Raw genomic sequence first — 57,671 nt, forward strand, 5'->3', positions numbered from 1 at the left:
AGCCGATTCAACTCTGAATTCTCCATCATTTCCCCAACGAGATACGATACGTGGCAAGTCATGGTTGTTCCAGAATAGACTGTTCCAGGCATCACCCTTGAGCTCCGTCTGCCACTTGGACAGCACTTTTTTTAATGCCATCACATCCAAAGGTTTAAGATCCCACTTTCCTTTGCCTTCTTGTTCATCCAAGCTGATGTGTTCAAATTGGAAGACCATTGAAAACTCACTGCCGTCTGGATTGCTGTACAGTTTGGCGATTTCCGGAGTGGCGCCCCATGTTTCTCCAACGGTTAGCAGGTCTTCCGCTTTTTGAAACGTCTCCTTGCTCAGTTCCCTGATATATTTATGCAAATTAGGTCCGTTTCCCGTAATCTTCAAATCCGGTTCTTTACCGATTAAGTCGATCACGTCAAGGCGAAAACCACCCACACCCTTGTCGATCCACCAATTAATCATGTTATATATCTCCTGCCGGACTTTGGGGTTTTCCCAGTTGAGATCGGGCTGTTTTACGGAAAATAGATGCAAATAATATTGCCCGATCTCAGGCACCCATTCCCAGGCTGAACCACCAAAGGTGGAACCCAAGTCGTTCGGAGGTGTTCCTTCCACGCCATCTCTCCAGACGTAGTAGTCATGGTACGGATTGTCTTTGCCTTTTTTGGCTTCTAGAAACCAGGGGTGTTCATCCGAAGTGTGGTTCAACACCAAATCCATGATGATTCGAATGTCTCGTTTCTTGGCTTCCAGAATTAACTGTTCCATATCTTCCAAAGACCCAAACATCGGATCGATGTCCTGATAATCTGAGATATCATATCCGTAATCATCTTGAGGAGACTTGCAGACAGGTGATAACCAGATCGCACCGATGCCGAGTTGCTGCAAATAATCCAATCGGGATACAATGCCCTCCAAGTCGCCAATTCCATCACCATTACGATCTTGAAAGCTGCGTGGATATATTTGATATACAACGGTTTCTTTCCACCACTTTTTATTTTCCATGTTCCATTCAACCTTTCTAAGGTTATTCTTTGACAGATCCTACGACAATGCCCGTCACAAAGTATTTTTGCAGCAGCGGATAAATCAGCAATAGCGGGATAACAGCAACTACGATTTTGGCTGCATTCAGGTTTTTGTTCGATATTTCAGTCAGGTTACTGAGTTCGCTGGAATTGGTGCCGGCTTGAAGCAAATCAGCAATATTCACGTTAAGGGACTGAATATAGGTCATTAACGGATAATTACTGACTTTGGTCATATAGATCAACCCGCCGAAAAAGTCATTCCACGTACCCACGATACTGAATAAGGCGACTGTCGCCAGTGCAGGAATGGATACGGGAACATACACTTTGAACAAGACCTGGAGCGGATTGGCCCCATCGATGAATGCTGCTTCTTCAAGCGCTTTAGGTACAGCGGAGAAGAAATTCATCACGAGAATGACACTGAATATCGGGACAGCGCCTGGCAGAACAAGTGCCCAGATCGTATTCAGCATATCCAGGTTTTTGATCAGCAGGTAACTGGGAATCATGCCTCCACTGAACAACATGGCAAAAATCATGATATTCATATAAATGTTTCTGCCTTTAAAATCTCTTTTTGATTTGGATAGCGGATAAGCCATTAAAATAATCAGAATCATGTTAAGCACAAGAGCTAGCACAACACGTAGAACGGATATACCAAAGGAGCGCCAGAACTGTGCATCTTCGATAATTTTGGTATACGCTGCTGTTGTGAAATTAACTGGAACGAGACCTACAGCATTCGCGGATACTGCCTCGCTGCTACTGAATGAAATGGCGACGATATTCCATAACGGAAGAAGGCAGACCAATGCCAGCATGATGACGATGGCATAGATGGCAAACCGGCCAATTCGATCTTTTAAGTTTGCAGAATAGGACACAGGTTTGGCCTCCTTAGAATATTTTTCGGTCCGTATATTTTTTGGCCAACTGGTTGGCAGACATGAGCAAAACAATACCGATGACGGACTTGAACAAACCAACAGCTGTACCGAAGCTATACTGTCGCCCAACGAGACCGATCCGATAGACATAGGTATCCAGAATGTCGCCCGACTCATAGACAACCGGGTTATACAGATTATAGACTTGATCGAAACCAGCGCTCAAAATGTTGGTCAGACTCATTACGCCCATGAGCAGAATAATAGGCAGCATGCCTGGCAATGTAATATGCCACACTTTTCTCCACCAACTTGCTCCATCCATTCCTGCTGCTTCATACAACCCAGGATCAATCGACGTAATGGCAGCCAGATAGACGATAGAACTGTAACCAAACTCTTTCCATACGTCTGTACCAATAATCAGTGGCTGGAACCATGTGTTGCTGCCAAGGAAATTAATATTTTCGAGGCCAAAGAACGCCATCATTTGATTCACAATGCCATCCAAACTGAACATGTTGACAACGACGGATGCCAGTACAACCCAGGATAGAAAGTGTGGCAGATAAACAATCGTCTGCACGGATTTTTTAACGTATTTGATACGAATTTCATTTAATAAAACAGAAAAAATGATGGCCATCATCGTTCCGAGCAGAATCTTGCCAATCGCAATCACCAACGTATTGCTGACGACCTGCGCGATATCCGGAAGCTTGAACATATACATAAAATGCTTCAGGCCTACAAATTCGGAGCCAAACATGCCCTTGGCCGGTATATAGTCCTGAAACGCCGTAATGATGCCGACCATAGGAACATAGCTGAATACAAGCAAAAACAAAATGCCCGGAAGCATCATCATATGGTACATGGCACCTGGGCCGAGCCGCCCTCGCGCTTTCCAATTCCCCTGTTTCATGGATGAACCCCTTTTCTGAAGAAAGGCTGCGTATCGCAGCCCTGCTACTGTTCATGGATGTTTATTTTTTCGATGCGATCTCGTCTTCAATTTCCTGAATGACTTGATCACCACCTTGTTTCTTCCAATTGCTGACGAATGTATCGAAGTAATCGAGCGGTTCTGAACCCGTTACGATTTTGATAAACGACTCCTGCTCCAACTTTGTCAGATTGGCCCACGTCTGTTTCATGCTTGGTGTAGTGCCAGAGAAAGCAGGTGTCATCCATACAAATTTGTTTTCTTGTGTCAGTTTGTCGATTAGTCCCACTCCGTTGATCCGTGAATGATATTTTGACCAAGCAGTCACATCATCCGTATCCATGTCGCTCAAATAGGTTTTGATGCTTCCGATATTGTTCTTCGATTCGGTTGTGCGAACCTCATCCAGGCTGATCTCTCCTTTAATCCCGCGAACAACGTCAGAGTAATCATCCAGTAGCGATGTAGCCGAATTGACTTCGATATTGAACGGTCTCGTTGAACCGTCTACCCCGGTCTCCTGATACTTGGCAGCTTCCGGCATGGTTGTTGCGGCATTTTTATCATTGGCCAGTTTATCGTAGAACAGGTTTACAATTTTAACGGCCAGTTCAGGGTGCTCATAACCTTTTCTCACCACGATAAACTGATTGGATGGATTGGCATGCGCCACGTTGACCTTGCCGTTTGCATCCTCCAGCGTATAAGCCGAAAATTTCGCATTTTTATCCATCTGTTTTGCACTGATCAGTCCCCAGTCAGGGATATGCCACGGTCCAAAGGCGATACCGCTTTGGCCATTGGCGTAGAGTGCAGTAATATCATCAAACGTGCGGGTTCCAAATTGCGGGTCAATGATGCCATTCTTGAACCAATCCGCCATGGTGCCCAGCATTTTCTTCGTTTCTTCTGTCGTGGAACCATACACGATTTTGCCATCTTCACCATTCATCCAATATTGCGGGAAGGCTCCCTCGGTTGAGGCCACACCCAGCATCGTATAAGCAGAGCCATTATAATCTGTTGTATTCATCGTGTTCACAAATGGAATACCTACCGGGTTCCCGGATTGGCCAGGATCTCTTTTCAGGAATTCCAGCGCTGTTTTCTCCACTTCATCCAGTGAAAGGGCACCGTCTCCGTCTGCATCCAGTTGAATCCCCAGCAGATCCAGCCAATCTTGACGAACCCAAACCATCGTTGGTGCGGAATCCAGGGAAGTCGCCGGAAGTCCCATCAAACGTCCATCAATCGTTGCATTGTCTAATGCTCGGCCGTCGTAGGAATCGTACATTTGCTTGATATTATCCGTGGCATATTGATCATAAATGGCGGTCAGATCCTCAATCAGATCGTTATCCACCAGTTCTTTCAGTTCATCTTTGGAATCAACACGCATCATGTCAGGCAATTCCCCGGATGCGATGGCAAGCGATACTTGACGACTATAATCTTCACCATTGGCTTCAAATTGATCTGTAATCTGAGCGTTAAACGTGTCTTTGACCAGCCGAGTATATGCGTTGTTCTCATAGGTATCACCAGCCGGCAGTTTTGGATTGGCTGTGGTTACCCGTCCCATGGTTACGGTAATTTCGTCTTTATAGGCACTGAACGGATCTCCAGGCGTTACCTCATATTTGCCTGCTTCCTCTGCAGTAGGAGGATTGGAAGTGCCTCCACATGCCGCTAGGGCTGCAACCATCAAGGCGGACATGGACAGCACGGCCAGACGCTTTGTCACCCGTTTGCTTTTCATAGACCATTTTGTTCTCATCTAGTTCGATTCCCCTTTATTCTGATGTTCAACATATTTGTTTACGCTTTCATTATAAATTGAAGTGAAGGCCAATCGAGATAGGGATTACACGTCCGTTTGGATAGAGAAATGGTTACAGTTTTCAGTCCGTATGATGAAGTATGGTTAACTTGTGATCATTTACCCTACCTACTGACTAACATTTGTCTATCTACCCCTCTTCTCGATCAAAAACAAAAGCCGGCAGCTCCTAAAACAGGAGACTGTCGGCTATTTATTTCCTCTACCTAGCTGCCGATATTCGCTTGGCAGAAGACCTGTCAGTTCGCGGAAAATCCGGCTGAAATATTTTTCATCCGTATAACCCACTCGCTCCGCAATCCAGAAAATCGTATTATTCGTATTGAGCAAGTACTCTTTGGATTTCTCCACCCGGATGAAGCGGGAGTACTCATTAAAGGTTTTCCCCATCAGATCTTTGAAACATTGACTGAAATAACTTCGGCTGATATTGAGTTGTTGGGAGAGACCTGAAGCTGTATAGGCCTGTTCCAAATCCTGCTGCACGATCATCACCGCTTTTTTCACGGCATCGATGATTTCCTGTGAGTACGAAGTCTGTTCATCAGCCTTTCGAATGCTTGCAGCAGTCTGTTTGATCCATTCTTCAACCTCGTACCAAGACTCGAAAGAATGGATCATCGAGATTCTTCCAAGCGTAGTTTGGGCAAAAATACGGTTCCACTCCATTAAGATCGAGTACAGCAATCCCATCAACTGACCTTTATGTAATCGTAAGGATATAAACTGGTCAATGAGTTGGTTATAGTAACTGTCGTGGTGGGTCCATGGGGTTTGGAACCAACTTTGTTTAATCCGGTCAAGGTCCTCATCCTGTGGTTCATTTGAACATGTGTCTTTCTCATTCATCGAAACGGCAATGACTTGGTTATTGGGGTTGTATGCATAGAATAAAGACGTCTCTGTATAATTCATAATCCAGTTTTTGATTTGCGACCATGTTCGCTCTTGTACATCAGACAAAACCAACAACGTACACTGGGGAACTTGATGCAGGCATTCCTTCAATTGATGAAACAGTTGATTCTCTTCGGACGGGGGTGTAGCCCACATGTAGCTATGACGCTCAACCTCCCATCTTATCTCATCTTCATGCGCAGTTAGCTCCATTGGCCATGTATGCTCTGATTTCCGATCTTGTGAAACAAGAGCATACACATTTCGATAATGGAAATTGATTTCATTCTGTGCAGGCATCTTTCTTATCGTGCTTGTCAACCCGTTAATTCGGGTATGAATCCGTTGCAGAACATGTTCGAATTGCTCTTTCTCCAGCTGCACTTTGGCTATATAATCGATGGCTCCGAGTCTTAGCGCTTCCTGGATATAATCGAAATCCTGATGCAGTGTTAACACGACGATATGAAGTTCAGGATAGAGCTGCCTTGCAGCTCGCATCAGTTCGATCCCTGACATGACGGGCATCGCAAGATCCGTTAGCATCAGATCGACCGGTTGGGTTTTCAGAAAATCCAGTGCTTTCAACCCGTTGCTTGCTTCTCCTACAACCTCCATGTCGAACTCGTCCCATGGCATCGCAGAGCTAATACCTTTGCGTACCAGCTTATCATCATCTACAATCAATACCTTAATCATGCCGAGATATCTTCTCCTTTAATAGGCAATACGAGCAGTATGCTTGTCCCTGTTCCCAATTCACTCTCGATCACCAGTTGTGCTTGGTCCCCGTACTGTGCTTTCAACATGCGGTGAACGTAATTAAGTCCGATGCCCATCCCTACTTTTTGTTGTTCAGCTTCACGATTGTTCAGCAGATTATGAATGGTTTCCTCAGTCATACCTGCACCATTATCTTGTATCATAATGTTCAACGTTGAAGTGCATGTCACTTCAATCTGAATAAAACCTTCGTCACTTAATCCATGATATAACGAATTTTCAACCAGAGGTTGCAGAATAAAGCGGGGCACAGGAATTTGAAGCACTTGTTCATCTGCAGTAATGCGGACGTCAAATTCAAAGTCATAGCGAATTTGCTGCAAAATTAGATACTGTCTTAGGGCATCGATCTCCTCTTCCATAGTGGATACTTGCCCTAATTTGCCTAGATTGTAATAGAGCAACTTGTTCAATGACTGCACCAGCTTGTCGATCTCCCCTTGTCCGTTCATGACGGCCAGCCAGTGCACCGTATCGAGCGTATTCATCAGAAAGTGCGGGTTGATCTGATAGAGCAGCTTTTCCACTTCCAGGTCTGCACGAATCTTCTCTTTCTGCTGTACTTCCTTGAAGAGGTCACCAATCTGATGCTGCATGTTCGAAAATTCACCCAACAGAAAATCAAATTCGGGAATCTGAGTGCGAGCTCGGCTCCCTTTTGTTTGTGGATTTTTGGACATTCCATTGATCTCCGAATGGAACAGACCGAGTGGTTTGTACACCATCTTCCACAGGAGCCAAGCGAGAAACACGGTAAAGCCGAGGAAAAATAAAGCGACCAGCAAAATTTGAAGCAACCACTGGTTTTTCTCCTGTTGATATTGAGACTGCGAAATGACCGATACGACACTCCATTTCTGTGAGGAATCCTCCTTGAACCAGTGATACCCGCGGGATATTCCGTCCTTGGCAGGATCGACCGTTAAGCTGGTGAAATTCTCCCCTACCTTCATGGCTTCCGGTATTTCGCTGTACACAATGTTGCCTTCACCATCCAGGATGAGATGAGATAATGCGCCGTTGTATTGATTGTAACCCAAGATATCTTGAGTGAGGCGAAAGCCTGATTCTACGTAAATGAACACGTCGTTCCTCTCGGATAATTGCACTTTGCGCATAGCAGACAGAACGAGTTGATCATCAAATCGGTTCATACTCATATGGGGGCCATAGTACTTAATGCCATAGGTTTGGAAGAGCACAGGCAGAGACTCAGGAGAGAAACGATCCTTAATCGGAAAGTTGCCGAACTGAGTAGTACCTTCTTTTTGAAAGTAATATAGGGTCAATCCGATATTAGGATTGGTGAAGGTCACAACACTTAACTCGTTTTTTAATTCGTCCCTGGCCTCAATCAGTTCGAAGATATCGGAGGACGGATTCAAGAATTCATCCATTCTTTTGCCTAAAGTACCCCTGTAAGATAATTGTTGCGTCACATGATTCAGATTGGTGATGGAATTCTCCAATGAGGATGTCACCTGCTGTAAATTGCTACGGATACCATCATCGATCTTATTTGCGAAAATGGAGTCGATCGTATAATAAGAAATTGCAAATATACTGATAAAGGGGATAAACGCACTGAGAAAGAACAGTAAAAATATTCTTTTTTTAAGTGTCATGGGAACCTATTCTCCTTCTGAAAATGAAACAGCAAGCCTCCTGCGTATGGAAGCTTGCTCTGAATATACATTCAAGCGGACAGGCTGTCTGTATCCTGTCCAAGTCCAATTTCCTTTCATCATTATAGATTGATATTCAAATAAGTCAAACGCTTTCATACTGTGCGCATATAAAAAGTGCTACTCCTCAAAATAATGAGGAATAGCACTTTTATATGCGTACCTTACTTCAGTTGTAATCACTTCTTGTTAATGGAATGCTCCAACATTTCAGTCTACTCTCGTACCGTCACATTTAATTTGTGTGATCTGGTTTCCCCTGAAGAATTACGAAGTACAGCTTCATACTCGTAGATTCCAGGTACTCTTCCAGAGATTGAGGTAACCGCAGACTGTGTACCAGGCGAATGAGATTGCAGCGATTGTGTGTCAATCGATACACCATTTTCGTAAAGTTCGTATTCGGTTGCGTTTGTTCCCCACCACAGATTCATGGTGACATTATAGTTGCCGTCACCGTCCCAGTTGTCGTTCGACAGAACGGCTTGCCCCGGGGAAGCATCCGTGACGATGACTGTTAGTGGAACACTCATGGTTGAACCCAGTGCATTGATCAATTCTCCAGTATAGATATAGGTGCCATTTTTCTTTCCAGTAATATCAACTTGAACAGATTGGGCGGACGGGGATTGATCGACCAGAGAAATTTCTTTAATCAATTCACCGTTCTCATACAGTTTGAACTGATTGCCGTTATTACCCCACCATAGATTCATCGTGATTGTGTAGTCGCCGTCTTTGAGCCCCGTGTCGTAACCATTATTATCAGATAACACCGGAGTGCCAGGGGCACCGTTTGCTAGTGGCGTTGTCTGATGGAGCCATTCCTCCCACTTAATCAGCACACTTGCCTGCTCATCCGTAAATACGGTTCCTCTAACTGCTTGAACGTCATTACCGTAGGATGCAAGCAATTGACGCGCTTTTGCTCCTTCACGATCGTTTGCTGCCTGTTTGGCCTGCTGTAACGTGTTTGTAAGCTGATCAGCAAGAACACCAGCATTAGGATCGGTCGATTCATCGGCAAAGGCGTTGGTCAGATTAATCAGGCTGTCGAATGTAGCAATAACGCCAAAACTATATTCTACCGTCTGTTCCCAGCCAGCCAAATCCGAGACCGTTGCCGTAACCTCGTTCAGGCCGGGTTCCAGTGTATACGCAGGAGTGTCGAGAAGCACACCCTCCGGTTCTGCCACACCGGATACCGAATCGGAAGCTGTATAACCAATTTCCACCTGCTGATCAATGGTGTATTCGGTTTGACCATGAATCTCAATGGTTGGAGGTACGAGATCAATGGATATGGACAAAGACTGTTCGCTCTCTTTGTTACCGTCAACATCGACGCTCCAGTAGCTGATGGTATGTGTTCCTTCTTCAGTTAGAGTCAATTGTGTGCCACTCACCGTTTCGCCACCATTAATTTGATAATAGGTCCCTTCAATTTCGGAATCTTCATCGCTTGCTGTGAAGGTTACTTGGACTGGAGAAGTATACCAGCCGTTCTGCAATTCTCCTTCCACAGTTGCCGTAGTATGCGGGGCCTTCTGCTCCGGAGATTCTCCTTCCAACGTAACAAAATCAGATAAAGGTATATTCAATTCCTTCACAAGGCGTGCTACGAGTTCAGACACCTTGATTGCACCGTTCATTTGCAAATGTGTATTGTCTTCCGTTGTGCCTACCCACATGAATATCGATTTGGTTCCTTCTGTGCCAAGCTCCTGGAAATGCTCCCAACTGGCTTGGTTCAGATCGATGATAAGCGTTTCCGTTTCCTGCGCCGTTTCTTTCATCGCCTGTACGTATTCCGGGAAGCTTTTGTTCAGCACCTCTCCGGTAAAATCACGACGGTTCACTGGTGTGACCAGAACCGGAATCGCACCTCTCTGCAGAGCACCGTTAATGTATTCTTTCAGATATACCTTAAATTGCTCTGGTGTAAGATAACGCTCTGGACGTGAAGGTGTGGAATCGTTATGAGACCACTGCATGAATAGATAATCGCCTTCTTGAATGTCGAGTAAAATATCGTTGAGATATCCACCGACCAGGAAGGTCTTACTACTCAAACCTCCAACTGCCCGGTTATCAATACTGACTTCATTTGGATCAAAATATTCACCCAACGTTTCTCCCCAGCCCGCTTGCGGACGATAGTTTTCCGCGTAATTGGCCACCGTGGAATCGCTGGCCAAATAAATAACTGGTTTATCGCTTGCACTGTGATCTGGCAGTCGCTCCAGCTTCAGCGCATTGATCTTCGGTGCATTTCCGGTAAAGTTGAAGTTAAAGACCCCATCAATCAGGGCAACGTCATACGTGATTTCTTTGAATTCGCCCTTGGCAATGCTTGTAAGCGCCAGCTTTGTCATTTGCTCTACAACCACATTTGCGCTGGTTGATTCCTCCGCATCCCCGATGGTCATCGTTACCCGGTAATTCGCCGGCTCCATTTCCGCCAGGAAAGAGGTACCGTTTACTCGTGTGAAATCTTCCTTGAGCAAATCTCCGGTTCCCCGGTTCTCATCTTTGGTCAGCGCAGTATCAGCAAAGCCGTACCCATTGCCTTCAATGTACGCTCTTTTGGCATCTACCTTGATGTATCCGTCGGCTGCGCCGCCAGAACCAAAGTCAAATTTGTATTCACTTATCTCTTCGTTTGGTTCACTTGTCAATGAATCCTTCGCAACAGTTAACATGTTAAACGTATGGTCAACTTTAGCCTGCGTGGCTTCCGTATTGAATATAGCTTCCGCAGCTGCCAAAGCCCGGTTCACCACGGCCTTCGATGCATCTGTATAATCCGACAGATTCAGTGCTTTGATCTCATCGTACAGAGCGATTAAGGCCGTCTGATCGCCACTCTCCGAAGAGAGCTGAGTGCCTTCAATCCGCACGTTGTCGATCTGGGTAGTCCAGTTCAACGTGCCTCCACCGCCTTTTCTCGTTCCCAGGAACCGCATGGATCTGACGTTGTCCGCATATGCGGCGGAACTCAGCGAGATATCTGCAATCGTTTGGGTAACTGTCGGATCGGCTAGGTTCGTTAATGTCAGATCCAATGTTTTTTCGGCAAAATTAACGGTTGCATCCACATTGACCCACTGGTTCTTGGAAATATCTGTAGCCGTTCCCCCTTCGGGTATGGCTGTATCCCCTGTGCCGTAGTCTGGGTTATATGCACCGACAAAATAATGAATTTTGGTGCTTCCGGTTTTGGTATGCAGCGTGAACAGGGCATTTTCGTTTGAATCCTGTATTGTGAGATGACCTTCTGATGGATAGGCACTCACATTACCGGACTGCCAGTCAAAGTTCACGTTCACCTGATCGCCGTTTACGGCATCGAACAGACGGAATACCTTGGCCCGATTGCCCGATCCGGAACCCGCGACGGACAGTACCTTATTTCCGGACTGGTCAACAACGGTTCCCGTCATGGTTCCTGCAATACCCGTGGCATTGACCATCGCATATTGGTAGTTGGCAGCGTCGCCTTCAAAATCCTCCTCATATAGCTGGGCTTCCGGCTCTGGCTCTGGCTCGGAAATATCCGGGTCGATGACCAGTGATGAAATGCTCAGCTCCATGTCTTTGACTGCACCAGCAACGAGTCCGGCAATTTTCTGTGCACCATAGCTGCTGAAATGCGTATTATCGTTGATCCCATTCGGGTATTTTGGATATTCACCCGGATTAGCATATAGGAACACTTTTTCCGTAGCTGTATTACCAATTTTGTCGTAGTAAGCAATACTCAACTTGCTGAGATCAATCAGCGGCACGTCCTGCTCTTCCGCCACTTCTTTGGCAGCTTGAACATATGCCGGGAAGCTGACGTTGAATTCCTGAGTCACTGTATTAAAATCTCTGCGCCCAACCGGAGTGAGCAATACCGGTGTAGCGCCCCGCTGTTTGGCACCGTTTACATAACGAGCCAAGTAAATCTTATAGTCCTCCGGTGATGCGTAACGGTCCGGTATCCCTGCACTGGCGTCGTTATGACCAAAGGAAATGAAGAAGAAGTCCCCCGGCTTAATTCGTTGCAGGATTGTATCCAAACGACCGTCTACCATAAAGGATTTACTGCTTCGGCCACCGATCGCATCGTTCACGACGACAGCCCCATTGGAGAAATAACGTCCGAACTGTTGGCCCCATCCTTCTTGAGGAGCCTGCGCTTCACTGTAAGATTGCATGGTTGAATCACCAGCCATATAGATCGTTGTTGCCGCACCAGCCGCTTTCTCTGGATATTTCTCGATGATGACGTCTTGGATGTCTATGGCTGTACCCGTGAAGAGAAGATCGAGCTGTCCATCCACCACAGCAATATCATAGGAATACTCCAGTGGTGTCCCTGCTGTCACATTGGTTACGGCGAGCTTCTGGACGAATTCGGATTTGACTCCAACGTTCGAGTCATTTGCATCATTGCCCAATCGCAACATCACCTTATAGTTCGCATTGGGCAGATCAACGGCAAATGTCGTGCCCGCCGCGACCGAGACCTGATTTGCCCCTACCGTAACATCACTTGTATCCTTGAAGCCGTATCCCGGATCTTGTGCGTAGAGCGTATCCTGTATGTTCGTACTTCCTGACGCAGTCTCTGTACCGAAATTAAAGCGGTAGACCGGCTCCAGCATTTCAGCTTCGCGGGTCAGAGTCAGATCGGCTTTAGGGAATGCTGTAGCTTCCGCTCCAAGATAAAAGCCGGTATGAGGCGGCTGGTTGTAGGCTACATTTTGCCAGGCTACGCCAAGTCGATACACAGGGTCCTGCATCAGCGTAGGGATGCGATAGTCTGAAGGAATGGTCGTTGTGTAGAGACGATACTCCGAACTATCTTCGCTCCGCAGCAGAAGCTCCTCACGCCAGTCACCCAGAATGTCCGCCTGAAGTGCCGGATTGCCTTTGGTATGGTTGTTCGTTAACGTACCGGTCGCCCGGAAGATTTCATTCAGCTTTTTGTTTTGGTAATCCCACTTATAGATGAGTGGAATACCTTTGGCTGTGCTATTATCCCACTCATGGTCCAACAGCTCCCGCTGAAGATCTCCATCCCACCAGATGGCGAAATTGGCGGTTTTGGGCCCTTCGTCCACAGTGTAGATAGCCTCTCCTGCTGCAGAATAGGTATTGGTTACAGGTACACTTTGCCCGTTGGTAACGGTCGTGGCCCATGATTCGTAACCTGGATAGTTCGGATCAATGTCCGCCGACATCCCGCGACCGGTGTCAAAACCTGTTTTCTCACCCCAGAGGATTTCACCTGTTGCCGCATCGCGCATCTCCAGACCGTATGCCGCATCAGAATGCTCATGCACGCTTACGACCTGATAGCCCTCCCGGTTCGGATCGAGCTGGCCGGCGTGCATGGCGTCACCGTGGCCGAGTCCGGTGCTGTACAGCAAGCTGCCGTCATCATCAATGGCCAAGGCGCCAAACATAATTTCGTCCTTGCCGTCCTTGTCGACATCCAGCACACTTAGATTATGGTTGCCCTGTGATTGATATTGTGATCCTGCTTCGTTTGTGTCGAACGTCCAGCGTTTGACGAGTTCCCCGCCAACATAATCATAAGCAACAAGCACTGTGCGGGTATAATAACCCCGGCTCATCACGACACTTGGCTTCGTACCGTCCAGATAAGCGATGGCGCCAAGGAAACGGTCTACACGGTTGCCATAGCCGTCACCCCAATCACTGACGTTGCCTCTTGGAGGATCATAGTTCACGGTAGATACAGCCGCGCCAGTCTCACCGTTAAACAGCGTGAGATATTCTGGACCTGAGAGTATGTATCCGCCGTCGTTGCGATAATCCTTCGTGCCGTCACCAATGACCGTGCCTTGGCCGTCCTTTGTGCCGTCCGCCGTCTTGACAACAACCTCAGCCTTTCCGTTGCCATCGAGGTCATACACCATTAACTGCGTATAATGCGCTCCGGCGCGGATGTTGACTCCCAGGTCAATCCTCCACAGCTTGGTGCCATCCAGTTTGATGGCATCGATATAGACATTCCCCGTATAACCCGCCTGCGAATTGTCCTTGGAATTGCTTGGACTCCACAGGAAGACAATTTCATACTCGCCATCCCCGTCCAAGTCAGCTACGGAAGCATCTCCAGCATAATAGGAGTACGTTCCGCCATCCTTAGTCCGACCATCGGCCGGTTTATCGAGCGGAATAGGTAGATAATCGTTATGCCAGACCGATACAACTTCCGGTTGCATTTGCTCTTTGCCTGCAATAACGGTGGAGATCTGATATTGCGAACTGTCGAAACCAGTGGTGTCCACATAGTTGGTCACATCGCTTATGGGCGATGCGTTCACTTTGGTTCCGTTTTTATATATATTAAAAGCGATATCATCTGGATCGTTGTTTAAATACCTCCAGCTTAAAAAAACGCCGTTGTCTACAAGAACCGCAACCAATCCCCGGTTAAGATACTCTGCTTGGCGACCCGGCAGGCTGCTTGATGACTCTGCACGTATCGGCGCCGGAGGAACAGCCAGTGAAATAACCATAAGGAGTGCTAAAAAAGATACAAACATCGATTTTTGGATGGAAACAGTTCTTCGGATCATTCGATTAACTCCCCCTTATCTAAAAATTCATTTTTAGAATCATCAGTTCGATCCTGCCCAGCTTGTTGTCATATGAACACAATTTACAGCCACCTCCTCTTTATGTTACCGCTTACATTTATCTTACAGGTCTAAAAAAAGACAGACAATCTAAAAAATGTGACGTATTATATAAGATAATTGACTTTTTTAGGAAGGAGATGAAACGATGGTTCATACGGTTTCTTATGCTTTTCGTAATGACGATACATCAATCATGACACTGGACTCTATTGGATGGCAGATCGTTTCTAGCGAGGAATATCGTTGTCCAAGTGATGATAGACCGGACCCGGGGCATGTCGTTTTTCAATACACACTTAATGGCCAGGGTTATCTGGATATTGACAATCAAACGCTCCCTTTACCGAAGGGACATGCCCTACTTGTCAAAATTGCAGGAGAACATTGCTATTACTATAAACAAGAGAACAACGAACCATGGGAATTTATATGGATCAACATTCGCGGGGATGAAGCTAACCGAATTTGGGATATGATGCATGATAATGAGGGACATGTCATTCGACGAAACGCGGACTCTCCCTTGATTCAAGAGTTATGGCAAATTATCCATTTGATTCATCAAGAGAAGGTTACGGACAAGTATCGCTTGTCCATGCAAATCTATCGGTGGTTGCTTATCCTGGTACAGACGAGTCGGGATGCGGAGAAGGATATCGGTGCCCTATCCATAACAACGATTGAGAAATGTAAAAAGTTCATCCGAGAGAATTATGCATCTCCATTGACGTTGGATCTTCTAGCCAGCCATTGCGATATCAATAAACACTACTTGTGCAGGTTATTTCAGAAATCCGAGAAAACATCACCGCTAGCCTATCTTAAAGACAGACGCATTGAGGTTGCAATCCGACTACTCCGCACAACGGAACTTCCGATTTCTCAGATTGGTCAACAATGCGGGTTTGAGAGTCCCAGCTATTTCGGCAAAGTTTTTCGGCAATATATGTCCATGTCGCCCAAAGAATATCGCTTGAATAAGTTAGAGTTTCCTTATGAGGCCATCTATTATGAATAGCTAAAATCGCTGTTTGCTAGTTGTCCTTGAATTGGGAACTGCTCTTATACCAATACAATATAAAAAAAGCCGCTAGAATAGCGACTTTTAATGGAACTATGTTCTTTGTGTGCTTCGATAATTGCTACACTTATTGAGCGGTGTATCCTCCGTCTATGATCAAGCTATTTCCTGTCATATATGAAGAATCGTCGCTAGCCAGGAACAGAACGGCTTTTGCCATCTCATCTGCTTGACCCAGACGTTTCATTGGTGTTGCCGCTGAAAGTGCTTGTTTGCTCTCTTCCGGGATAATCGGTGTATCGATAAAGCCTGGGCAAAGGGAGTTCACCCGAATATTCTGCTCAGCATACTCCAGCGCGAGCGAACGAGTCAGGTTCACAACGCCGCCTTTAGCTGCATTGTAGGCTGCAGAGCCAGGTGAACCAACCCATCCGTACATGGAAGCCGTGTTGACGATTGTACCTCCACCAATTTTGAGCATTTCGCGAATCGCTTCACGTGCAACCAAGAATACGCCGTCCAGATCAACATTGACTGTATTGCGCCATTCGGCATAATCAAGCTCATGCGTGGGATGAACACGTCCGATTCCCGCATTGTTGAATACGATATCGACTTGACCAAATGCTTCTACGGTTTGTTTGAAAATCTCAGAAACCTCTTCTTCACTTGTTATGTTTGCTTTAATAAAGAGAGCCTCTGCTTTAAGCGCTTTCAGTTCCTGCTCAAACGCCTTACCTTTTTCTTCATTTAGATCCACCAAGACCACTTTAGCTCCTTCGGAAACGAATAAGCGAGCTGTCGCTGCGCCAATCCCGGATGCTCCTCCTGTGATGACTGCAACTTTATCTTGAAGTTTGCCCATGAATAAATCCCCCAGTATAATATTTTGAATAGCGCCTATATAAATAGTGCTATATGATGTTTACAAAACTAATTCTATGCTTAAAATTGTAACAATCCAATCATTAAGATGTGACCAAGTGTCTACCTCGTAGACACTTTATAAAACTATGTCTATATTTATAGGAGTTTTTTTGAATGAATAATGAACTTATTGTGACATCTCAACATCGTAATCGAACCAAGGAGCACCTAAAAACTGCTCTGATTCAGCTCATTAAGAAAAAAGGATTCCATGGTGTTTCTGTCAAAGACATCGTTGATCAGGCGGGTTATAATCGTAGCACGTTTTATTTACACTACCAGGATAAATATATTCTCGCCGAAGAGTTGTTGAGTATGACACTCGAAGGATTGAGGGGCGCAGTAGGCAAACCTTATTGGCACGGTCAAAAGGTTTCAACAAACAAGCTGGATGCCGAATCTTTTCAAATCGTGGATTATATCTACGAGCACCGTGATTTCTTCGAACTGATTCAATACGATGATACGTTACCCGGTCTACATACAGGCTTTCCGCAAACCATACTCAAAATCTATCAGGAGCAATTTGTCTTTGAGACGATCAACAACTCCCCAGTTAATATGGACTATTTCAAGTACTATACCGCCTACGGTTTTTTTGGACTATTAAATAATTGGATATTAAGCGGATATCGTGAATCACGTGAGGCATTTATCAAAAACGTGATTGATCTCACCAAAACGCATATTCACTCTTTTCATTATGTCGGTAACACGTTTGAATCTTGATCTCAAGTAAGTTGATTTGTGAACATCACGATGAACGATATGTCTGCTTTAGATAACAGGCTAGTTGCAGATGGAGCAGATGCTCCTGATTACTCAGGGACATGCCCAGACACCAACAGGACGCAAAATCACAAGGGGATTTAAAGCATAAATAAAAACGGGCATGTCATTTACACGAGAGGAATGAAATCCTCAAGATAAATGCATGCCTAAGTGAAAATTAATTAGATACAAGCCCAAGCGGTAAACGGACTATGTCCTTTTCTCTAGACCATTGAACATAGACTACTCTATATAAATTAAATCATTATAATACGGGTCCCATTCTCCAGTTACAAATCTAGCAATGACTGCTTTTTCTAAACTAACAGGTGACCAAGATTCCAGTTCGGAGGCAACTTCAATCTGTGAAGCACTCGGAGTTTCAGTCACAATATCACCCTTATGATCTACCAATGTATATCCATCTTCAGTTTCCTCTTTGTACATGGGAAATGTCATCCTAGGTATTGGAGCATTACCAATCACTTTCCAGATACCATCTTCAATCCTGGAGTTTACAGTCTGTATTAAGAAAATGATTGGTTTAGTAGTGATCTCACTTACTGTTGGGTGTTCCATTGATATCAAATCAAATACAATCATACAATCTGATATTCTTCCTTCAGAAACAACTTGTCCATAACAATTCCAATCCTGATTTAGTTTTATTGAGAAGACATCTCCTATCTTCACCGAAACTCTTTTTTTCATTATTTTATCCTTTACTATTTCTTTTTTATTCGACCTATTCTTCTAAGTGGAATTTTTAACAGCGTATTAATATTTCAGGGTTGCAGAGTGCCTTTCAGTACCTGTTTTATTAATTAAAGCAACTTCAAAATCAGATACCCATGTAAGTTCACCTAGATGTTCAGCATAGGCAAATTCATCTGGTTGTTCTGATATGACCTTCTCTACAAGTACTTGCGTACCATCACGTTGTAAAATAGATAGGAATATATCCATGCTATCTACATTATGATGACATATGACTCTAGCATTGTACTTCTTATTAGGGCTCTTTACGTCTTTTTTCCAAGTCCATTCATTTACATAATCTAACTGCTCTATTTGCAAAGCTATCTCCCTAAATGGATCAATATCCCAATTATTACGTAGAGCAAGTTTCTCTATGCCTTCCATTAGCAGGCGAAGCGTAGCCTTTTTTTTCTCCAACTCATTTTTTTCACTAAAGTCATTCAAACTAAATTGGATCGGTACCGAACACACACCAGAATCGTTAACAATACGTTCATCCGTAATGTTTTCTACACACTCTATTAGGACTTTCCAACAATCTTTCGTTTTGTATTTCCCCAACAGACGTTCATACATCGCTGTAATACAGCGGGTTTCCAAACTAAAAGAGCGTCTTTTCCATTTCCAATTCAACGCATAATCTAATTTTGTTGCTTCGTTGTACTCACATTTTTGTTTTTTTATTATAGATTCAATATTTTCATCATCTACAATATACGGTAAATCCAAATTGAATCCTTTTAGATACATCTGGTTCTCTCCTTAGATTACTCCCGATGGTTAGTGCATTATTAACTTCTATCCAAACTTGAAGCCCAATTTTTGAAGCAATTAAGCATCTCTTCTAAATTTTTTGCTCCCCCTGCACTGTGAAACACTCCATCTCTCACGATACAGTAGAACCAATCTTCTTCATTTCTCTCTTCTTCAATCGAATCAATTCGCACACCGTATAAATGCTCCCAATCACCGTCACAGTTTTCATAATACCAGCTTTGAATCCATTTTAGGATATCCATCATCGTGACCTCTTTTTTTGTTTTTTCTACTCTAGGGAATTATTATTTAAAGGAATTCTCATGCCATATTGCATACTTTTTTCGTATGAATTACCTTTTAGTAATAATTTGCTTTTTTTACGTAGGGTATACTTAAAAGCAAGGGGAAAACTTTATTTCAAATCAAGGAGGTCATTATGAAAAAAATAATATTGTTTATCTTCATTAGTATGATTATACTTTCGGGCTGTTCTAACAAGGATGAGAAAGAGAATTATCCAGTTTTCGAGGGCACTGTAGTATTTAAAACAGATGAAAATGACAAGTACAAATTTCTTGTTCTTCAAAATGTAAGTAAGGAAGACCTGGAGAATGGAAATCTTGAGGATTTTATAGAATTAGCACAAGACCAGGAAGGTTCGTATTATTTGGTCAATAGAGAAACATATGAAACAATTGAGGTAGGGCAAAGAGTAAGAATTACTACTGGCTTTGACCAACTAGAACCCTCGCCACCCATTAGAACCGTTGTGAGTATTGAAAAAATAGGCTGAGAATTCTTCGATTGTTTAAAACGATAAAAAGACCTTAACGTTTCAAAGCAAACGTAAGGTCTTTTATCATTTTGTTTTCAAGAGTTCGGAGTTAAATCTCGTACGGATAAATCCGACCGGCCTCTCCTCTCATTAGCCCTCCCGAAATTCATTCAAATCAATGCTAAGGCTTTTAAGGTTTTTTAATCATCTCTACGCCGTCAAAGGTAAGGCTCTCCATTTCCGTTTCCAATACACCAGCTACATGCTTTGTTTCTTTATATTTAAAGTAATCAAAATCGGCATGTTTTCGGGTTCCACCTAGATCCTGCACACAAAGACCGATATAGGTTCCCGTAAACCGGATATACTCTGGAGATTCATCGGACAGATGTGTGATATCAACCCACTCGCCTGCTGTATTCCAGGATGAATCAGTATTTAACGCATAATAAAAGCTGGCGCGATCTTGATCCACCACAACCTTTAAACGGAGCGTGCTCACCAACTCTAGCGGAATATCCTCCAACAGTTCGTCGTATACCCCGTATTTGGACTGAATGATCCCCAGGCAGAGCCCTTTCTCCTCATGATAAGTTACACGTAAGTAGAGATAGTCCTGGGTATCGTAGTACAAAATCAATCCGGCCATTTGCTGTGGATGGTCCGGCGCAAATTCCAGACACGTCTCGGCTTCACACTTCAAGGCCTGAAGTCTCCGTGCGATCATGCTTTGCCTGTGCGTTGAACTCATCGACTCCATGCCGTGCAATCGTATGTAACCGGGACGTTCCGTCAAGCTGAGCCAAGTCGAATCGGGTGGAATGCGAAGTGTATTCCAATCATGCCGAAGCTCAAAGTGATCAAAGTCATCCATTTCAGCAATCGGCTCAAACGGATGGGACTGGATCATCGGTGCAGGCACCTGAACCTCCGGATATCGGTCACCGCTCGCAAGTCTCAGCCAGCCGTCCTCACTCCACGTACATGGCTGAAGTGCGGTCTCACGTCCAAGAATGCAATATTTGTGCTGAACGGGTCGTCCGACCAGATGAGCCATGTACCATTCGCCGGTATGCGTTTCGACCAGACTACCGTGGCCTGCCTTTTGCAGAGCTAAATCCGGTCTGCCGTATGAAGTGAGGATCGGATTGGCAGGATCGACCTCATAAGGACCTTGTAACGTACGGGAACGTGCTGAGGTAACCGCATGCTCATAACCGGTTCCACCTTCAGCCGTAATGAGATAATAATAGTCCTTGTGTTTATACAGGTGGGGTGCTTCGGTCAGGCCTAATTCTGTTCCCTTAAATATGTTCATGGCCGGTCCGATCAGCTTATGTTCCTGGACGGAATATTCCTGAAGAGCGATGCCTGCAAACCGATTTTTGCCCTTACGGTGATCCCATATCATATTGACCAGCCACTTACGCCCGTCTTCATCATGAAACAGGGAAGGATCAAAACCGCTGCTGTTCAGATACAGCGGATCGGACCAAGGGCCCTCGATATCCGTTGCTGTCACAAGGTAATTATGGGTATCTTTAAAAGCGCCTACCCGGCTTTTGACATCGGTGTAGATCAGGTAAAACACACCGTTGTTGTAACTAAGACAGGGTGCCCATACGCCTCCGGAATTAATGTTGCCCTCCATGTTCAACTGCGTTACACGAGTCAGCGGAGAAGCGATGGGCCGCCAATGAACCAGATCCCGGGAATGGTGAATTCGTACACCAGGGAACCATTCAAAGGTGGAAGTGGCGATATAATAATCCTCCCCTGCTCGGCAGATGGACGGATCGGGATGGAAACCGGGCAGGATGGGATTGGTGATCATTTTCTTGATCTTATTCATGGAAGAAACCTCCGGTATGAAAGTAATGATCTGTACAACAGCAGATTCACGAAAGGTAGATATCAGTACCAGCCTAGCGCTTTTTTGCCGGCTTCCAGGGCAGTTATGATCCGCTCGACATCATATACATTCCCTCTCCAAGTCCCACCGCTGACCGATTGCAATGCAGCCCAGAGCTTTGTATCATCCGGCAAAGCCTCATCAGGCCTCATATCTGGATGAAAGGGCCTTTGTGCCAGGATGAGAGCACCTTCCTCCGGTGAAAACTCCAATTCGCCTTCTCCGACAAAGTTAATGCTACCCTCCAGCGTGTTACGATCAACCGCGATGTCAATCAGGTCTTCGTTCCGCAGCTTGCCAATCGGTCCGCCTGCCAGCGCTTCGGGGCCAACATGACCAATACATGCTCCGGTGGAAACACCGGAGAACCGGGCATCCGTAATCAGTGACACGTATTTGCCAAAAGGCAAATGTTTAAGCGCAGATGTAAGCTGGTACGTCTCCTCCATTCCAGTTCCCGATGGACCTCGCCCGAGAAGCACAACAACGTCGCCAGCCAGAATACCTCCGGTCTTAATCGCATGGATCGCCTCACGTTCAGTGGTAAAAACCTTTGCTCTGCCACGATGACGATATACGCCATGTTCATCCAATACAGCAGGATCAATAGAGGTGGATTTGATGACTGAACCTTCCGGAGCGATATTCCCGGTTGGAAATGTTACGGTCGATGAGATTCCAAGCCGCTGAGCGTGTTCTACACTCATGATGACACTGTCTGGATCGATGCCGTCCTGCTCTTTTAACTGCTTCCGCATGAGATGACGGCGTTCCGACGATTCCCACCAGTCCAGTACCTGACCCAATGAAGTACCTGTAACCGTTGGTACAGACTCATCCAACAGACCAAGCTGTCTGAGGTGTAGCATGACCTCCGGTACACCTCCTGCCTGAAAGACACGTATGGTCGGATAAAAGATCGGTCCGTTTGGTAGGGCGCTAACCAGCCTTGGAACATTTTTGTTGACCTGTATCCAGTCCTGTACCGCGGGTATGGTTAAACCGGCGGCATGGGCAATCGCCGGTATGTGAAGAAGCAGATTGGTCGATCCGCCAAACGCGGCATGAACGGTCATCGCATTGCGAATGGATGCATCGGTGACAATGTCTGCCATCCGCATCCCCTGTGACTCCATATGGATGAGTGCACGTGACGATTGGCGCGCCATTTCAAACCAGATGGGCTGCCCGGAAGGTGCAAGCGCGGCATGTGGCACTGTCATACCCAGTGCCTCTGCTACAACCTGGGCCGTAGCCGCGGTACCTAGAAACTGACAGCCTCCTCCCGGTGTAGCACAAGCTCGACATCCTAAATCCGAAGCCATTTCCAGAGAAAGTTCCCCGTTGACGTACCGTGCACCGATGGTCTGAATTTTACCGGCATCCTCTCCATCGGTAGGTGGAAGTGTGACGCCACCGGGAACGATTACACCAGGCAATTGCGGCATGCCGGCAAGTGCGAGCATCATCGCTGGAAGACCTTTGTCACAAGTGGCGACACCAAGCACGCCTTTACGAGTTGGCAGCGAGCGAATCAGTCTGCGAAATACCATAGCGGCATCGTTCCGGTACGGAAGCGAGTCAAACATGCCGGTCGTCCCCTGTGATCTGCCGTCACACGGATCGCTGACATATCCAGCAAACGGGATTCCTCCCCGGCTTGACAGTTCTTCTGCGGCAGCCTTCATCAGCAGGCCGACCTCCCAGTGGCCCGTATGGTAACCGAGTGCTGCCGGGCTGCCGTCTTCATTGCGTATGCCACCTTGTGTACTCAAGATCAGAAATTGTTTTCCGTTCAATTCCCCGGGCTTCCAGCCCATTCCAACATTCTGGGACATGCCGAACAAGTCGCCGCTTGGAGCATTCCGCAGCAAATCATCCGTTAAAGGCAGACGTCCGGCAGCCCCTGGAGCATGTGCTATGATATCGAAGCAGTTGGACGCGGTCTCTCCCATAATCGACGTAATCTGTTCGTACATGATAGCCTCCCACAGTTTATGACTTCACAAAGACCGTTTTGATGGCCGTGAAAAACTCGATAGCCGCTTGCCCCTGTTCTCTGGAGTGTGAACTTGACATCTTCATTCCGCCAAACGGAGCCTGCAGCTCTACGCCGGCTGTTTCTGCATTAATTCTGACCAGTCCTGCATCCATGTCCCGGATGAAAGACAACATGGCTCCGACGTTCTGTGTATAGATGGAAGCACTCAAGCCATAATCGCTATCATTAGCCGCTTCGATCGCTTCCTCCAGGGAATCTACCGCAATCAAGGCCAGAACCGGGCCAAAGATTTCTTCCCGGGCGATGGACATATGGGATTCGACCCCTTCAAATACGGTCGGCTGCACATAGAATCCCTCTTCCAGTCCCGGACCGTCCCCTCTTTTTCCGCCAGTGAGCAGAACGGCACCTTCATCTTGGCCTTTTTGAATATAACTCAGCACGGTATTGAGCTGTCCTTCGCTTGCACATGGACCCATCCAGCTTCCAGAAGACATGCCGTCACCCAGCCGAATTTCCTGGATTTGCGAGAGCAGCTTTTCTTTGAAGGCATCGTATACTTTTCGTTCAATAATGACCTTGCTGGTGGCCGTACATTTTTGCCCGGTCGATTTCAACCCACCGCTGATCGTGGCTTCCACAGCCAAATCCAGGTCAGCGTCAGCCGCGATAATAATCGGGTTTTTCCCACCCATTTCAAGTTGATACTTGGCCCCACGTGCCAGTGCTGCGCCGCCGACCCGTTTGCCCACTTCATTGGAACCTGTGAACGTTATTCCGCCCACATCCGGATGCTCAGCAAGTGCAGATCCGATCACTGAGCCTCTGCCGCATACCAGATTAAGAACGCCTGCCGGAATGCCCGCCTCTTCAAAACACTCCATTACTTTAGCCGCAGTGACCGCAGTTTCCTGAGCAGGCTTCAACACAACCGTATTGCCGTAAATCAAGGCCGGAGCCGTTTTCCAAATCGGAATGGCTACTGGGAAATTCCAAGGAGCAATAACCCCAACAACGCCAAGGGGTACGCGAGTCGTAAACATCAGTGCTTCGCTGTCCGTTGATGGAATGACATCCCCAGTTTTTCGCATGCCTTCTCCGGCGTAATACCTTAAGATTGCTACACCGCGCAGTGTCTCTCCTTTAGCTTCTGGGAGTGTTTTGCCCATTTCCCTGGTCATCGCCTCTGCAACTTCATCGGCCCGGCGTTCCAGCACATTGGCTGCTTGAAATAGATAGTTTCCGCGTTCCGCACCCGATAACCTCCGCCAATCTTTTGCTGCTTCCTTCGCCGCTGCAACAGCCCGGTTCAGATCCTCTACGCCTGAGGTGGGTACGTAGCCAACTACCTCCTTCCGATTCGCCGGGTTGATGCTCGGTTCGGTTTCACCGGATGTCGCCTTCACCCATTCTCCGTTAATGTAATTGCTGTATGTCTGCTCTACCTGAAATGTCGTCATTGCATTCATCCTCCTTGTACATTAGTTTGAAATGACTGGATTAATAAGTGTCCCGATATCGCTAATGGATATTTCAATGCGGTCCCCTGGTGCAAGTGTAAAATCATTAGGGGGCACAATGCTTGTGCCTGTTAATAACACCGTACCGTCAAAGAGATTGTTATCTCTGGCCAGAAAAGAGACCAGCTCATCGAGTTTTCGGTTTAACTCACTTGTGCTTGCCTCGCTTTTGACAACTATTTCACCTTCGCGATATATTTCGCAGACGATGCTGAACGCATATGGATTCTGCACCGTTTCCGCTAGACGAATGGCTGGCCCTATCGAGCAGGAATTGCGCCACATTTTTGCTTGCGGTAGATATAGCGGATTCTCCCCTTCAATATCGCGGCAACTCATGTCATTGCCAACGATGTATCCCACAATGCTGCCATCCCCGGCAAGCACCAACCCCAGCTCCGGCTCAGGGATCTGCCAATTGGAATCGCTGCGAAGTGTGACAGCCTCATTGGGCCCGACGGTGCGGGCTGCTGTAGATTTAAAAAAGATCTCCGGTCTTTCGGCATCGTAAACTTTATCGTAAAAGGTCTTTGCATCTAGCTTGCCTTCCGTTGCTTCATAATTTCGCGCTTCCCGGCTACGCTGATAAGTCACACCCGCCGCCCATACTTCCGGAGCTTCCAATGGAGTGATTAGATGTAAGGAAGTCCAATCGTCAGTTAACTTGTTTAATGGTTTAAAAGCGCTTTCAACAAGTTGAACTGGAGAAATCCCCTGCTTTCTTGCTTGATGGATCAAAGTCATAAAATCTGCTTGTGGCAAACGATACGCTTGTTCATCATCCGTAACGGCTGCCAGCCACTTCTGTTGTCCGTCCAGAAATCGAATAATTCTCATTCAAGCTTGCCTCCATTTTTCCCCATCGGGTTGATAATACTACCATAGCACCCGCTATGGTTCATGACGATGTTCTAATCACTCCGACGATTTACCCTTTTCACGCATTTTTTTCTGTTAAGATGAGGTTAGATCCATTAAACTAAAGATAATTTACGAGGACAATCCGATGACAGGATGTTGGTATATAGAATAGTACAAGGGGGTTGGTTTGCTGTGACCAAGCTTTCGGATGCTGTGTATTTAGGTCGTCTACCCGATGTTCGCATGTCTTTTCAATTATTGGGGCTGCATGCAAGAAAGGTAGATTCCAGCTGGACTTATCCGTCTCATGAACATTCAATGTATGAAGTGCACTGGATGATGGACGGGCAGATGAACATGGTTGTCAACGGGCAGTCTTATCGTCAGTCGGTTGGTGACCTTCTGTTCATCCGGCCTGGTATGACCCACTCTTGCACCGGAGCCGGACCGGAGGGGTTCACTTATTTTTCTGTGCATTTCAGCATACACGATACATCCTTTTGCAGAGAACTTAACCGTTGCAAAGACATCTATTATCCGGCAAATTCAAATTTGGCTCTGGGGCTTTCCCCTTCCCTGTCTACCTTGTATGGTCTGGCCACAGAGCATTTGTCTAGCTCGCTAACTTCCTCCAAACAAATGAAGGTACATGCCGCCGTGTTTGAACTGCTCGGTTCCCTGGTCGGTCAGTTATCTCAGCAAGCCTCCGTTACGTTGTCGAGAAAAGAAACCATTGCCCATCAGATTGCTGAGCACATTGAGGATTCGGTAAGATATATCCATCTTCACGGGGAAATTCAGGAGAGCGATCGAACCTGGATTCAGGACATCGCCAAGTCGCTGAGCATTAGCCCGTCACAGGTTAATCGTATTTTTCGGCAGGTATACGGCATCGCTCCGCGCAAGTTTCTATCCGAAACCCTTCTGAACGAAGCGCAGCGGCTGTTAAAGCAAACCGACCTGAACATAGATCATATTGCGATGATGCTGGGGTATAAGACCAATGCGCATTTTAGCCGCCAATTCAAGCGGTGGACAGGCATCGCGCCAAGCGAATATCGTAGCCATTCGCAGCAGGCAGGAGAAGCCAACGTTGTGGATGACTAAAAGTTTAATCATCCCCCCCAAAATTGTCTGAGCCGCATAGGCTGATCGGTCAACAAAACAGCTACTGGATGACCAGCAGCTGCTTTGTTTTGTCTGGATTGCTCAGATCATGTGTTTGAGGATTACGCTAAAATAAATGATGCAAGGCTTGCACTTCCAGAACCTCTGTACGTAAAATACAAAGCTTGTATACCATCCGGAATGGTCATCTCGACTGAATAGGGTTTCCAATGATTGGTGAAATGTACCGGGATTGTACCCAGGACATGACCGTCCCATGCGGTTTTGACCTCAAATACCCCGTGACAATATCCCCGTACCTTGATCGAGACCTGGCGAATTCCTCGGCAATCAAAGTATTTAAAACCTGCCGTTGCGGATTCAACCATATTGGCGATATATCCGACTTCTTCATCACCGTCTCTACCATCCTGGGTGATCTTTGGAAAGCGGCTGTCCAGCCAGGCTCCTGCCCCGAAACCTCCAGTGTACTTCTGATCATCTTTGGTCAAAAGAATACATGCAAGATATGCGGGGTACTCGCCTTTTCCTTCAAGCGGTCTCCCACCCGCACCAGAGGAGGTCATTTCCACCTGAGGAATGCTGCCGTCCTCTTCAAAAGATATCTTCTCAATACAGCCCTGTCGGTTGAATGCGTCCCCATTGGTATGACGGTGATAGAAGACATACCAGTCTCCGTTGATCTCCACAATGCTGCCATGGTTATTGCCTCCATAATACATGGGTTTGTCAGCAGGTTTGTAGGAGTCGATATGGAGATCACAGTTGCTTACGATGACGCCCTGATATGTAAATCCTTTATTTGGAAATCGACTGGTGGCATAACATAATTCATGCATAACGATGGAGGAATACACCAGATAGTAGGTATCACCTCTCTTCCGGATGGAAGGCGCCTCAAAAAATTCATGGCCCTCATAACCGCTGCCCTCACTGTAAGGCTCGCTCGGTGCTACGAATATGGGTTCTTCCACAATCGTCAGCATATCCGGACCTAGCATCGTGGCCATCGCGCCATGTCTTGATTGGTCTCCGGCCGCACAGAAGCCGGTATACAGATAAGTGTGCTGTCCTTCAGTCATCACGCCGGGATCGAACTGGGGCTCGTCCCCTTCTCTTTCGCCCAGACGAGTGCCGTCGTCATATTGTACATAACCATAGAATTCATATTTACCGGCAGGTGCATCACATACAGCCACCGAAACAACGGGTACCTTATCCAGCACATAATACAGATAATACCGCCCATCGGGACCCAGCGTAACATCTGGCGCATACAAGCACATATGGCCATTCGGATTCAACGGGTCATCTGTTTTTCGGTAGATCACCCCTTCATTTCTCCAATTCCCAAGGTCATTCACGGGTGCAGACCAGCATACATAATCGTTCAGACAGAAAGCATGTCCGTTAAAACGGTCATGTGAACCATACACATACACTCTTTCATTGAATACATAAGGCTCACTATCAGGTACGTACTCCCAGGATGGAAGATATGGGTTGAACCCCTGCTTGTTCATTCCAGCTACACTCCTCATATAATTGTAATAGTACATTCGTTCTATGAAATAAAGATAACTCTCGTATAATAGAAAATAGCTTAAGTAGAGTATGGGTTATTCTTTTTTACAACCTAAAGATAAAGGGGAAGAACCATGACATCTATTTTTTACGTTGAATGTGACGCGGTACATCAGAATCATTTTGTTTTTGATATCCCTGAAGGACATGATGCCTGGTTATTAGTCATTACACAGACCCCTGCCCAGTTTTGGGTTGATGGACAACTTAAGGAATACCCGGCTCATTGTGCTGTACTTTTCAAACCGTATCAAAAAATATATTATCGGGCTTGTTCAGAGCGCTATATAAATGATTGGATTCGTTTTGAAAGTGATGAACCGTTTGTAACCGATACCTCCCTTCCGCCAGGCACACCTTTCCCGCTGGATGATCCGGAATACTGTCATAAGCTGTTCCAATTGCTTGTTGCAGAGCATTCTTTTCAGAACGATTACCGGGAATCATCCATCAATTGCCTGTTGCGAACCTTGTTCAATAAATTGCTTGAGTCTTGTGTCCAAGAGGATATTAGTCCTCAGCACTATCCTCTGTTGAAGCTTCGAACGGCAATTCATAACGATCCCAGCCATCCTTGGACCATATCGGAAATGGCGAAGATCATAAACGTCAGCCCGGGGTACCTGCAGTTGATGTACAAGAAATCGTTTGGCCTCTCGTGTATGGAGGATGTTATTCATAGCAGAATACGTTTGGCCAAAGAATATCTCAGACATCATTTGTATACGGTTGCAGAGATTGCCGATCGATGCGGTTACCGTAATGTCGAGCATTTTTGCAGGCAGTTCAAACAAATGACCGGTTCCTCGCCCAAACAGTTTCATAAACGACGTGAAGGTGTCCCGGCTGACTTAACAGAGTTGGGATATAAATCTCACTTTTAAGGGGGATGTACTTAGATCAATGGAAAAATTCCCACTCTGTCCAATAGGCGTTTACATACTTTAGCCATTTAATCGGTATAAACGTCATCGAGGTTGTTAGCGTTCTCTGCTGTCATTTTAAGTTAAGGTTTTAGACTGTATGATGCAATGACATATTCTCAAGCATGATTGATCAATTATCATATTGTGATACCTTATAATGACATACATTGGAAAGACCAAATCCAAGAGTCTTCCTGATTGGAATCCTGGAGCTTAACCCCATTTCGAACTTTTTGGATTATTTATCTATACTTATATCTCCAAACAAAAGAAGTCACTAATTTAGTGACTTCTTCTGACATAAAGTTTCCTATTATAAATTTTCTTTAACTTAAAAGGTTCTGATTCATCAATCCTTAATTAAGGGTTCTATTGGGATGAAGAGCACGAGCCATTGCATCCATATAACCCTTAACAGTACTTTGACTCACTTCTGTTTCTGGAGCAAGAATTTCGAAAAGGTGGAAGCAACCTGGATAGAGGTGAAATTCTACATCCACACCTGCTTGTGCTAATCGTGCCACATACTCCATCGTCTCGTCTCGGAATAGATCGAGCTGACCTACACAAGTATAGGCTGGTGGCAATCCGGCCAAGCTCTCTGCTCTCGAAGGTATTGCATAAGAAGAACTTCCACTGATATCGTTCTCCTCACCAAGGTACATATTCCAAGCAGCCACGTTGTCCGTTCGGTTCCAGATTGAACCCTCTTCTGTAATCTCATGACTAGATGGCGTGATGTTACGATTATCTAACATCGGATACAATGGCATTTGGAAGATAATAGACGGACCTCCTTTATCACGTGCCATCAGCGCGAGTGCTGCTGTCAGTCCTCCGCCACCGCTAGCACCGGCAATCGCAACCCGATTCACATCAATGCCAAGCATTGCTGCTTCCTCCGTCATCCATACCAATCCAGCATAACAATCTTCAATCCCCGCAGGATAAGGGTGCTCAGGAGCGAGCCTATAATCGACTGATACGACAATACATTCTGCTGTCTGAACAAAACGTTCGCACAATTTGTCGTCCATATCTGGATGTCCTAACACGTACCCACCCCCATGAATCCATAACATGGCTGGTAGTAAATCATTCGTTCGTTCGGCTGGCTCATAAATTTTGACCAGCATCTCACCTCCATCCCTCGGAATTTTCCGGCTAGTTGTGTTTACATGCTCTGATTTTTTCACCGATGCAGCCGATACTAAGTTTCTGCTCCACTCTAAATTTTTCTCCAATTCAAACCCTGGAAATTGTGAATATACCTCTCTTAATTCTGGTAATATACGTGTCTCAATACTCATGATAATTCCTCCAAATATAATAATGAATTCGTTCATTTATGTTTTTTAGTTAATCCTTATCTCATTTCAGCTTCCCACTTGGAAATTTCCTCTCGTACTCGCGGTGCAACCTCTTTACCGAGCAGTTCTATAGCCTGCATTACCAACTCATGTGGCATCGTGCTTAAGGGAACATACATCATGAAACGTGTAATTCCTACATGCTTGCGCAGATGAATAATTTTTTGAGCAACTGTTTCCGGATCCCCTACATACAACGCACCATCAGAGCTACGGGCAGCGTCATAGCTGGAACGATCGTAATATGCCCACCCCCGCTCTTTGCCGAGTTTATTCATGCCGTACTGAGTGGACGGGAAAAAGAGTTCTGCGGCTTTTTCCGTATCTTCTGCAACAAATCCGATAGAATGTGAACCTACCCGAAGCTGTGATACATCATGACCAGCATGAGTTGCCGCCTTTTTATACAGTTCTACAAGTGGCGCAAATTTCGTTGGATTACCACCGATAATTGCCAGAACTAGTGGCAGACCTAGAATTCCAGCACGTATGGCAGACTCCTGAGTACCTCCGCTACCAATCCATACAGGTATAGAATTCTGAACAGGCCGCGGGTATACCCCCAGATTATGTATCGCTGGTCGATGGCCTCCACTCCAAGTTACTTTCTCGGATTCCCGTAATTTAAGAAGCAGTTCAATGTTTTCATTAAATAAATCCTCGTAGTCATGCAGGTTATAACCAAACAGTGGAAAGGACTCAATGAAGGAACCTCGACCCGCTATAATCTCGGCACGTCCATTGGAGAGACCGTCAAGCGTGGCAAAATCCTGAAACACACGGACAGGATCTGCTGAAGATAGGACCGTCACAGCACTTGTCAATCGAATCCGTTTTGTGAGGGGCGCCGCAGCGGACAACACCATTGCTGGTGAAGATGCGGCATAATCATCACGATGATGCTCACCTATGCCAAACACATCAAGTCCTACCTGATCTGCAAGGACGATTTCTTCCACGACTTCTCGCAATCGCTGAGCGTGACTCATCACAACTCCGGTCTTAGTATCAGGCTTTGTTTCTACGAATGAAGTAACACCTATTTCCATAATTAATCTCTCCTTATATTTTCTTTCCTTAAGAGGAATGCTCAAGACAACGGATTAAAGCCGTCCAATCCAACTCACCATAACCATGGGTAATTCCATCAGAGAGGTGTTGATGAATAAGCTGACCTAAAGGTAGTGGAGCTTGAACTGACTTGGCTGCCTCGATAGCTAATGCAACATCCTTTAACCCGAGCTTCATTTTAAAACCGGCTGGTTCAAAGCGCTGTTCAGTCATGATCGAGCCATAGTTCTGATATACCGGAGATTGAAAAAGAGCATTCACAAAGAGCATTCACAACATCCATATATTGGGACGGCTTAATGCCGTGCTTTTCAACCATGAGCTGCGCTTCCGACAAAGCTTCCAGCATTGAAGCAATTAGAAAGTTAACGCCTATTTTGACAATGTTACCTTCTTCGCCACGATCCCCGATCTCAAATATCTCTTGACCTAGTGCTGTTAACATGGGAAGTACTCGTTGTCTTGCATGTTCAGGACCAGCTAAAATAATGCGCAATGTAGCTGCTTTAGCGGCATCCGGGCGCCCCATTACGGTGGCAGACACAAAGTGCTGGTGTCTCTCCGCATGCAAAGCGGATAATTTCCGAGCCAGATCTACGCTGATTGTACTGGCAGATACGTGAATTCCATTTTCAGATAATCCGTTCAGAACTCCATTTGGTTCCTCAACAATTTCTCTCAAAGCAGCATCATCAGATAACATGGTAATTACAAGATTGCTTTCTTTCGCTGCCTCTAGTGGTGTTTGGACATACCGTGCTCCCTGTTTTATTAATGGTTCAACTTTTTCAGCGGTCCGATTAAAGATGACTAATTCATAACCCGCTTTCAACAGGTTTCGTGCCATTGGAAGCCCCATATTTCCAAGTCCAATAAACGATACCTTCATTGGTTGCATCTCCTTATTGTTGATGGATTGTTTCGATAACGGAATGAATGTTCCAGAATGATTAAAAAAATTATGGTCTTGCAGATACTCTTCAAATGGCACCTTCAAAATATGAGGATTATAATAACGGAACAATCATTCCAATATTGCTAAAAAAATTATATCCCTGCAATTACAAAGCTAAGCATTTCTTTTGCACGTTCTGGATTTTGACCTGTTTTGGCCATAATATTTATGCTTTGATGTAAATTCAGCAATAAATAAGACAATGTTTTGATATCTGTTGTTTTATCTATCTCTCCCGATTGTTGGCCCTTTTCCAAAAGCTCGCAAAATGCTTGTTCCAAATCCGAAAAACTAGTCTGTATCAAGACATTTATCTGTTCATCTGGTGACTCCAATGTTGTTGCTGTATTTGTTACAAAACATCCGCCCGGTAGGCTGGTATCGTATGCTGAAGCAATATGATACTCAAAAAATTGAAGAATTCCTTCTCTAACGTTGGACGCTTGTTCAAGAATAGTCTGTTTATTGGAACTCCCTTTTTTATAATGCTCCAGGGCATCTCTGTACAAGGTTTGCTTGTCGGAAAACGTATCATAAAGGCTGGATCGGCTAATGCCCATCACTTCCAGTAAATCCGGTATACTAGCAGCCTCGTATCCTTTTTTCCAAAACAACAGCATCGCTTCGTGTAACGCTTGATTTTTGTCAAATTCTTTAGTCCTGGCGATAGGTAACACCTCCCGTTTCAGAAATATAACATATCTGAACTGATCAGTCCAGAAAAGAATCTTGCCGGTTGTTAATCGTTATTAAAAATTTATCCATTGAATAATATATGAGCTATATTTTACATCTAACTCCAAAAATATTAACTTTGTTATACACCAAAAAGATCTCTTGAGCAGTGAATGCTGAAGAGATCCTCTTTTTATTTTACTCATAAGCAAGAATTACCCATCACTGAAATTACACTGGATCTGGAGTTCCAGTCCTGCTTCTCGATTTCTTAAATAGCAGTATGGCAAGAAGTAAAGCAATTCCTACAGCTCCAAACCCCAACCAATTTAAATACAGGACAGATGTACGACTGATCACAACCCCACCTAATCCAGATCCCAGTGCAAAACCAAACTGGATAAACGACGTATTTACGCTAAGGGCAATGTCGGGATTACGAGGTGCCAGTGTAACCAGATATAGTTGCTGGGCCGGAGATATGCTCCACGTTGCTAACATAAAAATCATTAAAACCAAGATCAACATCATAAGATTAACTCCAGCTAGAGCAAACAAAAGAAGAGTTATTCCTTGTAACAGAAGGCCTAGACAAATTGTAAACTTTGATCCCTTTGCATCTGCCAATTGTCCGCCCACTTTTGATCCGACAAAGCTGCAAATTCCCGCGAGAAACAGAACACCGCTTATCTCGGTCATGGAAAGAGAAGACGTAGCTTGTAAGAAAGGCGTAATATACGTGAACAGTGTAGAATAACCGCCGATATACAATAACGTAATAAGCAAGGCAGTCAGAATGAGTGGATTTTTCAAAATGGAGAGCTGCATTCCGAGCGTGATCTTTTCTTCCTCTTTGATTGCCGGAACCTTTTTGTAGATAATAAGTAATGGAAGAACACTTAACAATCCAATGAATATAAATAGAACTCTCCATCCAAACATTTCACTAAAAAATGTGCCCAATGGGACACCGAGCACTAGCGAACTGCTTAGCCCCATCAAAATGATGCCGATGGCATTGCCCCTTTTTTCTTTTTCAACCAGTCGTGTCGATACGGCCATCGCTACTACGGTAGCCACTCCTCCGCTAGCCCCTTGAATAATTCGCACCCATAGTAAAGTTTCATAAGAAAGGTCAACAAGCATAAGTCCGTTGCTGGCAATAAACACACTGAGGGCGGACAACAGTAACTTCTTGCGATCCATATTTATTGTAATTGCAATGAGAATCGGAGCGATAATGGCCGCTGCCAGAGCGAATACAGTCACCAGTAAACCCACTTCGGAAGTAGATACGCTCAAGTCTGAGGCGATCATTTCAATGACTCCTGTAATAATGTATTCAAGGGTTCCAATCAGAAAAACAGCCAATGCCAAGATATATATAATCCATTTATTTTTCACTTTAATCCACTCCGTCTTCTCTAGTTATCTATTTAGTATTGGAATTTGTATTTCTATAAACTGTACATCTTGTTCTTGAGATAAGGGTAAATATAATTCCCTACCAGCTCCGTTCTCCTTGATCTGATAGTTATTATTCTCAATCCATGTAGCTAGATGAACACAGGCTTTACAGGCAAAGGTGGCATTGGAACGATAAGCTATGGTGGCCATCATGGGCTCGGCAGGAAGAGTCCGCAGTTGAAATGGGTCGGGAGGTGATCGCAGCTCACAGTTTAAGAAGTAACCTATTTCAAACTCGAACTCTTCCTCTTGTCCTGCGATTTCTTTCCACAAAACAACCTGAGGTCCGTTGATCAGTTGGCGCATTTCTTTTGTTAATGATTGATCAAACTGATGAAATAAACTCGGGATCTCCTCTTCCCTCCCGCACCCTGTCTGAAAAAGAAACTGCCGAGCACCTTCCTCTTTGATTCGGATTTCTTGCCCAGTTTCGACGTGCCCCTCTTCCTCTATAAGCTGCATGCGTTCCTCAATCCGGACAAGTTTGGCTTGTTCCGTATCGATAATCCGCTGAATTTCGCTTCTTTTTAGCTTAAACATGCCTTGAATATTCTCCAATGTAATATGTTCCTGTAACAGCTGTGTGATTTGTGGCAACGTGAACCCCAATTCTTTATAAATGAAGATTCGGTTGAGCTCGAGAAGCTGATCTGCGGAATAGTAACGGTAACCCGTATCGTGATCTACCTTTCTCGGCTTAAGTATGCCAATCTGGTCATAATAACGCAGTGTTTTTAATGAGACCCTACTTAGCCTGGAAAACGCACTGATTTTGAACAACATATCATCTCCAATCTTTTAACCTAATGCGAGTATATAGTTTCCCGTACAGGGGAAAGTCAAGGGTGTATATGCTTCTCATTTGCCTAGCTAAAATCAACCACCGTCCTTGTCATCACTCTATGTTGCTGTTAAATGTAAGTCAAAGAACCGTTTTTGAATGAAACGTTCATTATTTTTGAACAAAAAAATGCCACGCATGGTGGCATCTTCTCGGTACTCATTCAATTTAGCTGTTCAGCATTACTAATTTTTAAATAAACAGATTATGATTGGCCTGTGATGCTTGTCCAAGATAGTAACCCACACCACCAATTTTGACTTGATCTATTAATTCTTCACGCTGAATTCCCATTAAATCCATAGACATTTGGCAGGCAACGATCTCTACTCCTTGTGCAATTGCGCTCTCTATCAATTCTTCCAACGAAGGCACATGATGTTTTTTCATCAAACCACGGATCATCTTCGGGCCTGCTCCGAGCATATTCATTTTGGACATGCCAAGCTTCTGGCTCCCGCGAGGTAACATCATATCAAACATACGGCCGATCATGGTTTTGGATAACTTCTGCGGTTGCTGCTTGCGAATAATACTCAATCCCCAAAACGTGAAAAATAGGGTTACTTTCCGTCCACTGGCTGCTGCCCCATTTGCAATAATGAGTGAAGCGATCGCTTTGTCCAGATCACCACTGAAAACAACCATCGTGCTGGCAGGATCGCTGATTGGGGCATTGGATACGGGTTGTGCTGTATTTTTGGCAATGACAGACTCAATTGTACCGCCTTTCAGTCTTTCCAACTGCAAGATTGTGGAACCCGACATTGTCGCCCATGCTTTAACATCTTCATAGAATCCTGGATCGGAAGCTTTCACGCGAAGGGTTTCTCCGTATGAGAGTTGATCCATTTTCTGCTTAACCTGAATTAGGGGACCAGGACAACTTAATCCGCAAACGTTCAACTCATGATCAATACGTTGCGGTTGTATCGACTCAGAGGGAATAGACTTTTTTTCCTTAACGTCCACCGCAGAATCATGATGATCTTGTTTTGCAGTAGTAAATGGAGCAGGATTAAACTGGGCTTGACGGTATGTTTTATAACCACCACTCAAGTTTTTTACGCTAAAACCATGCTGACGCAAAATTTGCGAAGCAGTGTAACCACGTAAGCCGACTTGACAGTATAGCCAGATTTCTTTGGATCGGTCTAATTCATCTAAACGTTGACGAAGCTCATCAACTGGAATAGAGAGTGAACCCGGAATATGACCATTTTGATGCTCAATTTCACTGCGTACATCCAGAAGTATAGACTGCCCCGGCTGACGATCAGCCAGTTGATTATAGGTGAACGTCTGAACACGTCCGGTAATCATATTCTCTGCTGCATATCCAGCCATATTCACGGGATCTTTGGCAGACGAATAAGGAGGCGCGTAACTCAGTTCAAGCTCTGTTAAATCCCGGACATGTCCTCCAAAATGAATGGCTACAGCAATATCATCAATTCGTTTATCCACTCCATCATAACCGACTGCTTGTGCGCCCAAAATTTTACCTTCCGGAGTAAACAGCAGTTTAAGAGTAATTGCGCTTGAACCCGGATAATACGATGCATGAGAAGCAGGGTGTACGATCACGGTTTGATAGTCCACGCCGAGACGCTGTAGTGTTTTTTCATTACTGCCTGTCGTCGCTGCGGTCATTCCAAATACTTTGATAATGGACGTACCTTGTGTTCCTCTATAGGTAGATTGAAGCCCTGCGATACGGTCGGCAACAATACGACCTTGTTTGTTGGCAGGTCCGGCAAGTGGTATCGTTGCCTTCGTACCATGAATGGTTTCCGTTACTTCGATCGCATCCCCAACAGCATAGATATGTGGCACACTACTTTCCAAGGCTTCATTTACGATAATATGTCCACGTGCACCCAGCGAAACGCCGCTATCTTTCAAAAAATAGGTGTCTGGTGTTACGCCTATCGCAAGAATAACCATGTCAGCTGTCAACACATGACCATCGGCAAGTTCAACCCCTATGCCCTGCTCTAAGGAATGAAATCCCTGAACACGTTTGGAAAACAGCAGGTTTACACCATGATTCTCCATTTCCTGTGCTAATGCGGCTGCTAACTCGGTATCATAGGGTGTGAGTACTTGTGCGTTCCCCTCAACCAGCGTTACATCCAGACCAGCTTCCTTTAAATTCTCAGCCATTTCCACACCTATAAATCCACCGCCTATGACAATCGAAGACTTGTTGTTAGACGAACTTACTTGGTCTTTGATCCGATCAATATCTGGAATACTTCGTACGGTATAAATTAGTGGATTGTCCTTGCCCGGCAGATCGGGAATGATCGGTTTAGCACCTGGTGACAATATCAACTCGTCATAACTTTCTTCATATGCACCGCGCTCCTGGGACTGTATCTTAACCACTCGCTTCTGCGAATCGATAGCTACAACCTCACTTCTTGTACGCACATCGATACAAAAGCGATCTGCCATCCCTTTTGGCGTTTGCACCAGCAGACGCTCTCGATCATCGATTGAGCCACCTATATAATAAGGCAAACCACAATTGGCAAATGAAATGTAGGGCCCTTTCTCAAAGATAATAATCTCGGCATGTTCATCCAGACGGCGAAGACGTGCAGCTGCAGATGCACCTCCAGCTACACCGCCAACAATGAGTACTTTTTTGCTCATGATTCACAATCATCCTTTTCAAATAAAGTTTTGATAATCTGTTCAACCCGTTGATCGGCAAGCACATAGTTCACTTCAAGACCATTCCGCTCCGTAGCAACAATACCTGCACTACGAAGTTTCTGGAGGTGTTGTGAGACTGTTGATTGGGGAAGATCCAGACATTCCTGCATATAAGAAACATTACATTTTTTTTTCATCATCAGTCCCCGCACAATGCATAAACGAATGGGGTGAGACAAAGCTTTCAGCAGATTAGCTGGTTCATCAAACTGTTTAATATTATTGCTGTCAAAAGCGGGAGTGTTCAAAAGTATTCCTCCTAAATCGTTATATCGTAATAATACGATTTATTGATTCTCCTGTCAAATGTATTCTGGAGTTAATGCGTTTAATAAGTTCCATACACGCTCAACCCTACTGTTTTGCCTTGTTCCAGGTGGATGATAAAAATGCCTGCCAACAATCGCTAAAAGCGACATTTGACAGGCAATCATGCTGTATCAGGTCTTCATAAAATAGTGATTTAATTGAACATCTTATGTTAGAGTATGACCGGCTGAATCAGTCCGTCCTTACCAAAAAGAAGCGGGTCCATACATATTTCGCGGTGATACCCCTTTCCAGAGGAGAATCTGGATAGTGGCGTTACAAAACGGTGATAGGCAATCTGGTATTGACCCGTTTCGGAGTCATTAAATATACAGTGATGACCTGTGCCCAGCATGCCCTTCTCCACATTTTTGCTCAGGATTGGGTATCGATAGGTAATAGGACCGTATAACTGCTCTGCCGTACCGTAATTCACATGATAGTCTTCACTGCCTGTATCATCACAGGACCACGTAAAATGGTATAGTCCCCCCTGCTTTAACACAGTTACCGCCTCACGAAAATCATGCAAGCCCGCCAGATTGCTCATTGTGTCCTCCACGACACTTATCATGTCTTCACCAAGCTCCACAATGGCACCATGTCCATTGCCAAATAGCAGATACGGTCTTCCATCATCTTCGACATAGATGGAGGGATCAATAGCTTGGCCCATAGCAATGCCCAGACGTTTCAACTGCTCCATTATGATCAAAGGTTGCGACTCGGCCAGGAATGGACCAATCGGTGTATCTGCTACAGCAACGCCAATGGCACTGTCGCCGTTCAGCATTTTGCCGCAGAAATAAAAATAGAACTTTTCGTTACGGTTGGCTATTGCCGGTGCCCAGGCATTACCGGTTGCCCAAGCTACATCCTCTGTTCCCAGATCAAGGATCACGCCTTCGTCTTGCCAATGCTTCAGGTCTGAAGAAGAAAACACCTTAAACTGTGTACCCGACCACCCCTCGAAGCCATCTGTTGTTGGATACATATAGTAGCGATCCCCAAACTGTGCGACATCAGGATCGGCATATTGTCCGGGAAGCACCTGATGACCATCCCCAAAAGCCGCGAGAAGCCGGCTGCACTCCTCAGCTGTGATTGGCAGGACACTTCCATGCCGCTTCTGAGTTGATCCCATATCAAAATCACCATCAGGGACGATTCGGAATTCTCCACTTCCCAGATCCGTAGTCAGCAGAGGAAGATAACCCTTGCCTTCAGCAAATCGATCAACAATCAGGCACCATTCCTCCCTGTCATTGAATTTAAAGATTTGAGGTCCCTCCACTCCTGCCATAGCCTCCAGTACCGGGGCTTGCAGCGTAACAAACGCCTCTTTGTCGAGAGAGTCTCCTTTTTCTACCCGTATGTTTTTGGTTGTTTCATCCTTGGAGTATCGATAATAAGATCCATCCGCAGGAAGAATCGTTGTATCTATAATGTGATTATCCCGTTCAATGTATTTTTCCGATGCAGAAAACGTACGAAAGTCTTTTGTGCGAGCGCTATATATTTTTTGCTTTCGTTCTTGCTCCTGAGGTTCCTGCGTCGCAGAAGCCCAGAATACAAGAAACTCATCTGCCATTTCATCATACACAGCTTCTGGTGCCCAGACACATCCAGCGCCCTCAACACCTAGTGTAACGTTCCATGGGGATGACCAGTTTACGAGATCGCTGGATTCCCATACAATTACGTCACGGCTCCCGGCATTAACGGCTTGAGACCATCCTTTGCCGCTTGCGATGCGGAGATCCGTAGCAATCAGATAAAATTTATTATCCTTGACTGAACGAACCAGAAACGGGTCCCGTACCCCCTTTTCTCCAAGGTCGGAAAACAGCACAGGTGATCCGCCATTAAGGTCCTTCCAGTGAAGACCATCCTCGCTATAAGAGAAATAAACCTGCTCTCCATCTGGTTGTTCGCCAATAAAATGTACAAAGAGATACCCATCATAATTTGGAGTTGTTTTGGTCAATGGTAAAGAGCCTCCTGAAAATGAAATTGATTGTATACTAACAGTAATATAAAAATGAAAGCGTTCTACTTATGTTGTATCATACTTCAAAAACAGCGGAATGAGTATATTTTGTAATCTCGTATGTAGAAGATCATGTGAATCTTTCGCAGGAAATATATTGCCCTGATTGGAATGTTTGACTTGCTCCTCATGCAAAGAAATTAAAGTTATCGCCGTATTTGTTTATTTTACCTCAAGTATACAAAGTTCTTGGTGTTCATTTACATATAAATGCTAATCTTTTTAATGATGAACAAATGAATATAGATTCATGCATTCATTTTTGTTGTTGAGATATTACGAGGAGGAATCATTGTGAAATTATCCAAAAGAGTATTACCAGCGGTAGCGCTGACTCTGGCTGTATCGGCTTCTACTCTCTTGTCTGCAGGACAAGCAAGTGCGGTTCAAGCTGTAAGTGTGGAGAAAAAACAAATCAAGAACATCATCTTCCTCATTGGGGATGGCATGGGGACCTCTTATACTTCCGCCTACCGTTATATGAAAGATGATCCTTCGACGAAGGGCATGGATAAAACCGTATTCGACCCTTATCTGGTTGGAGCACAAATGACCTATCCGGATGATGATAAACAAAATGTGACGGATTCCGCTTCTGCAGCAACGGCAATGTCGGCAGGTGTAAAAACCTACAATGCGGCCATTGCGGTTGACCCTGAGCAGAAGGAAGTCAAAACCGTACTTGAGCAGGCAAAAGAAAACGGGAAAGCCACCGGACTCGTGGCTACATCGGAGATCACTCATGCCACACCAGCTGCATTTGGTGCCCATGATATCAGTCGAAAAAATATGGATGCTATTGCGGACGATTATTATGATGAGTTGATTAATGGCAAGCATAAGGTGGATGTACTTCTGGGTGGAGGGAAATCCAATTTTGTACGCGAGGGTCGTGATCTGACGAAGGAGTTCCAGAAGGCCGGATTCAGCTATGTGACGGATCGTTCCTCTCTCCTTGCAGATAAGAATCAACAAGTTCTTGGACTGTTTGCGGACGGAGGGCTGGACAAGTTGATTGATCGTACTGCTGCAACTCCATCATTAGCTGAGATGACCAATACAGCGATTGATCGCCTCAGTTCGAACGACAAAGGATTCTTTCTAATGGTCGAAGGCAGCCAGATCGACTGGGCAGGACATGATAATGATATCGTTGGTGCGATGAGTGAAATGGACGATTTCGCAGCAGCATTTCAGGCAGCTATTGATTTTGCCAAAAAAGACGGTGAAACACTTGTCGTAGCTACTGCCGACCACTCCACAGGTGGACTTACGCTTGGAAAAGACGGAGAATACAACTTCTTCGTAGACCCGATCAAAGCTGCACTACGTACACCTGACTTCATGGCAGCACAAATTGCAAAAGGTGCTTCGGTTGAAGAAACACTGAAAAGTTATCTGAAACTGGAGTTGAAACCTGAAGAGATTCAATCGGTGAAAGAAGCAGCCAAAAGTGCGGATGTAACAAAAATTGATAATGCCATTGAAGCGATTATTGATAACCGTTCATTTACGGGCTGGACAACAGGTGGACATACAGGTGAAGATGTTCCGGTCTATGCCTACGGCCCGGCAAGTCATCGCTTCGCCGGTTTGATCGACAACACAGATAATGCCAAGATCATATTTGATATTCTCAGCAAGCATCAGTAAAAAAATCTCTAATAAATTACGGTTAATCTTTGAAAAAGTTTAAGCCCTTGTCTCCAGTTGTTGCCGATGGAGACAAGGGCTTTTAATTGATCATTCGTGTACTTGACGAAGTGTTATATTATCTTCCCTTGACTTTTAATACATTCTTTATACCAGTAGAAAGAATCTTTTTTAACTCGCTTTAATGAACCCTTCCCATCATTGTCTTTATCGACATAGATTAAGCCATATCTCTTTTTCATCTCTCCTGTTCCGGCACTGACAAGGTCAATGCAACCCCAAGGAGTGTAACCTATCACTTCGACCCCGTCTTCCAGAATGGCTTTTTTCATCTCACTCACATGCTGTCTAAGGTAATCAATCCGATACGGATCATGCACTGACCCATCCTCTTCGAGCGTATCCACTGCGCCTAAACCATTCTCTACAATAAATAGCGGGATCTGATACTTATCATACAGCCAGTTTAATGTAATCCGGAGACCTACCGGATCAATCTGCCATCCCCATTCACTGGCAGGCAAGAGCGGATTTTTATAACCGCTTATTTCATTCCCCTCACTCTTGTCCTGATCGGTTGGATTAGCCATAACGACAGAGCTGGAGTAATAACTGAATCCGATATAATCTACGGTTCCTTCTCTCAGAATCAATTCATCCTCAGGAGCAGTTTCAATTTCCAATTGATGCTGCTTCAGGAACCCATAATATGAGCGTGGATATTTGCCTCTGACATGTACATCGAGAAAGAAGTAAGCTTGTTGAAGTTTTTTGACCTGGGCAAGCACATCATCAGGGTCGCATGTAGCTGCGTATGATGTTGGATGAAGGAACATGCCGCCGATCATAAAGTCCGGGTTGATCTCTTTACCAAGCTTGACTGCTTTGGCACTGGCTATCAGCATATAATGCGCAGCCTGGTACATGGTCTGAAGTTTGTTTTCCCCATCGTTCCACTGAATACCTCCCGGCTTCCATGGCTTGCGCACAATCATATTGATTTCGTTAAACGTCATCCAGTACTTAACCCTTGTCCGATATCTGGTGTAGACTGCTTCGCAGAAGTTTAAGTAAAAGTCAATCAATTTACGATTGCGCCATCCCCCATATTCCGTCACTAGATGATATGGCATTTCGAAGTGAGATATGGTGACTACTGGCTGAATCCCGTATGCCAAACAGGTGTCAAACAAGTCATCATAGAATTGCAGACCTTCCTCATTCGGTTCCGTCTCATCTCCGTTTGGAAATATCCGAGTCCACGCGATGCTGGTTCGAAAGCATTTGAATCCCATCTCATGAAACAACTGAATATCTTCCTTGTATCTTGTATAAAAATCACTAGCCTGATGACTAGGGTAATATACATTTTCCTCAATTCCCTGTGTAATTCTTCGCTCCAAGCCATGTGTTGCTGCTGTCATGACATCTGCAACACTGACTCCTTTGCCGCCCTCATTCCATCCACCTTCTAACTGGTTGGCCGCTGCAGCGCCTCCCCAAAGAAAGTCTTCAGATAATTTACTCATATTAACCACCTCTAAGCGAGAATGCGTAACAATGCTTCGTTTTGGACAACCCGATCCTCAGCAATCTGCTCAACACTCTGATATTCAAAAGTATTTGATATAATGATGGGCACGACCGTATCAAATCCTGCTGCCCGAATAGCTTCATGATCATATTCGATCAGCAGATCTCCTTGCTTAATCACCTGATCCTGCTGCACATAAGCTGTGAAATGCTTTCCTTTCAGCTTGACGGTGTTAATGCCTACGTGAACAAGCATCTCCACACCCTCATTCGACATCAGTCCAATGGCATGTTTGGTTGGGAACAGCGATACAACCTTTCCGTCAAATGGGGCGTATACTTTGCCGTCGATTGATTCAACTGCAGCACCGCTCCCCAGAGCAAAGATGGGATCGTCGATTTCAGTTATATTTTTAACTATCCCGTTAATCGGAGAGCCAATGATCATTGTTCCGGTTGGTCGAGTCAAAGCATGAGATTCTGAGGTCGCCGCAATCGCATTAGCGGCAGCAGAACCATCTGTTCCATTGCCAACACTTGCAGTAACTGGAGCTGGAATCTCTTCTTCAATTCCCCAGATCAAGACGGCAACCAGTGCAAGCGTAATGCTGATTGCTACCCCGATAATGATGTGTATATAACTGTCAGCAATATAGGTTGGCAAGGCCAGGATACCTGGCAGAATCAGAGCCGTTGCTCCTCCACCCCAGAAATTGATGTAAGCTGCTCCGATACCTCCTGCAAGCATCGCACAGATAAATGGGCGCTTGTACTTAAGGTTGAATCCGAAGATAGCCGGTTCGGTAATACCAAACATCGCCGTTACACCACTGGATAAAGCACTGGATTTGCTCGCTTTATGTTTCAATAAGAGGAATACACCAATACATGCCCCGGCTTGAGCCAAATTTCCAGTCAAGTTCGCAGGTGAAATTACCGAGTATCCATATTCAGCAATGAGCTGGCTGTTAATTGGAGTAATTGCGTAATGCATGCCAAATATAATTAGAAGGGGTCTGAATGTTCCAAACAAAAATGCACCAATGACGCCATTCACCGTATACAAATACGTTACAATTTGAGCAACTCCACTGCCGAAGTAGGTTCCTAAAGGTCCGAAAACAATTAATCCAAGTGGAACCATAATGAACAACACAATCATCGGCACAAACAAAATTTTAAACATATCGGGTATTCGTTTATTAACAAACCGGTAGACGTAGCTCATCACCCAAACCGAAATAATAATCGGAATGATCGTTGATTTATAGTTCACGAGCAATAATGGAAGGCCGAAAAAGCTTAAACTGGTAACACCCGTCTCTGCCACTTTTGCTGCACCTTCCATAATGGTGGGATACATGTAAGCCCCGGCAAGGGCCACAGCCAGATATTCGTTGGTTTTGAACTTCTTGGCCGCGCTGACTGCAAGGAAGAAGGGGAAAAAATAGAAAATAAGATCGCTAATCAGACTAAAGGTTTGGTACGCACCACTTGTTGTCTCAAGAAGATTCATTGTCGTCAGGATTGCAAGCACAGACTTCACCATACCGCACCCAATCAACACTGGAATGACTGGCCCGAATATACCTGCCACCGTTTCCACGACTCGGGAAATCACATTCTTTTTTTGTTGTACTGCTTTCACTTCAATGTCCTGATTTTCCAAGTCAAGCTTTTCACTTACTGCGTCAAAAACGCTTTTCACTTTTGCGCCAATGATGATCTGTAACTGACCGCTGTTAAACTGGGCTCGCAAGACACCTTCCAGTCGATCAAGCGCTTTCAAGTTAACCTGAGACTCATCTTTTACGTTGAATCTCAATCTGGTTGCACAATGCGTGGCATACGTAATATTATCCTGTCCAATGTTAGCGATAATCTCCTTAGCCAATTCCTCTGTTTTCATATGATTCCCCCGCCCTCTTAGCTGTCTTTACTTGCCTCCGGCAAAGTTGTATAACATCTTTTCACGTAGGCCTGATGTATCTTTGCCGAAGATTTCTGCAATTTTGTATGCAAATGGATAAGGTGTTGCAGGCCCTTGGCTTGTAACGAGATTCTGGTCAGCTACGACGACTTCATCCTTGAAGATGCCGCCAATCAATTTCTCAGCGTACCCTACATAACCTGTTACCTGTTTGCCCTCAATGACCTTTGCATCGGACAGTACCACCGTACCGGAACACATTGCGCCAATGTACTTATTGTTCTGATTGAAGTACTGCACCATGTCAATCACATCCGGATTTTCCTTCAGGTTTTGTCCACCTGGGCGGCCTCCCGGCAGAACGATCATGTCATACTGCTTTACTTCTTCGCCAAAAGGTTTGTCTGCTTCTACAAAGATGCCGTGCATGCCCTTAACCAGCTTATCGCCAAAATAAAACGTGTCACAGGTTAATCCAGCTCTTCTCAAAATATCAACAATCGTCAGCGTTTCTCCCTCTTCGTAACCTTCCGCCATCAATACTGCTACTTTATTCGTCATTTCAGTTCCCTCCTATTCAGCATCAAATGCATTGAAATATACCATACGATTTTTGACAGCCATACTGTCTCCGCCTAAGGCATCCACTAATGCAAAAGCGAAAGCATAAGACGTCGCGGGGCCGCGGCTTGTAATCAGATTTCCATCTTTAACAACAATATCTTCTTTAAAAGTACCGCTGGTTTCAATTTTCTGATCATAACCTACATAAGCTGTGAAATTTTTGTTATCCAACACACCTGCTTTGGCTAGTGCAAGAGGTGCCGCACACATGGCTGCTACATATTTGCCGGACTGATTCATTTCCTGAATAAGTTGAATTACACGGTCATCATCACGAAGATTAGCGGCCCCAGGCATTCCTCCAGGGAGTACAATCATATCGTAGGTTTTAACATCTTCACTGATAAGCGCATCAGCCTTGACCACGATGTCATGACTACCACGAACCATTTCACCCGCTGTACTAATCATGTGACATTCGATATGTGCTCTTCTCAAAATATCAACAATCGTCAGGGTCTCACTTTCTTCAAATCCTTCTGCTAATAGAACTGCAACTTTACTCACGCACATAACCTCCTGTTAATTATATTTTGGAGCAGACATTTGCATATTGCTCACGCTTACACCGCTATGGACATCGTGAATACATTCATAATTTATCATAGATATTCGCAACCCCAAAGCACATTTAGATTGCTTGTATGTAACTAATAGTTGCAGTATGATGATCTTTAACCGTGTTGCATCTATAGTGTTTACATCAGAGTCACACAAAAGATTACCTCAGGAGGTATGCATGCTTAATAACTATAAATATTTTTTGGTTCTGTCCGAAGAGTTAAACATTTCCAATGCAGCGAAACGACTATATATTTCCCATCAATCACTCAGCAAATACCTAAAAAGCTTGGAAGAAAAACATGGTGTTGCGTTCTTCGAAAGAAAACCTAAAATTGCGCTGACAGCAGCGGGGAAAATTATGCAAGATACGCTACGTCAAATTGAGTTGCTGGATCTAAATATGGAGAATCAACTTACTGATCTTAAAGAGGATAAGTCAGGCACGATTCATTTTGGCGTTACCGAAGGGCGCTATCCCATTATCGTGCCGAAATTATTAAAAGAATTTTATGCCCTGCATCCCAAAGTGGAGCTTAAAATTCATCGTACAACCTCACCGCAAATGCAGGAGATGGTGTTAAACAATTCACTGGATCTGTTTCTCTCGGGTGTGGACAATATCGTAACGCAAAATGTAAAGTATGAAACGATTCTGCTTGAGCAGATGTACATGGTAATCTCGGACAATTTGCTCAAGCAGTATTTCCCTGATCAATATCCCGAGTGCATCGAAACATTTAATCAGGGTGCGGATTTGAGTCTGTTTCAACATGTCCCCTTTGTTCTGAATAAGAAAAACTTCAATTCCCGTATTTTGCTCGATAAACACCTCTCTGAACGTAACATATCCCTGCATTGTATTAACGAATTGACGCAACCGGATATCCATCACCTTTTGTGTGCTGAGGATTACGCGGCCAGTTTTTCATTAACGATGTATCTTTCAGGGATTCATGCATTAAATGAGTCTAATCATACGAATTCTCACCTTCATGTATTTCCAATCGCTGATTTTTCTTATCTTCACCCGCTTGCATTGATCTATCACAAATCTAAAATTTTCCCCTCATACGTAGAGGATTTAAAAAAAATAGTTAAACGTTATTGCACGCCTTCATTACATCAAAGCAATTGAATCATATTGGCGTTCAATTACTTATGTGCATACAAAAGTTGAGTTAGTGCAGTTAACTTGTGCTTGAGTTCAACATCATGCCAACTTTATATTTTTGTTATGTAAACTTCCCGTGTATTTGCGGATTGAAGTCAAAATAACGAGGTGAACTGTTGTGAATCATATGATTGTAGAACTTGCCAACTACATAACCCGTCTTCAATATGAGGATCTCTCAGAGAGGGCTATCGAAGTAGGTAAACAGGTAATACTGGACTCTTACGGTAATATGGTATTTGGTCGATACTCTGAAACAAGTGAACGCATTTTGGAATATGCAAGATTGGCAGACTCTATTATTAAAAATGAAGACTTGGTCTCATTGATTGGTGAACAGGATGTTCGCACTAGCACAGATCATGCTGTCTTTATTCATACCATGATGGCACGTTGTGCAGACCTGGATGACGGCTATCGCCACGCCATGGGCCACCCTGGATCTGTGCTTGTTCCGCTCCTGCTAAGTATGGCTCAGCTTCACCGAAACGATGGGAAACAGATGATCACCGCCATTGTTGCGGCTTATGACGTATATGCTCGGTTAGGCGAAGCGATCAATCCATTTATGTACCGGGAAAGAGGGTTTGATGCTACCGGGGTATGCGGCGCTGTCGCAGCAGCGGCCTTGGTAAGTAAATTAACAAATGCAGATACCAAGCAGACCAAGGATGCAATGGGAATTGCTTCTCTTTTCACAGGAGGTTTGATTGAATATCAGAATGATGGAACTTCAGGGAAAATTTTATGCAGTGGCTGGGCGGCATTGACCGGATTAAGGGCCGTGAGACTGGCATTCTGTGGTTTCACGGGTCCTGATGCAGCTTTGGAAGGAAAATATGGATTCTTCCAGGCCTTCAAAGGAACAAGCGGGCATTGTGACACAAGTCATGTGCTGGAAGGACTGGGAACTGATTTTAAAGTGACTTACATTTATTTCAAACGTCATGCCTGCCAGCGTGGATTACACGCCACTCTGGATGCTATGTTGGAACTTCGTGAAGACTATAGTTTAACACCATCCAAGATCAAGTCTGTTGATGTGAGGACCTCTTCATTTGTATATCGTCTGACAAATCCTAAGCCCAAGACCGCAATCGGAGCACAGGCCAGCACACAATTCACTTCAGCCGTGGCTCTCAAATACGGTCGTATGGACTCAGAGGAATTAATATTCAATAGCTTCACCGATCCAGAGGTTCAGGAGCTGGTGCAAAAAATTACAGTAACCCTGGATGATGAAGTGCAGCAATATCTGGCTGATCATCCAACTCATTTTTGCGCTGCCCATGTTGTTATAACAACACATGATGGCAATATATATGAACGGTGGATGCCTGTACCTCTAGGCGATATGGAAACTCCGTTTGGCTGGAATATGCTTGAACAGAAATTCAATCGATTTCTTGCAGGCACACCTTTTGATGGAAACAAACAAGAACGATTCGAGTTTATTCGTAATCTGGAACATATGAATCATGTTGATAAGCTGCTCCGTTTCTAAACGAATTTAAACTGCATTAATGTAAGTTTACTAAATGCGCTAAAAAAGGTCGCTTACCCTTGTTGGATAAGCGGCCTTTTTAACGTTTGGACTCACACATGCCTATTTCGAATTTGCTAATATGCATTATATCCCATGAAGTTGGTTAACTTATACAACACCACTTGTATTGAAGTGAGAGAAATCCGATAAATGCTGATGCCGCTTATAGTGAAACTACAGAAGTAACAAAGCTTTGGAGGAAAATGGCATGTTAGGAAACATTCTGTTGGGTATGGTCATTCCCATTATATTGGGTGTATGGATTCTGCGTCGGAACTTTACAATCCTTATTCTATATTATCCACTTGGTGTGGCTATTTCAGCATCCATCAACAATATCGGGTTTAATTACTTCTGGAATATTCTTCCGAATACTCATAATCAATCCTTGGCTGCTCTTCCAATGGATCTTGGAATCTATCCGATTGCCGGCTGTTTGATGATGTATATGATTTTAGAAAAAGGCGCCAAGCCATGGTTGGCGATTTTTGTTGCATCATTGTCGCTGACATTAATCGAATGGGTTGCCAAAATAATGGGGCATGTCATTTATTTTAATGGATGGAACATTCTTTGGACCTTTTTGTCATACCTCCTGCCATTTGTTCTTGCTTATGGTTACAGTAAACTATTGAGGTATACGAAGTGAAGTTTTACTGAAGCTTTTCACTAATAAGGCAGGACAGATGATATGGGTTAACGCTGATGGGCATACGTGCATATCTTAACTCATATTTGTCTTGGAGGGATTCGTAATGTATGTGGCATATCCTTATGGTTACAGGTACACTTTTACTCCGGTATGGGCAACATCATCAGCCGAAGCACTTGAATTAATCAAAACGGCTGTGCAAGGAGAACGAAACGATGAGGTGTTCTATGATTCACTGATTCAGTTGTCACCTGATGCCAATCAGGCTGCCATCATCACGAGCATCCGCAATGATGAACGAGGACATAATCAAATGTTCCGTCAAATGTACAAGGATCTGACAGGTCAAGAGATTTCGGGCGTAAGCAGTGAGCCAGTTGAGACGGTCACCTCTTATCTCGCCGGACTGCAAAAGGCGTTTCAGGGTGAATTGGCCGCCGTGGAAAAGTATAGAAAAATATGGTTTGGTCTCCCTTATGGCATATATAAAGACACGGTTTGGGGAATCATCCTGGACGAACAGAAACATGCGGATAAATATAACAATCTGATTACCTACAATTTGCCGAGATAGTCATGTATGGGATGAAAAACGTGCGTATTCTTTTAAAAATGAACAATTGAAAGCAGTAAAAAACCAGTGAATGAGTAAAGCTCACTGGTTTTTTTGCTTTGCCGAGTCGCTCTTTATAATCCTGAGTTTAAATGCACTCTTCCAACGTATCAGGTTCCACATGAACGTGAACGGTGTATACGTCATGTTCCTCCATTAACTCGTTCTCCACGTCTGTACAGATATCGTGTGCTTGTTGAAGATCCAGCTCAGCATGGACTGTTATGACAACGTCTACTACAACGTTATTGCCATAATTCCGCGCTCTCACGTCTTTAACTGTCTCTACGCTGTCAATTCCGGCAATCGTTTTTTTGTACTCCTGAATCAGTTCAACATCAAAACCATCCGTCAGATGATGTGTGGCTTCCTTGAAAATGTCCCAAGCGGTCTTGCAGATCAGGAAACCTACAATGACAGCCGTTACAGGGTCCAGCCATGGGAGGCCGAACTGGGAACCCACGATCCCAATGACCGTACCGGTGCTCACCCAGGCATCGGAGATATTATCTCGAGCTGCAGCCATGACTGCCTGACTTTTAATACGAGTAGCAAGTCTCTTGTTATAGCGATAGACCAGATACATGACAACCGCGCAGAAAATGCCTGTGTACCCAGCGATGATATCCGGAGATTCATGTTTACCCTGAAACACAGAACCAATGGCTTGAAACAGTACTTGTAAACCTACTGCCATCATAATGAAAGAAGCAACAAGTGACGCAACGGTCTCTGCTCTCCAGTGACCATATGTATGATCTGTGTCTGCTGGGCGTTGGGCAAGCTTCAAACCGATCAGTACAGCTATTGAGGCCACAATATCGGTGGCATTGTTTAATCCATCCGCCTTGAGTGCTTCTGATCCGGCCATATTGCCAACGATCAGTTTTAATACGGTCAAACATATGTAGGCGATAATGCTGATGATAGCTCCGCGCTCCCCCAGCTTTAGATTATCGTATTTAAGTTGATCCACATGATATCCTCCTGCAATCTTCAATTCAAGCACGTGTATGATGGTACCATTGAAGATTTGTGTGGGTCTAGAGAAACGTTTTGAGTGTGACGAAACATAATCTGAACGCGGCAATTTTTTTACAAGCATCCAAAAAAGTTGGATTTGGCAAACTTAAGTGATTAATGGGTGGTAAGAGGAAGGTGGCCAACAGCCTTCCCTTGTAACCACACTTTCTTGCACTTAGACAAAAAGAGCCAAATGGATCGTTTTGATCCACTCGGCTCTTAACGTTATTTTGCAATCATTTGTATAACATCACGTACCGTTGTTCCACTTCCATTCATAAACCACTGCCCTTATTCAGAAAGTGTCGATTCAACTGGCGCCTCATTGGCAAGCGGCTCCGAATCATCGGAATGCCGTTCGAACATAACTGCGTCAACCCTCGTATAGATCATATCCGCAGGAAGCGTTGGTGGGTCTACCGTTGTAGGCGTAACTCTGGTTAACCGGACATACTCGCTGCCGTCGCCCGTAAAGTCGAACGTCCCCAGATTAACCCAACCCGATGATCCGGTCGTTGCATCGATATAGGTGACCTCGGTACCCGCTTTATGTTTCACTTCCACTTTGACATTGTTATCGTTTGCTGTCGTATGGACGAGTTTATAGATCGAGACCGTATATTTACCTTCTGGAAACTCGCCTTTCCACGTTGCTGATGAGCCTTGAACTGTTGAATAGCGGGATTTAACCCCAATTTTGTATCCTGCTAAATTGCTTTGGCTCCATGACCCTTCTGTCGTGTATAACCCAGTTGTATTTGTGCTATCGACGATAACCGTTAAGTCCCTGATCGTGATGTTCAAAGGTGGTGTGGTTAAGGTCACTCCGTCAATCGTAACAGTAGCCCATACCTCAATGTGATCCGTGTTCCCATCAAGATTAAGAAGGGTCAACACCCCACTGCTATTCACTTCGGCAAGATCCGTACGATCAACGAAATACTGCACATCGGCTTGTGTAAGATCACCGACCAAACCGTTATCCAAATAACCGGTTACATTCAGTTGTGCGGTTTGAGTCATCTGCAGTTCGTTCCGATCGGACAGGATCACAGCAGACTCCAATTGCGGTATCTGGTTCGCGTCCACCCACATGATCGAATCGGCAACGACCCTGGACTTGTTGGCCTTGTTGGTTAGTTCCACGTACCCGCTATCACCTGCAGCAAAAGGATAATCCCCTAGGTGCACCCAAGTACCATTCGCCGTTGTCTCATCAACGGTAACCGTCTCGGAGCCCCCGTTATAATAAACGGTAAATGAGGCATTTGTAGCCCAATTTTCACTCGTTGCAGTGATTTGCGGAATCTTGTAATACACACTGTAAGTGACACTTTCCGGCAGCTCAGGCCGCCATCTCATTTTACTTGTCGCTGTGCCGGTCGTAGATTTGGCATACACATAGTTATCATAATAATAATCGTTAGCCGTCGTATCCCTTATCCAGACGCCTTCTGTCTCCGCCTCCGTATTATCCACGATGATGGATGAACTATCCTGCCCATCGGGTTGGACTGGAGTTTCCGTTACCTGATCAGGCAGATAAAGTGTACGCTTGTTGGTCTGTTTCCCGTCCGATTCCACGTAATACGTAAAGGTTTGGGATAAATCATCCACTCGTATCGACCATTCCATCGGGTATATCGTATCGGGTATAGTCGTATACGTAGCTCCGCCATCCAATGAATAATGGATTGTCGCTGGTTTCGTTGTTTTGGCCTGTACATAAGCATCATAAACTGTTTCGTCGGGCTTAACGATCAGCATGCCTTTAACCGCATCAATTGGACTGTGGGTATCAAAGAAATAACTTGCATCCGATGTATCTGCCGTTCTGACCTGATGCAGCGGTACATCAATATCAAGTCCCTCTACAATGATCGCGGTGATGCCCTTGCCTGAAACCGTGGCTTGAATGATTCCACCACTCATAACTGCTTGTTCTGGTGTACCATTGTCGCGGATGATCGTTACGTTATAATCCTGTGCCGGGTCGAATCCAATGATATGTTCATTCAATTCAATCGGAGTCTGAACTTCTTCAGACGATGCATTGCTTAATCCGATGTAAAATTTATCCCCGCTCTCACCCGTTATCCAGTTTAATTGAGGATGATTGGTCTTAATAATCCCCTTGGGCATCCATAGCCAAACGTCGGAGTTACCATAAAATTGACCTGGTTTATTCCCATAGAGGTGATATTTGAACCATAAAAAATTCGTTTCAAATACGGAAGGAAACGTAATGCTCCCGTTCGATTTTAATGATTGTTCGCTGATCAAATAATCCATCGTTTGCCCGAGTTGCCCAGGGATATGGTGATAATAGATGGATGTAGCCCCGCTTGGGCCTTCCAGAGGAAAGTCCGGTTCAAGTTGGCTAACGGCGAAGCCTTTATAATAATAACCTGGATAACTGGAATATCGTCCAATAACCGCATTATGAGCAATATCCTGCAGCAGTTCATCCCCTGTATAAAGCGACAATCTCAGCATGAATGGAGCTTCCTGAGCATTCATCCGATAATAACCGGTTGTACTTCCTGCTTCAAACGTCAGTCCGCTCGGTGAAACAAGCCAACGCTCCGCTTGAACGCCTCCGGCAATATCTTCGGGAAGCTTAAGCCTAGGATATTGAAATTTACCACTTTCCGGCCAATGGAACGACTCCGCGTAATTATATGTCTCCGGCTGAGGAATCGTAACGTTACCTTCAGGAACTGGACGAGCAACAAACATGGTTGCATACCGTTTGGCTTCCTTATAGGCGGCATCCAAGTATTTGGGATCCTGAGTTTCCTCATATAGCTCCAAGATCTCCATCCACAGCTTGCTGTAATAATAAATGAACTCATTTTTACTCACATCGACGGATGCAGGCGTATCGATATGTTGCGTGATATAACTGTCGGCTGCATCCTTCGCAGCTTGCAAATACTGTGCATCTCCCGTCATCCGATACATCATCAGGGGCTGAATGACAGGCCCGCGGTCTTTCTGATCCGGGTCACGTACGAGGTATTCTTCCTGTGCCAGCGCCCCAATACCAGCTGTAGTGCCCATCATCTGGTGAACAGCGGTGACACTTGAAACATCAAACGGCAGAGTAGCCATTTTCCATAACGAAGGCACACCGTATACTTTTTTCTGCGTTGGCGACCAACCGATACCGTTTCGCGATACGCCATACTGGACGGACGGCAGTGCTCTCGTATCGTATAGCTGGTCATCTCCAGTCAAATAGTAAGCCCCCAAAAGAACCGCATTTGAGCTTGTTCGGACGCTATCCTCGTTTTCGATATCAATAAAACCCTTGGCACGGCTCCACCACCCGCTGGGTGATGGGACATAATTCACAGAGTCGTCCCCTTGCGGCTCAATTTTAAGGAGATCAATCATATTAAACATCGCGTCAGTAAGCGACTGATCTGACACATTTTCCCGGTATGCCGAATAATCGTACTCATTGCGAAGAATATCCACGTAGGACTCATATAGATTGCTTTTTTGAGCGATTAGCCCCATATGAAATTGATACGTGCTTTCTGCGGTCATTTGTGAATAAGTCCCTAATTGAGGGGCATACAGGATGGGTTGCACACTGCCTTCGTTGTTGACCAGGCTCATGCCAAGCCGTTGTTTCGTCACACCTCCCGTCGGTTCAAATTCAACCGGAAGCTCTGTCGTAGGTACAAATACGCCATACGTTAATGGATTTCCCGAACCATCTTTTTTCTCAACTAGGCTCATCGGAGCGCTCAGCTCTCTTAAACTTGTTGATTCCACCGTACCTACCATTTTGGCATGTGACCTGAATCCATTTAACACTTCATTGATGCCCGAGACTGCCTCTGTTGTGAAGGACTGATATCCAATCACATAATTGCCGTCGCGGCGAGGTGTAAAGGCAAAAGAAACATCTGGTTTATCCCCTGCCATGGACCAGTTCACTTCAAAATAGTAATCACTGCCATGCCTAGAATCGGTTAATACCGCCGTCTGGCTGTCTGGAAAATGGACCCCGTCGAATGTAATCCAGCGTTTGTTCATCGTATCGTAGTAATTGGTTCGGCTGCCCGCGTTCCCGTCCAATAGAACCCATTGTTCCTCAAGTCTTTCCGATTCATTATTGATTGGAACCCAGTTCCCTGTCTCCGTGTTTTTGTAGAACATGTCACGAACGATGGATTTACCTTCATCCCATGCTGCCTCATAGAAGGTTGCCTTATAGTTCGCATTTTCGATGCTGCCTTTCTCTGTGTAACTGAGATTCGCTAAGGTACGGCTTCTTAGCGGGGGGAGCGGTGGTGCTTGTTGACGGATATTCCCCTCGAACTTGACTGCATCAGCCCGCGTAATAATTGTACCCGTAGAAGGCTGCGTTCGAGTCAGCCTGACAAATTCGCTATCATCACCACTAAACTCATACTCCCCCAGATCCACCCATCCAACCGATGGACCTGACGAAGGTCTTAGATCCATAAACTTAACATCCGTAATCCCGTTATGAACAATCTCAATTTTCACATTACTGTCTGCTTTATCCGCCCAATCCAGCTTATAGAACGATATCCTCGCCGTCCCTGCTTCCAAGCGTGGATTCCAGGTGATGCTTCTACCTACAGCGTCTGTAAATTTGGAACTGGAATTATTGTATCCCTTCACTCCCGCGCTTGTGCTCCAATATGGAGCGGAGAATCCGTTATTAGCGTTGCCGGAATCAACCGTAACGACATGATCAATTGTGAGGCTCCCATCATCAATGATGATTGTCTTATGTGGCTCTTTCTGCGTTATATTCCCTTCGAACTTGACCGCATCCGCGCGTGTAAGGATCGTGTTTGTGGTGCCGGTAGAACGGGTCAATTGAACGAATTCTTCACCAACTCCAGAAAAATAGTACTCTCCCAAATCAACCCACCCTGCTGGAGCGCCAGATGAGGGTCTTAGATCCATAAAGACTACATCCGTTGTTCCATTATGAACAATTTCGATTTTTACATTGCTATCAGCCTTATCCGCCCAATCCAGCTTATAGAACGATATTTTCGCCGTTCCTTCTTCTAAGCGTGGATTCCATGTTATCGTTCTGCCTGCTGTACTCGTATATTTGGTGCTGGAAAGATCATACCCCTTCACCCCTGTGCTTGTAGTCCAATTTGGAGCCGCATATCCATTGTTCTTGTTACCCGCATCAGGTGTCACAACATCA

General features: G+C 44.9%; 40 protein-coding genes and 1 pseudogene (2 of these 41 running past the window's edge). 10 read left to right on the top strand and 31 right to left on the bottom strand.

Going from position 1 to position 57,671, the window contains the following annotated elements; genetic code table 11:
* The 7 genes from AC1DE7_RS19460 to AC1DE7_RS19490 form a co-directional block, all read right to left on the bottom strand.
* Positions 1 to 1,011, bottom strand: partial view of a glycoside hydrolase family 13 protein gene (locus AC1DE7_RS19460; RefSeq protein WP_340982456.1) — the 5' portion only. Its footprint begins 618 nt before the window's first position; only the first 1,011 of its 1,629 coding nucleotides appear in the window; its start codon is at positions 1,009 to 1,011; its stop codon lies off the left edge, out of view.
* A 22-nt stretch (positions 1,012 to 1,033) separates the two neighbouring features.
* The gene (locus AC1DE7_RS19465; protein WP_477534997.1) at positions 1,034 to 1,927 is read right to left on the bottom strand and encodes a carbohydrate ABC transporter permease; all 894 of its coding nucleotides are present in this window, start codon (positions 1,925 to 1,927) and stop codon (positions 1,034 to 1,036) included.
* Positions 1,928 to 1,940: 13 nt separating this feature from the next.
* The gene (locus AC1DE7_RS19470) at positions 1,941 to 2,855 is read right to left on the bottom strand and encodes an ABC transporter permease (RefSeq protein WP_253508706.1); all 915 of its coding nucleotides are present in this window, start codon (positions 2,853 to 2,855) and stop codon (positions 1,941 to 1,943) included.
* A gap of 61 nt (positions 2,856 to 2,916) precedes the next feature.
* Positions 2,917 to 4,653, bottom strand: coding sequence for a type 2 periplasmic-binding domain-containing protein (locus AC1DE7_RS19475; protein WP_339282607.1), 1,737 nt, complete (start codon positions 4,651 to 4,653; stop codon positions 2,917 to 2,919).
* 252 nt (positions 4,654 to 4,905) lie between these two features.
* The gene (locus AC1DE7_RS19480) at positions 4,906 to 6,312 is read right to left on the bottom strand and encodes a response regulator transcription factor (RefSeq protein ID WP_127549414.1); all 1,407 of its coding nucleotides are present in this window, start codon (positions 6,310 to 6,312) and stop codon (positions 4,906 to 4,908) included.
* Complete coding sequence (locus tag AC1DE7_RS19485; protein WP_127549416.1) at positions 6,309 to 8,021, bottom strand: sensor histidine kinase; 1,713 nt, start codon at positions 8,019 to 8,021, stop codon at positions 6,309 to 6,311. Before AC1DE7_RS19485 ends, AC1DE7_RS19480 begins: the two co-directional genes overlap by 4 nt.
* A 275-nt stretch (positions 8,022 to 8,296) precedes the next feature.
* A complete protein-coding gene (locus AC1DE7_RS19490) occupies positions 8,297 to 14,680 on the bottom strand; it encodes a rhamnogalacturonan lyase family protein (RefSeq protein WP_477534998.1) in 6,384 nt (2,127 codons plus the stop codon).
* Between the two features lie 208 nt (positions 14,681 to 14,888).
* Between AC1DE7_RS19490 and AC1DE7_RS19495 the strand changes: the two genes are divergently transcribed.
* Entirely contained in the window at positions 14,889 to 15,761 is an 873-nt protein-coding gene (locus AC1DE7_RS19495; protein WP_036671442.1) for a helix-turn-helix transcriptional regulator, read from the top strand.
* Between the two features lie 130 nt (positions 15,762 to 15,891).
* On the opposite strand, the gene AC1DE7_RS19500 is transcribed toward AC1DE7_RS19495, so the two are convergent.
* Positions 15,892 to 16,629 (bottom strand): SDR family NAD(P)-dependent oxidoreductase, encoded by a 738-nt coding sequence (locus AC1DE7_RS19500; RefSeq protein ID WP_047843148.1) that lies wholly within the window; start codon positions 16,627 to 16,629, stop codon positions 15,892 to 15,894.
* 176 nt (positions 16,630 to 16,805) lie between these two features.
* Here AC1DE7_RS19500 and AC1DE7_RS19505 point away from each other — a divergent pair, with 176 nt between their 5' ends.
* Positions 16,806 to 17,420, top strand: coding sequence for a TetR/AcrR family transcriptional regulator (locus AC1DE7_RS19505; protein WP_047843147.1), 615 nt, complete (start codon positions 16,806 to 16,808; stop codon positions 17,418 to 17,420).
* 285 nt (positions 17,421 to 17,705) lie between these two features.
* Here AC1DE7_RS19505 and AC1DE7_RS19510 read toward each other — a convergent pair whose 3' ends face one another.
* The 3 genes from AC1DE7_RS19510 to AC1DE7_RS19520 all read right to left on the bottom strand — a co-directional run bounded on the left by AC1DE7_RS19510 (position 17,706) and on the right by AC1DE7_RS19520 (position 19,240).
* Positions 17,706 to 18,173 carry an Imm26 family immunity protein gene (locus AC1DE7_RS19510; RefSeq protein WP_047843146.1) on the bottom strand — a complete coding sequence of 156 codons (468 nt, stop codon included), beginning with the start codon at positions 18,171 to 18,173 and terminating at the stop codon, positions 17,706 to 17,708.
* Positions 18,174 to 18,239: 66 nt separating this feature from the next.
* Positions 18,240 to 18,971 carry a hypothetical protein gene (locus AC1DE7_RS19515; protein WP_047843145.1) on the bottom strand — a complete coding sequence of 244 codons (732 nt, stop codon included), beginning with the start codon at positions 18,969 to 18,971 and terminating at the stop codon, positions 18,240 to 18,242.
* Between the two features lie 41 nt (positions 18,972 to 19,012).
* Positions 19,013 to 19,240 carry an Imm53 family immunity protein gene (locus AC1DE7_RS19520; RefSeq protein WP_477534999.1) on the bottom strand — a complete coding sequence of 76 codons (228 nt, stop codon included), beginning with the start codon at positions 19,238 to 19,240 and terminating at the stop codon, positions 19,013 to 19,015.
* Positions 19,241 to 19,416: 176 nt separating this feature from the next.
* Here AC1DE7_RS19520 and AC1DE7_RS19525 point away from each other — a divergent pair, with 176 nt between their 5' ends.
* Positions 19,417 to 19,773 carry a DUF3221 domain-containing protein gene (locus AC1DE7_RS19525; RefSeq protein WP_127549420.1) on the top strand — a complete coding sequence of 119 codons (357 nt, stop codon included), beginning with the start codon at positions 19,417 to 19,419 and terminating at the stop codon, positions 19,771 to 19,773.
* A 172-nt stretch (positions 19,774 to 19,945) separates the two neighbouring features.
* Here AC1DE7_RS19525 and AC1DE7_RS19530 read toward each other — a convergent pair whose 3' ends face one another.
* The 4 genes from AC1DE7_RS19530 to AC1DE7_RS19545 all read right to left on the bottom strand — a co-directional run bounded on the left by AC1DE7_RS19530 (position 19,946) and on the right by AC1DE7_RS19545 (position 26,026).
* A complete protein-coding gene (locus AC1DE7_RS19530) occupies positions 19,946 to 21,607 on the bottom strand; it encodes a glycoside hydrolase family 43 protein (protein WP_477535000.1) in 1,662 nt (553 codons plus the stop codon).
* 62 nt (positions 21,608 to 21,669) lie between these two features.
* On the bottom strand, positions 21,670 to 23,646 hold the full coding sequence (locus AC1DE7_RS19535; RefSeq protein WP_339282599.1) for a YjhG/YagF family D-xylonate dehydratase: 1,977 nt from the start codon (positions 23,644 to 23,646) through the stop codon (positions 21,670 to 21,672).
* Positions 23,647 to 23,662: 16 nt separating this feature from the next.
* Positions 23,663 to 25,129 (bottom strand): alpha-ketoglutaric semialdehyde dehydrogenase GucD, encoded by a 1,467-nt coding sequence (gene gucD / locus AC1DE7_RS19540; RefSeq protein WP_036671416.1) that lies wholly within the window; start codon positions 25,127 to 25,129, stop codon positions 23,663 to 23,665.
* A gap of 21 nt (positions 25,130 to 25,150) precedes the next feature.
* Positions 25,151 to 26,026 carry a fumarylacetoacetate hydrolase family protein gene (locus AC1DE7_RS19545; protein WP_339282597.1) on the bottom strand — a complete coding sequence of 292 codons (876 nt, stop codon included), beginning with the start codon at positions 26,024 to 26,026 and terminating at the stop codon, positions 25,151 to 25,153.
* A 216-nt stretch (positions 26,027 to 26,242) separates the two neighbouring features.
* On the opposite strand from AC1DE7_RS19545, the gene AC1DE7_RS19550 reads away from it, so the two are divergent.
* Positions 26,243 to 27,157 carry an AraC family transcriptional regulator gene (locus AC1DE7_RS19550; RefSeq protein ID WP_315373075.1) on the top strand — a complete coding sequence of 305 codons (915 nt, stop codon included), beginning with the start codon at positions 26,243 to 26,245 and terminating at the stop codon, positions 27,155 to 27,157.
* A gap of 122 nt (positions 27,158 to 27,279) precedes the next feature.
* Here the strand turns inward: AC1DE7_RS19550 and AC1DE7_RS19555 are convergent, their stop codons facing one another.
* On the bottom strand, positions 27,280 to 28,701 hold the full coding sequence (locus AC1DE7_RS19555; protein WP_339282596.1) for a family 43 glycosylhydrolase: 1,422 nt from the start codon (positions 28,699 to 28,701) through the stop codon (positions 27,280 to 27,282).
* A gap of 135 nt (positions 28,702 to 28,836) precedes the next feature.
* Here AC1DE7_RS19555 and AC1DE7_RS19560 point away from each other — a divergent pair, with 135 nt between their 5' ends.
* Complete coding sequence (locus tag AC1DE7_RS19560) at positions 28,837 to 29,646, top strand: helix-turn-helix transcriptional regulator (protein ID WP_036671408.1); 810 nt, start codon at positions 28,837 to 28,839, stop codon at positions 29,644 to 29,646.
* Between the two features lie 398 nt (positions 29,647 to 30,044).
* On the opposite strand, the gene AC1DE7_RS19565 is transcribed toward AC1DE7_RS19560, so the two are convergent.
* From AC1DE7_RS19565 to AC1DE7_RS19605, 9 genes and pseudogenes are all read right to left on the bottom strand, one after another.
* Entirely contained in the window at positions 30,045 to 30,998 is a 954-nt protein-coding gene (locus AC1DE7_RS19565; protein ID WP_253508679.1) for an alpha/beta hydrolase, read from the bottom strand.
* 56 nt (positions 30,999 to 31,054) lie between these two features.
* Entirely contained in the window at positions 31,055 to 32,107 is a 1,053-nt protein-coding gene (locus tag AC1DE7_RS19570) for an LLM class flavin-dependent oxidoreductase (RefSeq protein ID WP_289389210.1), read from the bottom strand.
* A gap of 28 nt (positions 32,108 to 32,135) precedes the next feature.
* Positions 32,136 to 33,018 (bottom strand): annotated as a pseudogene (locus AC1DE7_RS19575) (NAD(P)-dependent oxidoreductase).
* 158 nt (positions 33,019 to 33,176) lie between these two features.
* Positions 33,177 to 33,761 (bottom strand): TetR/AcrR family transcriptional regulator, encoded by a 585-nt coding sequence (locus tag AC1DE7_RS19580; protein WP_477535001.1) that lies wholly within the window; start codon positions 33,759 to 33,761, stop codon positions 33,177 to 33,179.
* Positions 33,762 to 33,990: 229 nt separating this feature from the next.
* Positions 33,991 to 35,163: an MFS transporter gene (locus AC1DE7_RS19585; protein ID WP_477535002.1), complete on the bottom strand. Its 1,173-nt coding sequence runs from the start codon at positions 35,161 to 35,163 to the stop codon at positions 33,991 to 33,993.
* A 24-nt stretch (positions 35,164 to 35,187) separates the two neighbouring features.
* Positions 35,188 to 36,006 carry a MerR family transcriptional regulator gene (locus tag AC1DE7_RS19590; protein ID WP_477535003.1) on the bottom strand — a complete coding sequence of 273 codons (819 nt, stop codon included), beginning with the start codon at positions 36,004 to 36,006 and terminating at the stop codon, positions 35,188 to 35,190.
* A 253-nt stretch (positions 36,007 to 36,259) separates the two neighbouring features.
* Positions 36,260 to 38,728 (bottom strand): FAD-dependent oxidoreductase, encoded by a 2,469-nt coding sequence (locus tag AC1DE7_RS19595; RefSeq protein ID WP_477535004.1) that lies wholly within the window; start codon positions 38,726 to 38,728, stop codon positions 36,260 to 36,262.
* Positions 38,725 to 39,039: an ArsR/SmtB family transcription factor gene (locus AC1DE7_RS19600; RefSeq protein ID WP_036615511.1), complete on the bottom strand. Its 315-nt coding sequence runs from the start codon at positions 39,037 to 39,039 to the stop codon at positions 38,725 to 38,727. Before AC1DE7_RS19600 ends, AC1DE7_RS19595 begins: the two co-directional genes overlap by 4 nt.
* A gap of 233 nt (positions 39,040 to 39,272) precedes the next feature.
* Positions 39,273 to 41,087 carry a glycoside hydrolase family 43 protein gene (locus AC1DE7_RS19605; RefSeq protein WP_477535005.1) on the bottom strand — a complete coding sequence of 605 codons (1,815 nt, stop codon included), beginning with the start codon at positions 41,085 to 41,087 and terminating at the stop codon, positions 39,273 to 39,275.
* Between the two features lie 357 nt (positions 41,088 to 41,444).
* Here AC1DE7_RS19605 and AC1DE7_RS19610 point away from each other — a divergent pair, with 357 nt between their 5' ends.
* Entirely contained in the window at positions 41,445 to 42,803 is a 1,359-nt protein-coding gene (locus tag AC1DE7_RS19610; RefSeq protein WP_289389205.1) for an alkaline phosphatase, read from the top strand.
* A gap of 113 nt (positions 42,804 to 42,916) precedes the next feature.
* On the opposite strand, the gene AC1DE7_RS19615 is transcribed toward AC1DE7_RS19610, so the two are convergent.
* From AC1DE7_RS19615 to AC1DE7_RS19630, 4 genes are read right to left on the bottom strand one after another with little or no spacing between them, the layout of a single operon-like run.
* Positions 42,917 to 44,332, bottom strand: a complete 1,416-nt coding sequence (locus AC1DE7_RS19615; RefSeq protein WP_477535006.1) for a 6-phospho-beta-glucosidase — start codon at positions 44,330 to 44,332, stop codon at positions 42,917 to 42,919.
* An 11-nt stretch (positions 44,333 to 44,343) separates the two neighbouring features.
* Entirely contained in the window at positions 44,344 to 46,245 is a 1,902-nt protein-coding gene (locus tag AC1DE7_RS19620; RefSeq protein ID WP_477535007.1) for a glucose PTS transporter subunit IIA, read from the bottom strand.
* A gap of 27 nt (positions 46,246 to 46,272) precedes the next feature.
* Positions 46,273 to 46,827, bottom strand: coding sequence for a DJ-1 family glyoxalase III (locus AC1DE7_RS19625; RefSeq protein WP_036615521.1), 555 nt, complete (start codon positions 46,825 to 46,827; stop codon positions 46,273 to 46,275).
* 12 nt (positions 46,828 to 46,839) lie between these two features.
* Positions 46,840 to 47,397 carry a DJ-1 family glyoxalase III gene (locus AC1DE7_RS19630; protein WP_477535008.1) on the bottom strand — a complete coding sequence of 186 codons (558 nt, stop codon included), beginning with the start codon at positions 47,395 to 47,397 and terminating at the stop codon, positions 46,840 to 46,842.
* Positions 47,398 to 47,629: 232 nt separating this feature from the next.
* Between AC1DE7_RS19630 and AC1DE7_RS19635 the strand changes: the two genes are divergently transcribed.
* The 4 genes from AC1DE7_RS19635 to AC1DE7_RS19650 all read left to right on the top strand — a co-directional run bounded on the left by AC1DE7_RS19635 (position 47,630) and on the right by AC1DE7_RS19650 (position 51,397).
* Positions 47,630 to 48,589 carry a LysR family transcriptional regulator gene (locus tag AC1DE7_RS19635; RefSeq protein ID WP_477535009.1) on the top strand — a complete coding sequence of 320 codons (960 nt, stop codon included), beginning with the start codon at positions 47,630 to 47,632 and terminating at the stop codon, positions 48,587 to 48,589.
* Between the two features lie 163 nt (positions 48,590 to 48,752).
* Positions 48,753 to 50,129 (top strand): MmgE/PrpD family protein, encoded by a 1,377-nt coding sequence (locus AC1DE7_RS19640; RefSeq protein WP_477535046.1) that lies wholly within the window; start codon positions 48,753 to 48,755, stop codon positions 50,127 to 50,129.
* A 250-nt stretch (positions 50,130 to 50,379) separates the two neighbouring features.
* The gene (locus tag AC1DE7_RS19645; protein ID WP_477535010.1) at positions 50,380 to 50,820 is read left to right on the top strand and encodes a CBO0543 family protein; all 441 of its coding nucleotides are present in this window, start codon (positions 50,380 to 50,382) and stop codon (positions 50,818 to 50,820) included.
* Between the two features lie 106 nt (positions 50,821 to 50,926).
* A complete protein-coding gene (locus AC1DE7_RS19650) occupies positions 50,927 to 51,397 on the top strand; it encodes a ferritin family protein (protein WP_127548746.1) in 471 nt (156 codons plus the stop codon).
* A 127-nt stretch (positions 51,398 to 51,524) separates the two neighbouring features.
* On the opposite strand, the gene AC1DE7_RS19655 is transcribed toward AC1DE7_RS19650, so the two are convergent.
* Together AC1DE7_RS19655 and AC1DE7_RS19660 are read right to left on the bottom strand one after the other, a co-directional pair.
* On the bottom strand, positions 51,525 to 52,412 hold the full coding sequence (locus tag AC1DE7_RS19655; protein ID WP_477535011.1) for a cation diffusion facilitator family transporter: 888 nt from the start codon (positions 52,410 to 52,412) through the stop codon (positions 51,525 to 51,527).
* 338 nt (positions 52,413 to 52,750) lie between these two features.
* A protein-coding gene (locus AC1DE7_RS19660) for a golvesin C-terminal-like domain-containing protein (RefSeq protein WP_477535012.1) crosses the window boundary here: on the bottom strand, positions 52,751 to 57,671 show its 3' portion. Its footprint extends 143 nt past the window's final position; 4,921 of the gene's 5,064 nt are visible here — the last part of the coding sequence; the start codon falls outside the window, past its right edge; the stop codon is at positions 52,751 to 52,753.

Source organism: Paenibacillus sp. 10L310 (genome assembly GCF_056395745.1).

Excerpts from the sequence above, each read along its gene's own strand:
- AC1DE7_RS19625 (WP_036615521.1), bottom strand. The coding sequence starts at position 46,827 with ATGACGAATAAAGTAGCAGTATTGATGGCGGAAGGTTACGAAGAGGGA.
- gucD (WP_036671416.1), bottom strand. The coding sequence starts at position 25,129 with ATGACGACATTTCAGGTAGAGCAGACATACAGCAATTACATTAACGGA.
- AC1DE7_RS19480 (WP_127549414.1), bottom strand. The coding sequence starts at position 6,312 with ATGATTAAGGTATTGATTGTAGATGATGATAAGCTGGTACGCAAAGGT.
- AC1DE7_RS19595 (WP_477535004.1), bottom strand. The coding sequence starts at position 38,728 with ATGAGCAAAAAAGTACTCATTGTTGGCGGTGTAGCTGGAGGTGCATCT.
- AC1DE7_RS19535 (WP_339282599.1), bottom strand. The coding sequence starts at position 23,646 with ATGTACGAACAGATTACGTCGATTATGGGAGAGACCGCGTCCAACTGC.
- AC1DE7_RS19565 (WP_253508679.1), bottom strand. The coding sequence starts at position 30,998 with ATGAGTATTGAGACACGTATATTACCAGAATTAAGAGAGGTATATTCA.
- AC1DE7_RS19620 (WP_477535007.1), bottom strand. The coding sequence starts at position 46,245 with ATGAAAACAGAGGAATTGGCTAAGGAGATTATCGCTAACATTGGACAG.
- AC1DE7_RS19545 (WP_339282597.1), bottom strand. The coding sequence starts at position 26,026 with ATGAGAATTATTCGATTTCTGGACGGACAACAGAAGTGGCTGGCAGCC.
- AC1DE7_RS19640 (WP_477535046.1), top strand. The coding sequence starts at position 48,753 with ATGATTGTAGAACTTGCCAACTACATAACCCGTCTTCAATATGAGGAT.
- AC1DE7_RS19645 (WP_477535010.1), top strand. The coding sequence starts at position 50,380 with ATGTTAGGAAACATTCTGTTGGGTATGGTCATTCCCATTATATTGGGT.
- AC1DE7_RS19470 (WP_253508706.1), bottom strand. The coding sequence starts at position 2,855 with ATGAAACAGGGGAATTGGAAAGCGCGAGGGCGGCTCGGCCCAGGTGCC.
- AC1DE7_RS19525 (WP_127549420.1), top strand. The coding sequence starts at position 19,417 with ATGAAAAAAATAATATTGTTTATCTTCATTAGTATGATTATACTTTCG.
- AC1DE7_RS19530 (WP_477535000.1), bottom strand. The coding sequence starts at position 21,607 with ATGAATAAGATCAAGAAAATGATCACCAATCCCATCCTGCCCGGTTTC.
- AC1DE7_RS19650 (WP_127548746.1), top strand. The coding sequence starts at position 50,927 with ATGTATGTGGCATATCCTTATGGTTACAGGTACACTTTTACTCCGGTA.
- AC1DE7_RS19515 (WP_047843145.1), bottom strand. The coding sequence starts at position 18,971 with ATGTATCTAAAAGGATTCAATTTGGATTTACCGTATATTGTAGATGAT.
- AC1DE7_RS19490 (WP_477534998.1), bottom strand. The coding sequence starts at position 14,680 with ATGATCCGAAGAACTGTTTCCATCCAAAAATCGATGTTTGTATCTTTT.
- AC1DE7_RS19475 (WP_339282607.1), bottom strand. The coding sequence starts at position 4,653 with ATGAGAACAAAATGGTCTATGAAAAGCAAACGGGTGACAAAGCGTCTG.
- AC1DE7_RS19510 (WP_047843146.1), bottom strand. The coding sequence starts at position 18,173 with ATGAAAAAAAGAGTTTCGGTGAAGATAGGAGATGTCTTCTCAATAAAA.
- AC1DE7_RS19635 (WP_477535009.1), top strand. The coding sequence starts at position 47,630 with ATGCTTAATAACTATAAATATTTTTTGGTTCTGTCCGAAGAGTTAAAC.
- AC1DE7_RS19520 (WP_477534999.1), bottom strand. The coding sequence starts at position 19,240 with ATGGATATCCTAAAATGGATTCAAAGCTGGTATTATGAAAACTGTGAC.
- AC1DE7_RS19500 (WP_047843148.1), bottom strand. The coding sequence starts at position 16,629 with ATGGGCAAACTTCAAGATAAAGTTGCAGTCATCACAGGAGGAGCATCC.
- AC1DE7_RS19560 (WP_036671408.1), top strand. The coding sequence starts at position 28,837 with ATGACATCTATTTTTTACGTTGAATGTGACGCGGTACATCAGAATCAT.
- AC1DE7_RS19485 (WP_127549416.1), bottom strand. The coding sequence starts at position 8,021 with ATGACACTTAAAAAAAGAATATTTTTACTGTTCTTTCTCAGTGCGTTT.
- AC1DE7_RS19615 (WP_477535006.1), bottom strand. The coding sequence starts at position 44,332 with ATGAGTAAATTATCTGAAGACTTTCTTTGGGGAGGCGCTGCAGCGGCC.
- AC1DE7_RS19505 (WP_047843147.1), top strand. The coding sequence starts at position 16,806 with ATGAATAATGAACTTATTGTGACATCTCAACATCGTAATCGAACCAAG.
- AC1DE7_RS19495 (WP_036671442.1), top strand. The coding sequence starts at position 14,889 with ATGGTTCATACGGTTTCTTATGCTTTTCGTAATGACGATACATCAATC.
- AC1DE7_RS19555 (WP_339282596.1), bottom strand. The coding sequence starts at position 28,701 with ATGAACAAGCAGGGGTTCAACCCATATCTTCCATCCTGGGAGTACGTA.
- AC1DE7_RS19570 (WP_289389210.1), bottom strand. The coding sequence starts at position 32,107 with ATGGAAATAGGTGTTACTTCATTCGTAGAAACAAAGCCTGATACTAAG.